Below are 57,671 nucleotides of genomic sequence, written 5' to 3'. Positions count from 1 at the left end.
GGGAAAATCACCGAAATCATACATAACATGCCGAGTAATGCACGACGACCACCCATTTTATCCGACACATAACCCCACGTGAGTGATCCTAAAAAGCCCCCTAGTTCAAGTGCGGTGATGGTGCCGATTGCAGACACATCATCCCAGCTCAGCGCCATTTTAACGTAAGCCACACTCCAGTTATCAACACCGATACGAATGGTGTAAACACACAAGTTGGCAAAACATAAAAACCAAACAGCAGGGTTTTTCAGCACATATTTAACAAAAATTTCTGATTTAGACATCGCTTCAGCAGCAGTATCATCTTTCGAAACGGGCTCATCAAAAATCTCTTCGGGGGTATTCCAACCTAATTCAGACGGATCATCTTTACCGAAGAACAGCCCAAAAGTTGCAATCACACCAGCAAATAAAATTGGGAAAATAAACATCCCAGCCACATTACCGTTAAACGCATACTCCATACCAAATAAAGCAATTGGCCCCGCTAAAATCGCGCCAATATTATGCGAAGCGTTCCACCATGAAATAAATCGACCACGATTTTTTCTGGGAGTCCAACGGTTAATCGTCGAGTTAGAGCATGGCCCACCCGGTGCTTGGAATAGACCGGTCAGCGCCCATAAGAAAATAAAAATACCGAGCGAATGGCCTGATGATAATAAAAACATGCCAATCGCAAATGAAGAGGCGCAAGATAACATCAGCAAGAAGCTGAGTATTTTCTTGGTGTTTTTACCATCGATATAATAAGAAAGTAATACCCGACCGAGACTATAGGTAATTGAAAACCCAAAACCCACCGTACCTAAATCACTTAAGGTAAAGTCAGTTTGTTCAATAATAAAAGGGGTTGCTGCTTTGAAGTTATAACGAAGAAAATAGATCCCTGTGTAAGCCAAACACATCACAAAGAATGGCTCCATAAATTTTCTTAGCCATAAATCACGCTGTACAGAGAGAGGAACTTTTCCTGCCGGTAACCGTTTAATATCAAAAAATGACAATTTAGAACTCATGCTGTGTGCCTTTATATTAATTTTTATTGTTTACTCACACAATTTCAAAATGCAGTAAAGCATATGGCCAGTTACCACAAACCTAGCCATTGCTGCTGCGATTCAAATTATGACGAGTATATGAAGGTATTGAGTTGCTGATAAATTTCAGGACTACTCGCTAAAACATAATTTCCGGTTAATAAGAAATCATCTTTAGCTTGATAGTCATTCATAACACCGCCTGCTTCTTTAATGAGCAATAAACCCGCAAGGCAGTCCCACGAATTAAGGTGTGGCTCGTAGTAACCAATCAGTTTACCTGCCGCGACATAAGCCAACATTAATGCGGCGGAGCCATTACGCACAAACATTCCCCTGGCGTGGAGCAGTTTGTCTAAGAATGGAATAATACGTTCAGGAGGCATGCGGGTTGAAATACCGACCCCCAGTAAACCTTGATTAAGCGAAGTCACTGGATTGATATGAATAGGCAGATCATTTAAATAAGCGCCATGTCCAACCATCGCATGGAATAATTCATCATGCACAGGATCATACACGACCGCAATTTGGCTATTTTGCTGCTCATCCAATAATGCAATCGAAATACACCATGAAGGCAAACCAAAAATAAAGGCGCTGGTGCCATCAATAGGGTCAACCACCCAAGTATATTGTGATGCGCCCTGTGTATAGCCACCCTCTTCGCCAAAAATAGCATCTTGCGGGTATTGTTGATTGATTTGATCACGAATAAATTGTTCGGTGTTTTTATCGGCAACCGTGACGAGATCTTGACCATCATCTTTTTTCTTTTCGACACTTAATTGGTTGCGTTTGTGGTAGTATGACACCGCTAATTTTCCAGCGTCTGTTGCCACCTGCTTAATAAAACTAAACCTATCCGAAATATTATTCATTTCAGCCTCCGAGGAATGAAATTAACATTTCGAAATATATATTTTTTGAACCGTATGTTTTGTGATCGGTTTCATGGGATGATAAATTAATGTAATTTTTATTTTATAAAATATATTTTACTGTTGTTATCTTGATGTAATTAAACAAACATAAATTAAATTTTAAAGCTGGCTTTAAAAAGATTAATTTCAATTTTTTATAAATTTAAAATATATTTTCTATTTTAAGGTAAGGAAGGATTCTTTTTTTGATGAGATTTTGGCCTAAGTCAAAAAACAACTTAGGCCAATGGTATTAATTGTCTGTATCCATAGCGGCAGTGAGATAATCAGCAACATCTTGCAGATAATGCCATTTCATCCACACCGTGTCGCTGAGCGGCTGAGCCGTATATTGCTCAATTGCCGTCACCAACTCTAACATTTCTAGCGAATCAATATGTAAATCTAAAATCAACGCCGAATCCATGGTGATCGGCTTAGTGATCCCTGAATAGGTGCGAATTTCTTTGATTTGATTAATCAGCCACTCAGAGTGGCTAAAATTTTCAGCACCCATCTCTATTCTCCTGTTTTAAAACGTGTATCACTCATAATATCTTGATTTTTTCGTGACAGATCCCTTGTTAGGCCACCTGTCGTGGTGATCACTGGCGCTGCCGTTTGTACATTCCATTTAGACTTTCTTTCTGCAACAGGGACACTCATGATTTTCTGTACTGCTTCACGATTATTGGCAGTTTGGCTAACTGGAGGTGTTGTGATTTGTTCACTCGGCTCATCATTCACAACTTGGGCTGGTCTTGCATGATAGAGCCCATCATCATGGTTATCCACCGTAGAAGTCGATTTGTTAGAAACCAATGGTGATGCAAATTGCGCTGGCTGAGTGGTCACGTTTTCTTCTTGTGCCATCATTTTCATTGGCATGCTAGTCGTGATGGTTCGGTCATTACGGCTTAGCGTAAAACTAGGCTGCGCTGGCGGTGATATATGTGGCCCACTCACCGGTGAACCACTCTTCAATGGCGTCGAAAATTGAGGTGATAAAGTCGCAACCAACTGCTCTTGCGCCGTCATTTTCATTGGTATGCTAGTTGCAATGACTCGCTCATGACTGATTTGTGTGATGCCATCCGCATTAGCTAGCTCAGGCACCAATGATGGCGCTGGTTGAGACTTAACCGAGCTTTGTTTGGTTTTTTCAGCAGGATTGCTAGTTTGACCGAATCCGTTAGTGCCTATCATCGATGAAGGTTTATGTAGAGTATCATTCTTCACCCACCCCTTTGCCGTTTGGGTATAGCCACCGATACTACGCGGTGTAGGTTGCGCTGTGACGTCGGATTTTTGGCGGATAACGGTTTCAGTCGTCGCCATATGCTTAGTCACTAGCCGTTCACTCACTAATGTGCTTGATAAAGGCTCTTGTTCCATATGACTCAAAGGATTAGTAGACAAATTTTCATTGACTAATCGACTCGTTGAAGACGGTTGAAAAATATTTCGCTGACCGACTGAAGTAGCAACCCTTTCAAATTGAGTGTTCATCAAGCCTTGTTTGGTTTTTTCAGCAGGATTGCTAGTTTGACCGAATCCGTTAGTGCCTATCATAAATGAAGGGTTATGTAGAGTATTCTTCACCCACCCATCTGGTGTTTTGGTATAGCCACCTTTATTTACGGTCGGTTCTGATTGAGTGGCAGTTGCTGGAGCTCGTGGCTGTTCCGTCTTCTCCCCACGTTGATTTTCAAAAGCAGACATTGATGGTTGCTCTTCTATTACAGTGGCGGGTTCCGCACGAACCAACGTGCCTGCCTCTATTTCTTTGGAAGATGTATTATTCTCTGGAATAAAACCATCAACAATATCATCAGTTTGAGTATAAGCATCTTGTTGTGCTAATGATGTTTGAGTTGAAGCGTCTTTCATCACTGGCGTTTTCTTTTCAGGCACTGCACCTTTAACATGCTGCTGCTGATGATTTAACTCATGGCTCGCTCTATTTTCTGTCTCAGCAAAAGTACTTGGTTCCTGCCGAGCTTCTTTTTCACTTGATGCTACATTCCTATCATTAATATTAACATTGGCTGTGGCATTAGCATTGGCGGGTTCTTTATCGGTTGATACACAACGAATGCTCTCACCCATATGATAGTGTATATGATTATGATAATGCACATCACCACCCTTTGCAGGTGTTTGTGGCTTAGCTGAGTCATTAGCTGGGGTACGGTCATCAGCCTCACGCATACCTGTTGTTGGCTGCTTTGGCTCTGTCGAAGTGGTTGGCTCAGGCTCATTATTGGCTGACGGTGAACCGGGTATACATAACAGTTCAACACTTTCTTCTAGCGCTCGAAAAGCCTCATTAAGATGACATTCTTTGTCAGCTGCATTTTTTTGAACATGATAGGACTTCATTGCGTTATCAAATCGGTCGAGCTTACCTTTCACTTCAGGACCATTTAAAAAATGCTTAACTAACGTAGTATCATCAATGGACTGATCGGCAGAAAGCCCCAAATGAGCCTTAAGTTGCTCATCACTAAAATTTTTATTGAGCTCTACTTTTAAAAGAGGGATCATGTGCTCAGAAAAAAAACGTTCTACAACGACAGATTGCTGGCTTGGCGTTTTGACAAGCTCCTGCAATTCTTGACGTAATGTATCGGGCAATTTTCCTGATGGATTGCTAAAATTATAGGCAGAAATAGCTAACATACTTTTCAAAGGAAAAGTGTTACTCGAACTCCTAATTTCTGCTATAAAATTTGTGATAGAACTCGCTTTATTACTTTCTGCTGGTTTGTGTGTTCTTTTAACGGGTTCCACATTCACAGAGAATGAAATGGGAGGCATAGGCTATCTCCTTTAATTATTTTTTATTATTTGGCATAAGAGATAATAGAGTGATTTTTTAATTTCACTCTATTTTTAAATTTAAAATTCAATTAAGAATTAGCAAAACCTGCATTATATTGGAACAAGTCTTTTAATAATTGAATTAACAATTGAGTCAATGTTTCAAAATGACTATTATCTTGCCGGAATGTTTCTAATAACCGAGAAGTGCTGCTGTTAACTGTATTTTTGTGACTATCCAGTGCTGTTTGCATACTCTGAAAAGCTTGACTCAAGATATCAACAGGACTAGTTGTAGTATTCGATACCGTCTTGGCTGTTCTAAAAGCAGCTAAAACAGGGGTTACATCAGGATAAATATCAATTTTTCCATTATTTTCTTTAACAAAGAACCCCTGGCCTTCCAGTTTTTTCTCATAAAAGGTGACCATACTTTTTGCTACTTCAGGATCTATGTTATCTAAAGAAATACTCGTCATTGGGTAGGTGTAATCTTGAAAATTATTTTTATTAATTTTCAGTTCTCCATTGCTAGCAGCAGTAAAACCAGCGCTTTTAACATATTTACCCACCCCTCCATAAAAGTTATTTAAAAACTTATCCTTATCATAGCTAATTTTTCCATCCTTACCAACACCCATAGCTGAACTTAACTTACCTAGAGTTGTATTAAAGTCCTTCATATATTCAGTAGCGCTTTTGGTTATTTCACCAAAAATTTGCTGATAATTTTTATTAACATTGCCGACTAAATCAAAAATACCTGTAATATGTGAGCGGCCATCTTCAATGACACCTTGAGGTAAACTTGCCCTCGCATTATAAAATGCATCCGTCGTTTTTTTAAATTCGAGATTTGCTAACTTTTCACTATTCAAGATCCATTGATATTTTTGTTCGTCACTCAATCCATCTGGCATTTTGAATTTTCCTGATGATATATCATCAGGAATATCTACACCATAGTGTGATAATATCGCCTCAGCCTGCTCAATAGGATCCATATTTGGATCACAAACAAAATGCCCCCCCTCAAGGGGGGAGGTATTAATGTGATCACCCGCAGAAGCTTTAATAGAAAGCATCGACATCAAATCACTAGGCTGTCTTATGGCTGCAATATTTGTATTCATGGCGACCCCCTTAGCCTCTCGTAGCAACGGCTTGGAAGGTACGGATCTGGCCTTCGATAATATCTTTTAGAACATCAAAAACTTTCTTCATCAGATCTAACACGGTATCAACTTGCTTCTCTTTGTCACTGGCGATGGCGCGAGCGGTATCACCAATATCCTGTAAAATAATTTTATGGGCTTCGAGAACTTTCACTTCTTGGTTTAAAGCCGCAGAAGCAACCTGACCTAAGTTATCTGACAAACGCCCAAATGTTTCAATAATGGCCGATTTTTGTCTTGTTTCATTAGAGATCCGATTCAGCTGCATATCATGTTTATCTGCTTCCAATCGGCTACGATTAGCGGCATCCTGATGACGAGCACCTGCCAATGCATTTTGTTGATCAACACTTTTATTACCGGTTTTCACCATCGAAGAACGGCTCAGTTCCATTGATTTTTGAGCATCGGTATTAAAATTATTTTTTGCTGTACCGTGGGTGTTAATGGCTTTTGTTTGTGTATGCAGTTGCTTCGCTTGCCCCAATGCACTGACTGTTGTCATTGCCATTGAAACCATGAATCCAGCTAATGCCGCCTGAAATGCTGCTTTACCCTCTTGAATAGTGGTATCAGCGGCACTCTGCACCATTTGCGTTTTCAATTTCAAGAAGTCGGCTTGAATTTGACGGTCTGTAGTACTGATAATGGATTTAATTTGGCTAAGCAAATTTCTGAGTTCAACTAAAATATCGCTACTCATAATCCCAATAAATTGGCTATGTTTAGCTGCGTCAAGGGACTGTTTACCTGATATGTGATCCTCAAGTATATTGTCAACCAATTGCTCGCCACCAATAGCCTCTGCTGCTAGCAACAAGTTTGCCGCTTGTGATAACTGCTTAACTTTATTTTCATCAAAAGTTGCGAAAGTAGGAAACATCTCCGCTAATTTATTATTTTCATCAACAAGAATATCTCGAGTGATCCTTTCAATACCTGCATTGGTCGCTGCTGTATACTGCTGTATATGCATAACATCGCTTGAAAGTCCGCTAACCATATCCAGTACTTTTGACGCATCCGCTTTATTCATCGAACTAACATCTAATAACGCAGATGAGTTGTTTGCGATTTGCTCTGGTGTTCTCAGTAATGGCTTATCTTGCAATTGTGGTAATGACGTGCCAAGTACATCTTTAACGGAAACAGGTTGTGCAATCGTTGTAGATATCTGTCCTTGTTCACCCAATAAAGATTGAGTCGCTAGTTCTTCAATATTCGCTGATTTTGGCGTAGAAACAGAAGTTGGTAATTGTGATGAAATTATAGTCATAATAAGTTTCCTTTATATATTGGAACTAAGCATAGTTAGATAAATTAATGGAGTTTGCTTTACGTTCATTAGACTCTTTTAAAGATGACAACGTGCCTGTAAACATGTCATTAAACACTTCATACTGTTTGGACAGCATCTTAATTAATGACTCAAGCAGCTCATCGAGTGCTTTAATGATCTCATCATTCATCATCATTTTTGCCAGCATCTCCTTTAGCTCTTTCAACTGCGAAGCCCCATATAAACGTAGCCCCCCAACCGTCGCTGCATTGGTGACTGAAGTAGCAACACCGACGCCTTTTGCTCCGACTTCGATACGCGAGGCTAATAGGCTTTGCTTGCCCAACTTTTCTGTCGTTTTAATTGCATTTGCTGCATCATCCACTTGATCTACTGCCTGCTCTGCTGCTTTCGCAATATCTTTAATGCTATCGGCTTGATCCGCGGCTTTATCAGCGACTTTCACCACATCCTTAATATCATCCGCTTTCTTCGCGACTTGATTGGCTGCTCTTACGGCTTTTACCGTTTTAGCCGCACTTTGAAACTCTTCAGCAGCATCCACCAATTTGGCAAACTTAGTCAGTACGACCGCATCATCGACAGCTTTATCTAAAGTTTTTATTTTGCTTAATAAATTTTTAAGCACATTCACTATTGCATTAGCGATAGCCTTAGCGGTGCTCTTAACAACCGTTTTAGCCACATTAACTGCCATTTTAGCGACGTTTTTCACCGTATTGGCGATATTTTTAACAAAGGATCCCATCGAAGCAAGTGAAAGTGCTAACATGGCGACAGCGGCAACAATCATGCCGACAATGCTACCAATTTTTTTGGCTTCCTCTTCTGACATACCAAATGAAATCAACATATCTGTGACAACGCTTCCGATTGCGGTTGCCAGATGCTGCATAATGCTGCCATTGCCAGTTTCTTCTAAAACAATATCTGTCACTGCCATTGCAATACCAATTGCAGCCACAGCGAGGGTAAGAGGGGCGGCTGCACCAAATGTTGCCACTGTTGCAATCACAGAAACGGCTAACATGATGTAGCTAAAAACTTTACTGGCACAAGATGCGGCTTTATTGGCTTCATCTGCTTTGCGTTTTGCTTCTTCAGCTTCTTTGGCTTTCTTATCAGAATCTTTACGGCTGGCTTCACTGATCTTCGCCATCACCGCTTCTTGCTCTTTCATACTCTTAAGAGAGTCTTCATTCATGGCTTGTTTCAATGAAGCGGTCAGCATGGTTAATAAGGCAAGGGTATTTTCCCACTTATCACCATCAATCTGAGTATGCTGGTTTTGCTCAAAAAACGAACTAAGTGATTCACGACTTGCATTAGCCGCTTCTGCTAATTGAGTAATCTCTTTACCAACTTTAGAATAATTAGCTTCAGCGATTGATACTTTTTTCTGTAATACGGTAAGTTGATTTGTTGCTTGTGCTAACTGTACAGATAATTGCTTGCCTTCTTTTTGCAAGCCTGCAAGTTCAGATTTCAGTTGCACTATTTTCTGGGTTAACTGATTAAATATCTGATTATCTTCTTCAGTAAGAGGTCTAATTAGCGCATCTAACTGCTTCTGTGTTGATGCTAATTTATCCGTTGTCAGCTGTTGTGATTGCTGATTTACTGTCAGCTTGCTCTCTAAGTTTGTTTTATGATGAGTGGCATTTTTAACCTCAGTTTGACTACTTTTCCACTCTTCTCGAGCGCTATTAAATTCTTGCTCCTTCTGTTTTGCTTGATTAGTTTCCTTTTCAAATTTATTGATTAACGATTCACCATGTTGATTAATAGCATCTGATGAAATCTTCAATTGATGTAGCTGATTACGCAAATCAGAAATATAGCCATCACTTATGATAGAGCGAATTTTTGAGGATGCCTCCATAAAAGCCGCCATATAATTGCGACCTGATTCAGGCTCTTTTAATTGTGGACCGTTTTCCGTTTTACTGCGTTTAATTTGCTCTGTTGATTCAAACTCACCAAACGCTTCAGATGCTTTGATCATCTCTTTTGCAACATCTGTACCTACACCTAATAAACTAACACCTTGTTGCTGAAACGTTTTAACAAGGCCCACTCTATCTGGTACGATATTGGCATTAGTAATCTCTGCCATACTATTTCCTCCATTTATTGGGAGTCTTCCTGCTGTGACTCTGATTTCTCAAGATTTTTCTTTAATGCATTAAGATAGACTTGAGACTTGGCTTTTAACTCACTATCGGTACTGCTATTACAAACACTTTCAAAACAATGCAAAGCAGCACTGCTTTTTTTCAACATCAAATTGCACTGCCCTGCGTGAAATAAAGGTCGATAATCATCTTTAGCTAACACGAAAGCCAATGCATATAGCTCAGATGCTTTTTCATAACGCTTAGTTAATTGATAAACTGCCGCTAATCCCATAACATAATCAGTATTATAGAAATCATAAATACTCAAAAAACGGAAAAAGGTTTCTGCTTCTTTTAATTTTCCCTGTTGATAAAATTCATAGGCATATGCATAAATACCATCCATCATCTCTTGTGACATGCCATGAATATCCTTGTAAGTCGCACCAGACATTAATGCCGATGTAATGTCCTCCATCAATTCATCCATATTGATGTTTTCCTGTTCTTGTTCACTCATATCTTTTCTCTATAGTTAATGTCAGATATATGATGCAAGCCCTAATAAATTGCATCCTAATAAATCAATTTGGTTATTTCTTATAAAAAACGATATTACCTGTTAATAATTAGACTAACTTTCTATTTATTCTTGAATAGATTTATATTCATTTATTAATTTCAATGATTCATCATCAATATCTATTCCCATTTTTTCTAATTCAATACGAACTAGCCAATCGATGATTTGCATAACATCTTGTAGGCAATGTTCATCGATAAAATGATCTTTCTGATAATAGCGCCAGATTTTACGGGCTAAAGGAATATCACGAACAACTGGGACCCCTTGCTGTTCTGCATATTTAATAATTAGTTTAGCTTGCAGCCCACGGCTCTTGTATAATAAAAAAGGTAATGGTGCGATATTATCATCATAGTAAATCAGCATGGCAATATGAGTTGGATTCGCCATAACAAAGGTTGAGTTACGTACATTCGATTTGACTTCTTCGGACAGGATTTCTTGATGTAGCTCCTTGCGAACACTTTTTAAATGTGGATCACCTTCATTATCTTTATACTCTTTTTTCACCTCTTGTTTTTCCATTTTTAATCCTTTGATAAACAAGAAGAATTCCGTTATTGCATCCACAACAATAATCAATAGAGCAACCCCCAAAAACACCACCACAAAAGTGACACACAATTCAACCCACTGATAAATCACACCATTAATCGTGCTGCGATAAAGTAAGAAAATATCGTGTCGCCAAATAACAAAAAACACCCCCGCTGATACTGAGAATACAATCAAGTAAAGAAATGCCTTCACCAGCTCTTTTAGAGAATTAAGTGAAAATATTTTTTTGAACCCTGAAATTGGGTTGAGTTTTGAAAAATCAATTTTCACCGCTTCAGTTGCTAAACGAAAACGGCTTTGTAATAAAGAAAGGATGGTTCCCGAAAGAAAACAGGCTAATAATACAGGTAAGACAATTTTAAGAAATATACCCATAAACTCACTGACTAACGCATCCGCATTAATATTCTGTGGTGATAAAAGAATACGTCTCATCAGCCCACCAATTTCAAATAAACTGGTTGCCCCTGTAATCACATAAGCACTAACAACCAGAACAAGAGCTGCAACACTGTCCTTACTTTTAAAACTCTGCCCTTTTTTAGCCGAGTCCTTGATCTTTTTATCGGTAGGTTGTTCTGTTTTTTCTGCCATTTTATTTCTTCTCGATCAAGGCGAAACAAAAACATCATTCAGTGGTGAAATCGAAATCATATTCACCAAAATATCAGGAACTTCATTTTGGAAATAAAGCAAAAAAACCGTGAATGCAATAAAAGATTTAATAGCCAAGGATAATGAAAATGCATTTAGCTGCGGGCAAAATCGAGAATATAAACCTAAAGCCACTTCACTAATAAATAAGGTGATTAAGATAGGTGCCGCTAATACAACCCCTTTTACCACCATTTGATTAATCCACTCACCAAGTGGCAAGCTATTAAACTGTGAAAATCCAGCCGCGAAAGGCAATAATTGATAGCTTTGTGCAAATGTTTTGACCAGTACTAGCATGCCACCTTGCGATAGGAATATCATGCAAACTATATAACTAATAAATACTGCCAATTCCGAAGCTTCAGTACCGCTAGCAGGATCGACAATACTACTGATCGTTTCACCACGTTGCGTATCTATCAGCTCACCGATCACATTCGCAATCATAAATGGCAATGCTAGTATCAATGCAATCACTAACCCTATCGCCAATTCATAGATGACAACTTCAACAAAACTAATATCATCCCATGATATTTCACGCGCAGATAAAAAAGGCCATAGCCCCAATGCGATATAGATAGTGATGCAGTTTTTTATAATGCCGCTATTAAGTAGTTTATTGCTTAAAAAAGGTAAAAACATTAATGTTGGAAAAATACGCAGCCAAGCGATGGCTAATGTGAGTAACCCCTGCTGAAAAGTAAAATAAATGGAGGAATAAAAAGATAAGATCTCTTGGTTCATCCAAGCAATCCTATTGCAGGTATCGCCGTGGTCATGACCTCTAAAGCATAATTCATCACTTTATCGGCTAACCAACCTGAAATCATAAATAGACAGCCAAAAACAGACAGCAGCTTGATACCAAAAGGTAAAGTTTGTTCTTGTAATTGTGTGACCGTTTGAATCAGACCCACAAATAAACCAACCACTGTCGCGACAATAACCGGGATCGCTGACAGCATAACGATCAACAACATGGCTTTATTACTACTATAAATAATATCATCCATATCCAGTCTCCTTATTATTGTTGTGCCAGTTCAAGGTATTGCATCACTAGCCCTTTCGAAATCAGCGACCACCCATCAATCGCGACAAACAAAATCAACTTCACGGGTACTGATATTGTGACTGGGCTCATCATCATCATCCCCAATGCTAAGAGAATGCTCGATATCACTAAATCGATAACTACAAAAGGAAGGTAAATATAAAAACCAATTTCGAACGCAGATTTCACTTCACTTAATGCATAAGCAGGCAGTAATGAAAACAACGTCGCTTGATTTTCTTCTGCATGGATTTCATCTTCACTGCGCCCCTGCTGTACTGATTCAAAAAAGTTAACCAATTCTGGATCTGAATATTTCTGTAAATACGCTTTATAACGCCCCAACCCACCATCGACAAAATTATCAACGGATTCGACATTACCGAAATCGACAGGCTCTTCACGCATGTACTGATTAATATCTTGAATAACAGGCATCATGATAAAGAGCGATAGCAGCATCGCAATACCATTCAAAGCCATAGTTGACGGTACTTGTTGTACCCCCATCGCATTGCGTACCATGATCAGCACGATAGATATTTTTAAGTAACAAGTTCCCGCCGCAATAATAAAAGGAAGTAAGGTTGCCAGTGAAACAACCGCCAGCATGGGGATTTCATTCGATACAATCGACATGCTATAACCCTTTATTACCTAAACTCACTAGCCGCGTAATTTCCAAGCCCAACTCATCACTATCACCAATGTAAATAAGCTCACCCTCAGCAATCAGTTGCTTGTTCGCATAGACTTTAACTTCACGCTCTTTATTTTCACCTATCGAATACACGGAACCAGGCTGAATATTCGCTAATTCATTGACGGCTATTTCGCTATGTCCTAACACAAACGTCAGTTTTACTGATAAGGCATTAACATCAAACGGCTGAATGGCCTCATCAATAAATTGTTCTTCCTGAGATAATTCATCATCTACCAAGTCTGTTTCTATCATTTCTTCAATCATAAATTGACCTTCTTGCTGTTTTTGAAAGCGAGCAATAAAACGCCCTGCGATTGACATCGTGAGTTGTAATTGTTGGATATAAAACACATCATGCAGCGTAATAGACTGCAAAAGCTTCGCGCTAATATGACTGTGTCCCAACACCCAATCCGCTTGTAATTTCAACTCGTTTAACATTGTCTTTGGTGCTGTTTTTGCCACTAATCCTTCAATCGGTGTAGATAACCACACTTGGCCAAGCAGAGGTTCTTGCACACAAAACCAATGTGTCTGAGTCGCACCATAATCAATTATTTCGAGTGATTCACAACGGAAATGCTCGGAGAAAAACAGAGTGTCACAATATTCAAATTGGAATAAACTGAGCAAGCTCGCGCCGTCTAGTGTGTTCCACGCGTAATACACCAATGATGGCCAGTGATAATGGCACCAATCTTCAGCCCCAACCAAAACCTGTACTTTTTCATTAGAACTAACTAAATTCAGTTGAAAATAGCGTGTTCCCAACTTTGGCGTTCTCACGCCCAACTCAGGCTGATAACAGTGTTGCCAAATTCGAGTTTGGATCGCCTGCTGGCTAATACGACGAATATTCAACATAATTAATTATCTTCTTGCTCAGGCTGTTCTTGCTGCTGTTGACGTTGGCGCTCATGACGTTGTTCTTCATGACGAATCGACAAGGGGTGCTCACTGCGAAACAGGTGCTGATTTTCGTGCAAAGCCCGATGAACTTCAGGGCTGGTGGTTGTCGCAAGAAGTTCGCTACCACGAGCAGCCAATTCAAACGTCACTGAAGGACTGTTTTGCCATTGATTAAAAGTATAAGTCAGGCTACGACCTTCAACTTTCGCGACACTATCAGCAGTCACTGAGGCTGTTTTCGCCATTGCTTCCGCTATTTTGCTGACATTATTGGTTTGCTGGCGCGGTTGAGAAAGCGTACCTGCCATTGCCGTCGTATTTGTCGATGTTTGAGCCCCGAGATTGTTTTGCATCGCTAAGACATCTGGGCTTTCATTTTGATTATCCAACTGCTGGTGTTGGATCGGCGGGTTAATGATCGCTTCACCAGACTGTATAGCTGACTTGGCGTTCATCGCCTCCAAGTTAGTACTTAATTGATTGTTTTTCAAACTACTTTCGTTAGGTAATTCAGCTTGCGATGGTTTATTTGTCATCAATGCATTCGGCTGTTTGTTTGATAACATGGTGGAACCATCATCAGTTACCTTAATGTCACCGCGTGACATGTCACGAACAGACGTTAATGGCTTGTCGGACATAGATAATGTTTTATCTGATGTAGATAATGGTTTTTCTGGCATATCAACAACATCGCTTAACAGTGAATGAGATGTTGATGATGACTTGGCATGCTGATTAATAGATGATGACGCTAATTCAGTCACTAATTTCGGTGTGATAACTTCAGTAGTTTCATCATAATTTGAAATTGTTTTATGAGTTTCCACTGTATTATTTGTTATCTGACTTTTTGTCACAGCAGCAGGCTTGTTACCCACTTGTAAGCCTAGCATTGTTGTAGGCACACTCAATGAAGCTAGCGATAACTCACTTGCCAATGGCAGCCCATCAAGTGGAGTTTCACTTTTTACCTCTAAATTCAATTGGCAAAATGCCATTAACTTTTCTACCGTTTCAGCCTGTTGCATATTGGCGGGTAGTTGAGCTATTAACGGTGCCAGCGTTTCTTCAGCCCACTTGCAACGATGCTTTTTAGGTTCTGATGGGTACGCTTTTTTTGATGCAGCATCTACAATGCGTTTTTTAATCGCCGTTTGGCTATCTGCTTTTTTTCCTGCCGCTGGTGGAATAAACAGATCTTCCGTTGGTCGAGATAAAGGTTCACTAAACTCCAGTTTTATTGTTGCCATAGACGGACAACTCCTCAATTTCATTTTGTTGCTGACGTTCTAATTTTAAACATCTAGCAAGCCGTTGTTGCTTTAGATAATTTCGGAATTTCTCGCACTTGTTACGCAAAGCAAACATGCGTGCAACAATTTGTTTTCTTGATTGTTCGTACTTGGCTAACTCACTGCCAATTAACTCCGTTTGATATTGCAAATGAGCAATCTCAGCCAATAAAGCAGCCTTTAATCTTTGCCGTTCCCAAAATGCAACTTGGCTCAATTGTGCAGCTTGCTCATACAAATTTGTTTGTGTTCCCAAAGCAACCATTCGAGATTGAATATCAGTACGTTGTTGCTCTAACGCTTTAATCGCTAGCTGTAATTTCGTTTGTTCTTGCAAAGTACGATCAAGGCGGCGCTCTGTTAACGTCAGAAGATTTTTAATCATTAGGAAGCCAAATAACTAAGATGCTTTAACATGCCTTCAAAAGGCTCAGCCTGATCCATTTTTTGCTGTAAGAACTGTTCTATGTCCTGTTTTTTATCTAACGCATTGTCGTTGTCTTCACTTTCGCCACGTTGATATTCACCCAACTCTAAATACAGTTGAATTTGTTCCAATCTTGAGAGGCGATCGCGAACCTTGGTCGCAAATTGACGGTGTTGTTCTGTTGTCACCTTTTGAAAAACACGGCTAATACTGTGTAGTACATCAATGGCAGGGTAGTGCCCACGTCCCGCTAATTTGTGACTTAAATAAATATGTCCATCTAGAATTGAGCGGATTTCATCACCTATCGGGTCGGCCTCTTCTTCACTTTCAAGCAGCACCGTATAAAAGGCAGTAATAGAGCCTTGTTGCATACGTCCAGGGCGCTCAAGTAACATCGGCAATTGTTCAAACACGGAAGCAGGGTAACCACGTCTTGCAGGTAGCTCACCCGCGGCTAAGGCAACATCACGTAGAGCCCTTGCATAACGTGTCATTGAGTCAACAAACAACAGCACATTACGGTTCAGATCACGAAAATACTCTGCAATGGTTGTCGCCAGTAAAGCTGCATTACAGCGCTCAATCGGTGGGCTATCTGAGGTGGCATAGATCAAAATCGTTTGTGCCGCATGAGGAGACGCTTGTAGCTCTTCAATAAATTCAATAACCTCGCGTCCACGCTCACCAATTAGTGCAACAACATGAATATCAGCCTCTGCATGATTGATGATCATATTCATGAGTGACGTTTTACCACTACCCGCCGCTGCAAAAATGCCAATGCGTTGACCCAGCCCACAAGTTAGTAGGCTATCAATAGCACGAATGCCTGTTATAAGGGGCTCATTGACGGGTTTACGTGATGTCACACTCGCAGGCGGATTATCAATACGCATCACCCGATGATCATGCAAGACAGAATTTTCGCCTATTTCCCCCAGAACCCCAACTTGCTCCCCTGCGGCATCAAAGATCTTGCCCGCTAGCTGCTCACTCATGTCGAACACGAAAGGAAGTCCTGTCGGGCGGATCACCACTTCACGTGTCAGCCCTTGTGTGCGACCAATTAAGCTAAGCACCGTTAAACCTTCTTTGAAACCCACAACCTGTGCTTTTGCTATACGCTCTTTAGAAAGCAGGGAGCGTTCTACCACACAAATTTCACCGATAAACACCCCATGAAGTGGTGCTTCAATCAGGCAGCCATGAATGCGCGCAGGATGCGCGCAAGAATCAAATAGATTCATCATTTAGCTAACAAGCAAGGTTCTAAATTGATTGCTGCGCTCAAAGAATTCTTCAAAGCTATCAGCAAATAGCTGCGTGTCATTTAACGCAGATTCCTTCATCACCGCGGAGAGTACCAATTCATTTTCAACAAGGTTGAGCGCGGGTTGACCCGGTTGAAAATTACGAGGTGGATATTCGACAATCATATTCAATAAGGCATGGCTAGCCGAATCCAAACGCGCAGCACTGTAGTCAGCAATATTGCACCAAATAATCAACTCATCACCGGATAAATCGATATTAATAGCAGGTGAATCACTCATTTCTAATTGAATATTGGAATGACAATCTAATTGTGGGTTAACTAAATCACTGCGACCCATCGAGTTTAAAAATTGGTTTAATGCATCGACAAAACGGTATTTCATAGGAGATTTCCTTATATTGTCTTAATAATATTCACTTTCACCATTTCAGAGACTTCATTAAATGAGAGCACCTCTAATTCGGGAAAACGTCCTTCTAGAATTTTTTTTACAAAACGGCGTATATCTACTGGCACTAAAACATTGACATCGCGAATAGATAAATGACTATTTTCAAGAGCCAATTCAGCGGCTTGAATTAACTCATTCGTTTTTTCAGGTTCTAAGTGCAAATAAACCCCACCTGAAGATTGGCGAATACCTTGACGTATAGTGTCTTCAAAGGTTGAATTCACCATCAGTACATTTAAGCGCCCATCGACAGCAAAGCGAGAAGAGATATAGCGAGACATCGACGTTCTGACATGTTCAACTAACATCAGACCATCTTTTTCTTTTGGGGCCCATTGCACCAAGGTTTCAATAATCAATTTCATATTACGCACTGAGATTTTTTCCATTAATAAACGCTGGAAAACTTCAGTGACTTTTTGCACGGTCGAATGGCGATAACACTCTTTTAAGAGTTCTGGGTATTTGGCTTCTAAATCATCAAGTAAATTTTTCGTTTCTTGGATCCCAAAAAACTCATTAATATGACGAAGTAGCAAAGTCCCCACACAATCAATCATTTCGGAAACATCATCCCGTGACATCAAACCAAGTTGTTCAACTTGCTCTATATCTTGCGGATTAAACCAAGAACTAATTGCGCCATATTCATCGGTTAAATGTTTCAGCTCTATACCTAAATATTCCAATTCATCGCTCATGGTTAATAAACGATAACTACCAAAGCAAATGTCATATTCACCCGCTTTGACTTCATTAATTAAAATGATGATTTTATTCTCAGGAACAATAGGTGAATAGTTAATCGCAATATCAGGGATCCGATAACCATAACGGACAAACACATCCTTTTTCATGCGCGATAAAAAGCCTTTTTCTTCGAGCTGCTTTTTATATTTTTGATTAACCGAAATAATAATCGGCAATGTTTCAGGGATATATTCTTGCTCAACATGGCTATTTTCTCGCTGAGTTTCCCCCTCAGTGACCTCTGAATCAACATTCACTGACTCATTGTTAGCTTGCTGTTTTTTCTCTTTGCGTGTCTTCAAAAAACGCACGAGAAACAGTGTCGATAATAGCGCAGCTAAGAAAATAAATATGGCTGTCGGGAAGCCCGGTAAAAAGCCCATAGATAACACAATAAATGCCGTAATCAGTATGGTAAAATCGTTAGCAAACAGCTCAGAAACAATGTTTTGCCCTAAGTTTTTATCATTGCCGCCAACGCGTGTAACAATAAAACCGGCACTGATTGAAATTAACAGCGCTGGGATCTGAGCCACTAAACCATCACCAATTGTCAATAACGTAAAAGTATTCAGCGCGGTTGACATATCCATGCCCTGCTGTGCGACACCAACAGAAATACCACCAATCAAGTTCACAAATATAATAACAATCCCTGCGATAGCATCCCCTTTAATAAACTTCATAGCACCATCAAACGAACCGAATAATTGACTCTCTTTTTCCAAATCGCCACGACGCTCTTTAACCGTCGCTTCATCAATCACCCCTGCGCGTAAATCAGCATCAATACTCATCTGTTTACCCGGCATCGCATCAAGAGAAAAACGAGCAGCCACTTCCGCAATACGTTCAGAACCTTTAGTGATAACAATAAATTGCACAATAGTCACAATGGCAAACACCACCATACCCACGACTAAATTGTCTTGAATAACAAACTCACCAAAAGTTGCAATAATATCCCCAGCATCTGCTTCGATCAGGATCAATCGGCTGGTACTGATCGATAATGCCAAACGGAATAAGGTGCTAATTAATAGAATTGAAGGGAATGATTGGAAATTAAGAATACGTGTAATATAAAAGGAGCTCATGAATATCAGCACAGAAATCATAATATTCAGGCCGATTAAAAAATCGACCAAAATAGTCGGTAATGGAATGATCAACATTGCAATGACCAATACCATAATCACTAATACCATGAGTTCGGGACGGCTGCGCATAGCTAAAAGAAACCCTGTAAACTTATTCATGCGTTTATTCCTTGTCCCATAAATCTTTGCGCATCATGATTTCTTCTTTTGCCATCACATAATCCATATATATCTTTAATTGCTGTATTAATTGATCTCGTGCTTCCAATGAAACAAAAATTGCCGTAGGTATTGTTCCAAAAGCTAAAATTAATAATTGCAAAAAACGCGCCCGTAGATCGGTACTGAATGCGCTTAATTGTGATGAAAAAAACAACAATAGATTCTCTTCGAAGCTGGAAATATTACGTAAACCGTTGGTAAATAATTGACTCAGTTTTTTTTCAAACTCAGGTGTTATCAAACTATCGTATTGACGAAATAATCCAGACTGAAAAAACTGTTGAGTAAAGACATGATCGAGTGATTGCAATTCACGCAATCGCCCCACTCGAATGAAATAGCTGCCAAATTCACTGATATTAATATCGCCGAGTGGCAACGCTTGTAAATCACAGGCCAATGCTCGGCTCAAGTAACGCGTAATATTTTCACGCTCTTGGTTCTCCATTTCTTCCACCCATTGCTCATACAAATACACAACAGGGCCGTCATAACTGAGAAACTCACGGTATAACATGCGTAAGTTACCTGCAGATTGCTTAACTTTTTGAGCAAATGCCTTAGCAATCAGCGCAATATTAACGCCTGCTTGGGTTTTTCTATCGGTATCTTCCGCTTTGAGCTGCTCTTCCAATTTTTTAAGCTGTTCAAGTTGTTCTTGCTTTAACTTGCCGCGATTAATTAGTGCGGCGAGCGCCATCAGTAAGTCACTGGGATCAGCAAAAAAACGTAATAAAAAAGCACGTAGCTCTTTTGGTGTCATAAATTGGCGATTAAGTGCACCTTCAACATTGAGAATGGTTTCATCAGCATGCTCATCAAGGATACGCTCCGCAAATTGCATCCAATCTTCAGTTTCGCCTTGTTTTGAGCCACTGCGTTTCACATGGCTCGCGGCAAGCATCGACATCGACGCGTATTCCCCAGAGCTATCAATCACCCCTTGACCGCGCGAAACTTCATCTGAATCGTCACTGCTTTTTGATGACTTAGTTTTCTCATGGGTGCTACTGATCATACGGGAACCCAAACCCATTGGAGCTATTGCCATGACTCCCCCATATAGGCTTTTAAGAATTGAACCGTGCCATGTAATTGGCTGTTTTGTTCTTTAATACGATTATTTTCAGAGAATTGACGTCCATCCCAAACTTCATTTTCATCGAGTAAGCGGGGCTGGATCAAAAACAGACGTACCATTTTTTGTTTGTTGACGGAAGTATGGCTAAAAAGGCCACCTAATAATGGAATATCACCTAATAATGGAATATGGCTTTCATTTTCAATAATTTGCTCACGGGTATAGCCACCAATGAGTAAACTGCTATCTTTAGCGATACGTGCAACAGTATTGATGGTGGTACGATTAACGGACGGGATGCCTTCAACATTTGACGCTTCGCCGCTTTTCGATTGCTTCTCCGCGCCATCTTCGATATTCACTTCCATCTCAACATGATTGCCAGAAGAAATTCTCGGCATCACACTGATCATCGTGCCGTATGTCACTTGTTCTAAAGTGGCAATCCGTTCACCTTGCAACTTGGCATAGAAACTGGTGTTGTTATCAAACAATGCAGGGATATTTTCTTGAGTTAAGATCACTGGGCGCGACACAATGTGGCCATTACCACTTTTACTCAGCGCATCAACACGTAATAGGAAGTCAGTGCTATTTGATAAAGTACTACGGTTAAAAGAAAAAGCCGTATTACCTGTATTAATCGTACCCACTTCCCAATTCACACCTAAGTTATCAAGTTCACTGCGTGTGATATCGATAATCCATAGTGATAATTCAACTTGGCGACGGCGAGAATCTAGTGTTCTAACCAACTGGCGAACATAACGAATTTGCTCAGGAGAGCCTTTCACAATCAAGCTATTGCTATCTGGATGAGCGACGATCGAGAAAGGAACATTAGAACTCACTGATGGATTGAATGGCGATGAAGCAGGTTCACCGATAGGTGCATCCATTAAAGTATCAATTTCATCACCTGTAGTTTGTTTCGGTGGCGGCGTGATTTTTTGTGTCGGTACCACACCAGCTGGCGTGTTTTTAAATAAATCGTTAATCACCGTTAGCATACCCGGAACAGTGACATTATTGCCGCGTAGCGCATAACTTCTATCGGTTACAGAAGCATATTTAACGGGGATCACAGCTAGCTCCCCGCCTGATAATGACTCTTGCTTAACTTGCTCATCAAGATACTGTACTGCCGCCTTAATTAGCTCAACGTACAAAGGTGGCCCAGACACAAACAATAAACTATTGCCTCCTTGAGTACGCACAGGGAAACGTTCATCATAAATACCATTCTTCTTGATATAACTAAGCACTTGCTGGCTAGTAGCATTATTCATAGGAATAATACCGCTACGCATTTCACTATTATCATAAACATAAATAGCCGCGCCATCGTCATACCACACCAAGGCAATTCGGCGAGTTAATGCTTTGAACATTTCATCCGCATTCGCTAAATTAAAATTACCCGTTACACGTTTCTGAGCGGCTAATTTGCTTAAGATAATCGGCTTGTTGAGGCGTTCAGCGATCGCGTCAAAAACCTTACCTACCGCAATATTGTTGGCAACAAATGTTTCTTGATTTATTTCCTGTTTCACTGGCTCAGCAGTGATCATTTCAGCTTGCGCTAAAAAACTATTCATACCCAGTAAAAAGAGCGTAAATAATATTACTCTGTTGCTTTTACTGTTCATATAATTTTACTCCAAGGTGCCTAATATCAGAGGGCGTTAAACCCAGCTCATTTTTAATATCATTAGTAAAGTGAGAGGCTGAGCAATAACCCGCTTCTAATCCAATATCTAATATTGAATTTTCACTTTCTATTAGCTGAAGAATTGCGGAAGCCATACGAACACTCATGATTTTTCTTTTCGCTGTTTTATTAAAGTTTTCTCGATACAGTTGTCTAAAATAAGATGCTGACACACCATACTTTTTACATAATTGATTAATGTTAGCATTCTTATCTTTTTCAGCGGCAGAAAGTAAAAAACGCATAATGCCATAAGCTTCATAGCGCCTTAATATATTGCACCATGCATTAAACTGAGAATGTTGTTGAATAATTAAATCAATTATTAAATTTTTTATTGATAAATCAGATGAGAAATCATTTGAAACTCTAATAACCTCATTGTTTTTTAATTGCACATCCTCGTTTTTTGCAAGAAAAGATTGCCCCATTGCCGTATCAATAACAGCAAGTATTTCTATAACTTCAGAAAGTACCATTGAAAAAACTGACCAGCCATCTTTATTAATAAAATCAAACTCTAATGGTGAACAAACAAACAGAGACTGTTCCGTAATATTAAATTTCCCTCCTGTACAAGAAGAGTGAAAATTTAATGTGCCAGCTGTTACATTAGGTACAACTAACACCAAGCTATCTTGCAAAGAGAATCTCTCCTCTACGCCATCAAGTAATGCAGCAATATTTGTATTCACCATAATGTTTCTACTTTATATTAAATAAATTGATAGCACTAAAATGGCGGAAAATGCAGCAATACACAAAGGAATAGTCCGGAATAACTCATACCTGATCTATTACATAATCAGTCAGAATGATTAAGATAAATTCTACTGACGAAAATTAGCCAATACGTTTTACTAGCGCTAATTTCTTGTTATCGGAATTTACTTTATGAAAAGTACAACCAGCCGCACTTGCATTATGAAAATAGCTAGCGGCCCTATGAATGGGCAGGAGCTGATGCTCACTGTAGATAAGCATTTGATTGTTATTGACCCAAATGTGCAGTATCGAACTGAAGTTGATGATAATGGCTTCACGACGTATTATATTCCCAGCGACAAAAACCATTACGAATTATCAGTTAACACACAAATAGAGCCAGACATAAAGAATGATGAAAGTGATGATTCAACGTTAATCTTAAGCATCAATGATGGTGTAAAATCAATTACCATACCGGTCGTCTATCAAGAACTGATGTTGGCAGACTCTTTTCCCATTGCATTCAAAATACTGAATACACCATGGGAAATATCTATTTTCGAGCCAATAATGGCAGATATTCGTATTGACGATAGAAAAACAAAACTATCACCAGCAATCAAATCTAAACAGAAATTTATTTTTCTAGGTTTATTTGTTATTGCTTTATTTTCCATTGTGCTAATAGCTCAGATTTATTCATCTAGTAATTTAAGTAAAAAAATCAACACCGTAGAAAATATCTTACAAGGTAGCAATTATCCGATTATTGTCACCTTAGATAATAAAAATGAAACATTGATATTAGTACAAACACAGCGTGAAGCCGATTGGAGTATCCAACGCTTTTACAAGGAAAAGTATAATGAGAAATACACCATCAAACGAATTGATATCTTAGAAAAAGAAATTGAAACAAAGATTGCAGATTATATTCCTAGCGTTCTCAAAGTTGATTTATCTAATCCTTGCCAACCTATTGTACGTAAAATAAAAGAGCAAACCTTAGCAAAAGATGAAAAAATCATTAATGAGGTTATGCGTGATTATTTAGGCTGTTATAAAAATAGTGAAGTTTTTACCATTCCCTCACATGAATTACTAAAGTTAGCCGAAGTTGGTTTAGCCGAAAGCCATGTGCCATGGAAAAAAATCAATAAAGATAAAACCGTCATCTTTCTTATTCAAGGTAGCTTAAATGACAAACAGACTTCCTCAATACTTCAACTAGCTAATCAATTCGCCAATAAATGGGGCGATAAATATATTCAATTCTCAATCTCTCTGGCAACAAACCAACTGGCAGGGAAATCGTTTATCAGTAATAACCAAGGTTATATTATTTTAGGTCATAACTCTTGGTCTTTTAACCCAAATTTAATTAACTAGTAAGGTAAAATATGGCAGACATAACATTTGATGTTTCGACATTAGAAACTCCCGCAGGTCCAACCCCCGTTGATTCAACCAACGAAATCGGCATGATGTATCGCAGTAGTGCTGGTGTCAGCAAAAGAGCAAAAGAGCTTGGTGATCTATTGGCTAAATTAACTAAAGGTGAAGACGAGAAAGGCAATAAACTTGAGGTAGATAACCCTCTGGTATTGGCTCGAATTACTGCTGCCAGTGGTAACTACAACATGGCAAGACAGCTACAAAGTAACTTAATGAAATCAATTAAAGATACTGCGTCAGCGATTATTCGTAACGTGTAATTTATCAATAGAGCATTGATTTATTGATGCTCTACCCTTTTTAGGAACCCATGCTTATGCAACCGATTAATGCTGCTTTTTCTATGCCGACACTTTTGGATAATCTCCCTGAAAGTAGCTCCACACAATCTCTTGAAGACAGAGTCAAATCACTGTTTGCCCAATATACGGTGGAAACAAAACAGACAAAAGAAGGGCTGTTTCAACAAGCAAATGCCATGGATGTCAGTAATCCGATGGAAGTGATGCAAATGCAGAATGCCATCGCTCAATACAGCTTAGGGCTGAACCTTGTTTCAACATTGACTCATAAAACCACCGGTGCCCTTGATACATTGTTAAAAGCTCAATAAGCCATGAATAAATTTAAAAAACTGCTATTGATTGGATTTATTGGTTTATTAGTCGGCTGCGATAACCAATTATTACTGAGTCATCTAAGTCAGCGCCAAAGTAATGAAGTGCTCGCAGTACTGCAAGAGCATGGTGTTGAGGCATCACGTAAACAAGATACGAAGCAAGGAGATTCAATCAAGGTTTCACCGCAAGATTTCGTACTTGCTGTTGATTTACTGCGCCAATACAACTTGCCATCAAAGGAGCCGATTGAAATTATTCAAGCCTTTCCTGGCGATTCTTTGGTCGCCTCACCACAAGCCGAAAGAACGCGACTACTTTCACTGATTGAACAGAGGCTAGAGCAATCATTATTGACCATTCCTGATGTGGTTAACGCACGTGTGCATGTTAGCTATCCATTAAATGGCAATAAACCCACTAAGCAAGTCCAAAAAATATCCAGTTTAGTTACTTACGCAGGTAATGAAGATCCAAAACTGATGATGAACAAAATTAAATTGTTCCTGACAAGTAGTTTTGCTGAAACCAGTTATGACAATGTTTCTGTTGTAGTCGTTAGCCGTCCTCCTCTACAGCATCAAGTTCGCCAGCAACCAGAAAACTCGCTTAACCCAATTTGGATTGCCATCATTGCTGCTGCTGGGGTAAGTATCATTAGCTTATCAATATTACTTTGGCGTCGCCAAAAATCGCTAAAAACTGAAAATAAGACACAGGACATAGCTACGATCGAGGTAAAAGCGGATGACTCAGCAAAATAACCCTCATCCTCTTTTGCAAGCGGATATTTTCTTAGCGCCAGGAAGCTATTTTCATTCTGAATATAGCCAAATTTATTATCATGAATTACCTGCTGCGCTAAAGAAAATACACAACCAGCGATTAATCAAGCAGTATCCTTTACTTTGGCCAGATAGCCATACGCCATTATTACCAAGTAGTTTTGCCAACCAATGGGATCTTCTTCCCCAAGTTGCACTGGGTCTTGGGGTAATACTGGATGCAGGGCCGCTACCTTGGTGGGGCGAATTGAGTCGCTATGCAGATTTGCGCCAACAATTTAGTAATCCTCTTTGGCAAATCAGTAATTCAACGATGTCAACACCACAAACCCTACTTGCCCTTGGTGCTGAACAGCTTTTAGCCTATATGGCTCCTTTCGGCGATGTGTATAGCAACCGATTAAAATATATGTTTAGTATCGAAACATTGCAGCTCATTCCATCATCATTCAGAACCCTGTTACCTTGGAATATTATTGAAGAAACGTGCCACTATGCCAGAAAAAATGCAGCCCAATATCCAACAAACCGCTGTTGAGAAAGTGTTGATTAAACATCATGCAATGAGTGCATTTCGCTATGCAAAACGCATCGAAAAACAAGCTCAAAAGCAAGCTTCAGCACAAGTTGAGCAAGCTCACAGTGAAATAGAACATATTCGTCATCTAGCTTATCAGCAGGGTTATCATGATGGATTAAAACAATTACTGTCGAATATGATTGAAAGTATTGAGCTCAGCGAAATACGCTACCAAGAAAAGTGGAAGCAGAGCCAAGAAGACCTAAAACAACAACTGATGACATTTTTCAGTGATCCTCGTTTGCAACAGATCGTTACCGACCATTTTATTGAGCAGCAGCCTGACACAAACCAAGTCATACTCTATTTGCCCGATACATTCGATAAACAGTGTCAGCAGAAAAACTCGCATATTACGATTTCTCCTAGCCTAGATGGAGAAATCGCCATAGAAGCCAATAATGAAATTGTTTATTTTTCACCCTCAATTGCCGCCCAACACGTATTAACTCAAATGCTGTCAATTCAGAGTCGCTGCCAAGTATTGGCCGAAAGAAAAGCGGCTTATCAAGACATGGTCAATCTATGTGGTATAGGAGGAAAAGATGATAACAACACTAGCAACTAATCACTTGAAATCGATGCTAGAAGCCAATGCCCCCGCAAATAATACGAGCAATAATATTGTAGATAAAGTGAGTAATGCATGGTCTGCAAAATCGGCTGAAACAAAGCAAAATAGGCCTAAAAGTACCATTTATATTGATCTCACAGATGCAGAACAGCAAGAAATTAACCAATTCCTCTCTCAGTTAAAAATCAGTGAAGATTTAAATAATCCAAATCCGCAATACCGTACAGCTAATTTTTTAATGCTTTATAAAAAATTGACGAACTCTACATTAAAAGAGAAAGAAAACTTTATTGCTGGTGTGATGCAAACACTCAAAAACCCAGATGCATTTGATAATCAAGCCTCTTTGAAAAAGACATTCGAGCAAGCATTCTACCGAGTATCGGCAGTAAATCTGATGAATCAACCGTTCGTGAATCAAATGAGTGACTATATAAACAGTATTAAAATTGATGGTGATGATGAAGAAGAAGAAATCAATTTTTACTAAGCTGCATTAAACTTCATTTCTCATTACTCACCATTATCTAAAAATCCTCGACCAAAAATTATAGACTTAACTTTTTTAATTAAGTTAAGTCTATAATTAATACTACCATTAAAAATATAAAAAATAACTATATTAAATTGATATATATAGATCAGAAAAAGGTTTTAAATTACCCCATACCAGATAGTTAAGATTATTTTATTAAAAATCGTCTTTTTTTTATAAATATCTTATAGTGTGTCGTTTTTTTATATTGAACAACACTACCCTGAAGGTTAGGATGTATATAATTAATTGCCGATAGGAAATATATTTATGGGAAATATTATGAATAGCAATGACAAAATTGAACCAAAAAAAATATTTATCCTATCTGATCATGTTGTTTATGACCCATTTAAACGCACGCTGTCTCGCGGTAAAAGAACGATCAATCTTTCAGAGAACGAGTCTTGTCTATTAAGATTATTATTAGATAAAACAATAAGTAAGAGAGAGGTCATGTATGAAATATGGGAAAGTCGCGGAACTATTGTGACCGAAAGTAGTTATTATAAATTAGTTAGGCAACTAAGATTATCATTTAAGAAAGTGGAATTGGATGAGAATCTGATTATGACACTTCCACGAATTGGAATTCTTTACACTGGGACTAAATCAGAAGCAAATAACATTCTTACAATGAATGAGAACAGAAGTATTTATACATACATTAAATGCTTTATTCATAAATTCTTTGGCAGAACTGTATTGTAAATAATAAAGAGCACAACAATGATTGCATTTATAAAAAGCAAAAAAATAATACTGTCGCTATGCTTATTAATACTAGCAATATCTATTTCAGGTTGTTCAAAAAATTTTATTGAACAAAAAAATAAAAATAATTTCATGCAATTAGAAGGACATATCTATGCTAAAACAATGGATATTCCTAGTGAGGCAACGGTCACACTGTCTATTACACCTTTGTTAATAGAAGAAAACACAAAGCCTGATAGCCTCAATTATCAATTTACCACTAAAAACGCCAGCCGAACCGCTGAGTTTAAAATGGCAATACCTAAAAGTCTCTATCATAAAGGACAATGGGGTATCAGTACTCGAGTAGAAAAAAGCAATCAACTCATTATGATGAGCAGTGAAATTACCCCGCTACCCGAGAAAGCATCTGATAAAGTCATACTTACTGTGATTTCAAACTGATTTATATTTCCTGAAACTCTATTTATTACTGTAAGCATAATAAAAACACATTAAAAGAAGACCCTAAGATAATAACAAAATGGATATCATCCAAAAAATGAATAGACAATATCTGAATTCATAATAAATCCTGATTAGTCATAAATACATCATAAGATAAAGTAGTACCATTATTCATTAATACACATCCAAGTGTCATTAAATAAAATATTAATGACCCAACCATCGCTCGCTTGAATATAAATTAGCGAGCTATAGCACCACTATGTCTTTTTCCATTCAAACTAATTATGTTTTCTTCGGAGTGATTCAATGAAAACTGAAATACCAGCAACATTTCCTAAACGCCTTAAATTAGTTGCGTGGTTAAATATTGCGATCCAAGCAAGTTTCCCTATCGCATCAGTATTTACCCCTATTATCTCAAGCAGCCAACAAGATAATATCCGTTTTTTAGCAAAAGAAAATGCATTAATCGACAGACAAACACAAATTTATACTTTAACCGAAGGTGAAAACACCCTTTCTGTCGCCAAAAAATATAATATGAGTATCGATGCTTTACGCAAACTCAATCAATTTCGCACCTTTGCACATGGCTTTGATAACCTACAAGCAGGCGATGAATTAGATGTGCCCATGGCTGCTCTACCAACCATCGAATGGCATACTGAAACTAAACCTGAAAAATCACAAAATAACCAAGAGCAAAATATTGCTAACTTTGCCTCACAGGCAGGTCAGTTTTTATCGAACAATCCAAGCAAAGACAGTGCATCAGCGCTTGCGCGTGGTATGGCAAGTGCGACAGCCAACAGCTATTTACAGCAATGGTTTAGCCATGTTGGTAATTCACGCATTCAATTAGATGTCGATGAAAGCTTTGCGCTACAAAATAGCCAAGTCGACTTGTTAATACCACTGTATGATAAGAAAGATAAGTTACTGTTTACTCAAGGTAGTCTGCACCGTACTGATGGACGAGCGCAAACTAACCTTGGCTTAGGTATGCGCTGGTTCCAACCTGATTATATGTTAGGTGCAAACAGTTTCCTTGATTATGATTTATCACGCAGCCATTCACGCATGGGGCTTGGTATTGAATATCGCCGTGACTATCTGAAATTAGCCGCTAACAGCTATCATCGTTTATCTAATTGGAAAGATTCTAAAGACTTAGAGGATTATCAAGAGCGTGCGGCTAATGGTTGGGATATTCGCAGTGAAGCTTGGTTACCGAGTTACCCTCATGTCGGCGCAAAACTCAGCTATGAACAATACTATGGCGATGAAGTCGGATTATTTGGTTCAGATAAACGCCGAACTGATCCACAGGCACTCACTGTTGGCCTTAGCTACACCCCCTTCCCATTACTGACCATTAATGCAGAGCGACGCCGTGGTACATCAGATGAGCGCGACTCGAAAATTGGTTTACAGCTCAATTACCAGTTAGGCACCGCATGGCAACAACAAATCAATCCTGATAATGTTGCTGCATTACGTACATTACAAGGCAGCCGCTACGATTTTGTCGATCGCAATAATAATATTGTGCTCGAATATCGTAAAAAAGAAGTGATCAACTTATCTGTCAGTAGCCCGATCACCGGCTATGCAGGTGAAGAAAAACCGTTAACCTTTACAGTAAATAGTAAGTATGGTTTAGATCGTATTGAGTGGTCTGCACCGCAGCTGATCGCAGCGAATGGCCAACTGATTGATAATAAAAAAGGTCAATATCGCGTTAAGCTACCTGACTATCAAGTCGGAAAGCAAGCAACTAATAGCTATATTATTAATGCAGTTGCCATTGATAAACAAGGTAACCGTTCAGCGAATACCACCGTTCAAGTCACTGTAAATCAGGCCGCCATTTTTGCAGGTAATAGTCACGTTTCGCCCAACAACTTTACCTTAGCTGCCAATGGCAAAGCACAACAAAAAATTACCATCACGATTAAAGATAGAAACAATCAACTGGTTGATGTTGCTGCCAATGAAATTAGTTTAAGAACCACGTCAGCAACACCGCAACGCATTCGTGCTGCGATGAAAAAAACCTCTTCAGCAACTGAAAATCCGCCTGTTAAAGTTTCTGAGTTTACCCGTGTTTCTACAGGGCAATACAGTGCCACCATTACTTCAGGTACCAAACCAGAATCCATCACCTTGACCCCTGTTGTACGTGACATATTACTCACATCAATCAATGTAACCTTGACTGCTGATAGCCAAACTGCACATTTAAGTGAACTCAAACTGATTAAAAATGGCACTACAGCGAATGGATTAGCGGAAAATCAATTAAAATTTAAAGTGATTGATGCTCTTGGATACCCACTCATTGCACATCCTGTTAAATTTGAAATCGCTAAACCCGCAAAAGTAGCAAAACATCTCGAAACCAATGAGCAAGGTGAGATTTTTCTTCCAATCACCAGCACCGCTGCGGGCGAAACAACGTTAACAATTAATTATGGCGGCTCAGTTAAACAAACCGTCCCTTTAACCTTTATCGCTGATCAAACAACAGCAAAAATCAATTCTACTGATTTTAAAATTACCCCAAATACAGCCATTGCTAATGGTTTCGAAGCAATAAATATCGCAACCATTATCACCGATGCCAATAACAACCCAGTTCCTAGCTTTACCGTCAATTTTGACAGTGATAATGGTAAATTGACCGAGAAAACGGTTAAAACAGACGGTAAAGGTATTGCGAAATCATCATTGACCAATACAGCCGCTGGTAAAACTTTAGTCACTGCGATAGTGGGGGCTAAACGTTTTGATAAATCAGTGACTTTTACCAGTAATAAAAATAGCGTGCAGTTTAAGCAACCATTGCAAACTTCGCCATCAACACCACAACTTGCTGATGGTAAAGCAAAATTTACGGTTACTGCGATTTTAGTCGATGCCAATAGTAATCCATTAAAAAACATGGCGATGACTTGGCAATCAAATCAAAACAAAGTAACCACACTCAGTGGATCAAGCAATAAAACAGATGACAATGGTCAAGCGAGTATTACCGTAGCAAGTACTCTAGCAGGTGAAAATGTCATTACCGCCACAGTTGATGGCACGGCAGTTAAGCAAGATACCAAACTCAACTTTATTGCGGATAAAACTACCGCAACAATAGCGGCATCTGATTTGGACATTCCTAATAAAAACACATTTGCTGATGGTAAAACACCAAAAACGATTACCGCAAAAGTAACGGATCTCAAAGGTAATATTCTGCCTAACATGGATATTGAATTCATGACAACTGGCGGTAAATTTGTTGGCAGTAAAACGGATAAAACGACGACGGCTAAGACAGCAAAAGATGGTACTGCCACAGTCGAATTAACCAATACAAAAGCAGAAACAGTGACTGTCTCAGCAAAAATCAACGGTAAGATAGCGAACAAAACCACCACATTCATCGCCAATGTCACTAACTCGCAAATAACCACCTTACAAGCTAGAAACAATAACGCTATTGCTGATGGTAAAGCAGAGATCATCTTTGAAGCCTATGTGAAAGATGACCAAGGAAACCCTATTGAAAATGCCACTATTGATTGGTCTTCAGATCAAAATAATCGAGATGTGCAATTTCATAACACAGGTTATAAAACCGATAAAAATGGCTTTTTAACCGTCTCAGTCACCAGCTATAAAGCAACAAATGTCACTGTTACCGGGCACTTAGCAGGTCAAAAGAAGCCAGCAACAGCCGTCACTTTTATTGCAGATAAATCTACTGCACAACTTTCATCATTTAATACATTACCTGCGACTATCATCGCTAATGATGCAGATAAAGTTGCTATAAGAACGCAAGTTACCGATGCAAACAATAACCCTCTGAAAGGTATCGATGTCCATTTCCAAGCAGGTACTGGAAATAAAATGTCCCCCGAAATATCTCAATCAGATCAAAATGGTTATGTTGAAAGTATGCTCACGACTAGCAATATTTCTGACGTAATAACTATTTCAGCAAATATTAATAAAGAAACACCAATCACAAGTACTATCAAGTCAATTGCGGATAGCAAAACAGCAACTGTTGAATTACAAAAAGTTAGCACACCAGTGACTGTCAGTAATTTAGGCGAAAGTAGCGGAGTAACATTAACCGCGATCGTTAAAGATGGCAAAGGCCATATATTAAAAAATATGCCTGTTACTTGGTTCCATGATAAAAATGAACTCAGTACCAATATCACCACAACCAATGAAAAAGGTGAAACATTCGTTATCTTGCACGGTACGCAGGCGGGTGAAACCACCGTTACCGCAAAACTACATACTGGCAAAGAAAGTCAGCAGAAAATTATCTTTAAAGCAATTGCAGCGGATGAAAAACGCAGCCTGCTGACGATGGAACCAAGCACGATTACTGCAAATAACAACGCCAAAGCTATTGCAACATTAACATTGTTGGATAAATGGGATAACCCAGTGACTGGTCAAGTTGTTACTTGGAGTTCATTAAATAAAAAAGTTAAATTTTCTGATCAGAAAGAACTGAGTGCCGGTATATATCAAGCAAGTATAACAGGAGATGCTATTGATATTCATACCATTACCGCACAATCAAAAACAGTACAAAAACAGGCTGAGATTGGTTTCGTTGCCGATAGCTCTACCTACCATATCAGTAAAATAGATTTTAATAAGCTAAGTACCAATGCTGATGGAATTTCTACAATAGAAGTCACTGCACAGGTTATAGACGCAAGTCATCACAATGCAGGTCAGGGAGTCGCTATTGGCTGGCGTTCTGATATTGGAAAACCAGAGCAATTAATCAGCAAAACCGATAACCGAGGAACTGCGATTGTTAAAATAAAAAGCACTCAAGCAGGTACAGGGAAAGTCAAAGTACTTTTAGGTGATAATGAAGTAGAGAGTAAAGACACAATTACCTTTACTGTTGGTGCAATATCTAAACGTAAATCCACCGTTAACCTTTTTTCTGGCATCATCAATGCAGGCTCTGGGGAAACTAAACTAACAGTAGCAGCAAAAGATGAGCAAGGTAATCCGTTAGGTAACTTAGCCAGCAAAATTCAACTTTCTGATCCAGCTAACTTAATAACATTGAAGTCTGCCTTCAGAGAAATAAAATTAGGAACTTATGAAGCTATACTTAGTGCAACCAAAGCACAAACAACCCAATTAACCCTGCATATTAACAGCCAAGAGATTGATGAAAAACCGACTCTAGTTATCCAACCTGAAAGCAAAACTGCGCAGATAAAAGGAAAAATCGGAGCCACTCCAGCATCGGCAACTGTTGGGAAAAATGTGACCTACTCTGTTGAATTAGAAGATAAATACCACAATTCATTAAAAGCAGGTGAAGTGATTTTCTGGAGTACCAACGATGGCACAATCATAAAAGGAAGCAACCAAACCCTGACCAATTCACACGGTGAAAGCAGTATCGTAGTTACACGAGAAACGGTCGGTGATGCTAAAGTCACAGTCAGCTTGGGTTCAAACCCGAGTTTTAAAGGGATTGAAACCTCTGTACCCTTTACGCAATCTGCAATTGATGTAAAAAAATCAACCGTCAGACTAGCCAAATCAACCATCAATGCGGGAGAAACAACCACACTCACCGTGACCCTCAAAGACCAATATGGCAACTTACTGCATGGTTTTGCAAAAGAAGTCACCGCAAAAAGCAACAACACTGATGTTACGATTGGCTCAGTAACAGAGAGTTCGCGTGGCGTTTATACTATGGAAGTCACATCGAAAAAAATCGCTAAAGCTGAAATATCGGTCCAAGTATCAGGTAACTCATTATCAGATAAAGAAAATATTACCGTACAAGGGAATGCTACACTCTGGAAAATCAGCCAAGTTAAAGTTGATAATGACATCTTAAAAGCCGGTGATCCAACAGGTGTTACCTACTTTGCAACAGTCGTTGATGAATTTGACAATGTTCTGCCAAAGATCACGGTGGCTTGGCATCTTGAAGGTAAGGCAGAAAAATATGATTTAGCCACGATCACTGATACATCAGGTATTGCCAAAGTAAAAGTGACTAGCAATACCATTGGTGAGCTAGTTATGACCGCCGCTCTAACCAAAGGCAAGGAGCTTCAAGCCAAAACAGTCACTGTGGTACAAGGGGATATCAATCCAGCAAACTCCACTTTAGCCAGCGATAAAATGGAAATCGGTGCTGATAATACGGAGACAATGACTCTTATTGTCAAGGCGGAAGATGACTTTGGTAATCCAATTAAAGGTGCAAATGTCACTATCGAAAGTAATAATCCTAACTTTATTATCAAACAGCCATTGATTGATAATAAAGATGGCTCATACCAAACGACAGCGACTTCAAACAAACAAGGCACTTACACCCTGACGGCTAAGGTTGATGGAAAACCACTTAAAACATTAACCGTAAAATCAGGAGCAGCGAATCCAGTATTGAGCTTTAAAAACCAAGATAAAAACACAGTATATTCCTCAAAATCTTATGATGAGCAAATGACTGTGGATGGCTTACCTCGTGGTGCAGTTCCTGTATGGGAAAGTAGCAATACTAGCGTAGCATCTGTTGGTAATGACGGTAAGGTGAAATTACATAAAGCGGGTATTGTAAAAATCACTGCCCGTATTCAAGGCAACGGGGTTTATAATTCAGCAGCAGCGAGTTATAAATTAAATATTGACCGAGCTGATCCACAATTACATATACCTCAGAGTGCGCTTAATGCAACATGGGGTGATATTGGTGATAAACAGGCTCAAGCCGTCTTTAATAATCCTGATACAAACAGCACTAAACCGATAATTAAATTCTCAATTGACGATACGAATATTGCAACTATTGATGAAAACAGTGGTGCAATTACTCAGAAGAAACCAAGTCCAAAAACTGCCACAATTACGATTAAATCAGTAGAAACAGATCAATTTAAAGCTGACAGTAAAACTGTACCTTATCAATTAGGAAAAACTCGCTTCAATATAGAATTCGAAAGTAATATCCAGAAAATCGCTTATAACAACACAAGTTCTCAGAAATTAAAGACAAAGAAACCAATCCCAAATCACGCTGATATCGTTTGGGAGTCAGGAAATCTGAATGCAATTAAATTAACCCCTCAAGGCCATATAAATAGCTTGGGGCAAGGCGAATCTCGTTTAACCATGAGGCTTAAATCAAATGATTACTTTGAAGAAAGTAGTGGGTCATATGTCGCAAAAGTTTATACTCAACCTAATGTTACCATAAATAATGTTAGTTATGGTAATAACGGTAATACTGATATTGATGCAGGTAAATGGGCTCCCGTGTATACAGATGATAACGTAAAAGTTTCATGGAGCAGTAACAGTAAAACTGAGTTTGATAAAGCCCAAAAAGCAACTATTTTATTTAAAATAAATGGTAAAGAAGTAGACCGTTATTCAACTTCATCCTTGGATAAAATGATAGTAACAGAATTAAAAGCAAATAAAGACTACATAGGGAAAAACCTTGAAATTGAATTAATTGCAGAAAGCGACTCCGGTTTTAATATACCAAGGAAAGAGCATAAATCTGTATCTGTTACAGGCACTAAACCCGATGAAATAGGAAAGATAACGGTATCTACAACCACTAAATATTTTATCAATAAACCTGGTTTACCTTCAGAAACTAATTGTGTAGTACCTGGCGATATATTTGCTAATAACCGATTTGCGATTATTTTTCCTAAGGTAAAAATAGACCTTTACCATAAAGGTAAAACACTATTGCAACAAATATCTGTCGATAATAAGATAGCCAAGAATAAATATACAGGCCATAACAGCTTTAGTCCTAGCGATGGTAATAGTGATGGTATTACTTATCCAACAATATACTCACCAAATTCAAATGGCGAATACAAACACACTGATGACCAGCTAAAACAACTCAAACGCTATACAATTAAACAACAATGCTATACAAATCACAGCGGGAGTGGAAAAATTGATACAACTCTGAAATTTATAAATTCTAAAACCCCGATAGAAACTGACTTCACATGGAAAGGGAAGTCATAAAATAAGAAAACTAATAATTAGGGGCTTCTGTTCCCTAATTATTAATTCATTGTGAGTAAAAAATTTAACGCGACCCTTATCACAATTTCGCAACATTCATTAGACAACGCAAACTCGGGTATGGTAGAGATAATAGCTATACCCAGTTTATTAAAATTAACTTATTTTCAATAACAGCTAACTTTAATAAACTGACTGACAGATTAATTTTCCGATTAAAATCAACTAATAAGAAAATTACCTATCAGTGTGAAAAAGACGTTATCCAATACCGATTAGGTTTGCTATTTTTCGCCACAAAAACGAAAAACAGCAAACCACAGGGTCAGTGAACTGAAAGCCCTCAGAGATCAACATGGTCTCTGAGGGCTTTTTTTATTTTTTATAAAGGAAATATTATGTCTAAACAACGCCGCTTATCCAAAATTTTTGCAAAAGATGGTAAATCCGTCACACTGGCACTCGACGGTTATTTTTTCTCCACCAAAACCGCAGGCATCGATAACACCATCAAAAGAATGCCTGAACTGGCTGCTAACGGTTTAGATTGCGCCTTAATCACTTATGGTATGGCAAGAAACTATGCAGATGCGTTCAATGATGTTTCAATCGTGCTACGTGTCGATTCTACAGTCAATGTGTATGACAACAGCGTGCCTGATACCCAACAAGTTTTTGGCGCAGAAGAAGCACTAAAAATGGATGCTGACGGTATGGTATGCATGACTTTCCCAGGTGCATTCAACGAAGAGAAAACCCACGCCATGACGGCAAGATTGGTCAAACAAGCTGAACAATGGAACATGCCATTTATCGTTGAATCACTGCCATATGGCTATGCGGTCACTAGCCCTGAATCCAACGAAGCCAAGGTGATTGCTGACTCTGCCCGTATCGCCGTTGAACTCGGTGCCGATATTATCAAAACCCGTTTCTCCGGCACGCCAGACGACTATTTGATTGTTGAAGCCTCAATGGTGCCAGTATTAGCACTCGGTGGGCCAAAAACCGATACACTGAGTTACTTCAAATTTGTTGAGCACTGTATGAAGATGGGTGCCAAAGGCGTTGCCGTTGGTCGTAACATCACCCAAGACCCGAAACCTGTTGCGATGGTGGCTGGCCTTAACGCCATTATCCATCTCGATGCATCACCTGAAGAGGCATTTGCGCTCTATCAAAATAAAAATTAGGAACCATTAGAATGAACTTAAATAACACCATCATCCCATCCGTCCGCAACTATAAATATTTCGAGCGCGCGCTTGCGAGCCACTCTGAATATATTTTATTGCCAGACGCCGATATCGGCAATTTACAGTCGATGATTGGGAAATGCCATAAAGCGGGGAAAAAGGTGTTAGTCCATTTGGAATTATTAGGTGGATTTAAACCAGATCAAGCTGGCGTCACCGTATTAAAAAACTTTTATAAGGTGGATGGTGTTATTTCGTCAAATTTTACCGCCCTACGTTATGCCAAAAAAGAGGGGCTAGAAACTATATTTCGCGTGTTATTAGTGGATTCACGTTCATTGGAGCAGGCCAGCAATATGGTCAAAAACTATTCCGTGGATGTGGATGCAATTGAATTATTACCCGCTGAATATGCTTGTACCTGTTTTGATTTATTAAAACGCAGCTTTAACCAAGCCAATACGCAATTTATTGCTGGCGGCTTTGTTAAGCGAAAATACTTAGTTGAAAAGATTTTTTATACCGGTTTTAACGGCATTACCACTAGTGAACACACATTGTGGTAATAAAAATTTGAGTTGTAAACCCTACACGCCAACACCATTACAGCTCAAATAATTAAAATAATGATAAACCCAAAATAAACGTTCTACAGCGATTCACAATAAGACAATAACGTTGTATAGCGAAATATGCAGGGTAAGAGGAACATCATGAACAATAAAAAATACATTATGGGGATCGATAATGGCGGCACGGTGACTAAAGCCGCTATCTACGATCTCGAAGGCCAAGTACTGTCTATTGCGTCCAACACCACCCGTATGATCACCCCAAAACCCTTTTTTACCGAAAGGGATATTGAGGAATTATGGCAATCAAACCTTTTAGTTATCAAAGAAGTCCTCAAAAAATCCGCCATTGATGCAGCTGATATTATTGGTATTTCAGTCACTGGGCATGGCAATGGTCTCTATTTGGTTGATGAACAGGGAAAACCGACTCGTAACGGTATTATTTCCACCGACAACCGTGCCAAAAAATATGTCGAGCAATGGTATCAATCACCTAAATTTGAAAGTGACATTCTGCCTAAAACTATGCAATCGATTTGGGCAGGACAACCTGTCGCCCTACTCGCTTGGCTGCAAGATAACGAACCTGAATCACTAGAAAAGGCTCGTTATATTTTTATGGTGAAAGACCTGATCCGTTTCTACCTGACTGGCGAAGCCACGCAAGAGCTGACCGATATTTCAGGCACTAACTTGATTAACGTACGCGATCGCTGCTACGACGATGAATTGCTTGCTTTTTGGGGCGGGCTATCGTGGAAAGACAAACTACCACCTATCAAATTATCCACTGACTGCTGCGGTCGCATCACAGAAGAAATCGCTGCACTAACTGGCCTCAAAGCAGGCACACCCGTTTCTGGTGGTATTTTTGATATTTCAGCTTCTTCATTGGCTTCAGGTATCAACCAAATCAACAAATTAGCCATTGTTGCAGGAACATGGAGCATCAACGAGTACGTCACCGACAAACCAGTAGTGGATAAAGACTTGTTTATGACCTCGATTTATCCAATGGAAAACCGCTGGCAAATCACTGAAGCCAGCCCGACGTCTGCCAGTAATTTAGAGTGGTTTATCACCCAATTTATGGCAGCGGATAAGCAACTCGAAGAAGCCAAAGGCAGTTCGGTGTATGAGCTGTGTAATCAGCTAGTGGCTTCCACCACGCCAGATGAGAGCCAATTGATGTTCTTCCCATTTGTGTTTGGCTCAAACACCATTCCCGATGCCACCGCAGGTTTTGTTGGTGTCACTAGTTTCCATCAACGCGCTCACTTCCTACGTGCTATCTATGAAGGCGTCGCATTTAGTCACCTTTATCACGTCGAGCGACTACGCCGCATTAACCCACAATTAAGCAATGTGATCCGTATTGCAGGTGGTATTACTCATTCACCGGTTTGGCTGCAAATTTTTGCCGACATCTTCCAAAGCCAATTAGAAATCGTTGATGTGAAAGAGCATGGCACCCTTGGAGCAGCCATGACCGCAGCAGTGATGGAAGGCTACTTCCCTGATGTATTTGCGGCATGTGATGCGATGGTCAAAGTGTCTGAAGTGATCCACCCACAAACCGATAAGCAAGCCGTCTATGCCAAGAAATATGCCATGTACAAACGCATGCTAGATGATATGCAACCGACGTGGAAATCACATAACCACCAGCAACCTATTGATGCTTAATTAAGGAGTTAGTTGACCATGGAACTCAATTTGCAACGTAAAAATGCGCTGGTCACGGGCGGTGCAACTGGCCTAGGACGTGAATTGGTGCGATCACTAGTAAAAGAAGGCGTTAACGTCTGTTTTACCTATCGCAGCCACCCAGAAGCCGCATTGGCGTTAGTTGAAGAGTTAAATGGTTTAGATGGCGTTAATGTGATTGCTATCCAAACCAATTTAGGCGACAGCCAAGAGATCGACGCGTTGTTTGAACAGGGACTCACTCACTTTAAACAGTTCGACATCCTGATTAATAATGCAGGTATTTGGCCGACAGGTATGGTTGCTGATATCACACTGAAAGAATGGGATAACGTGATGAATATTAACCTAAAATCCGTTTTCCATTTAAGCCAATTATTTATTAATCAATGTTCAACCAAGCAAATAACCGGTTCAGTGCTGAATATCACCTCGCAAGCGGCGTTTCATGGTTCAACCACAGGCCACTCACATTACGCCGCCAGCAAAGCAGGTTTAGTCGCCTTCTCTATATCACTGGCGCGTGAGGTTGCTAAGCAAGGTATTAATGTTAACAACATTGCCGTTGGCATTATGGATACAGAAATGATCCGCGGCAATCTAGAAAAAGACCCGCAATATTATCTGAATCGCATTCCAGTTGGGCGTGTCGCCTCCCCCACTGAGATTGCCGATATTGGGGTATTTTTAGTTTCAGAAAAAGCCAGTTATATGACGGGAGCAACCATTGATGTCACTGGTGGGATGTTAATGCGCTAGCCCCTAGGGCAACAACAAATTTGACAAAAAAGTTTGGAGAACAACATGAAATGTCTGGCAATCGCCGATCTATTTATCGATAAACCGACCATGGAAGCGGGGCTAGAAAAGCTGCGCCAACAAGGCTATGAGGTTACCGTTCGTCAATGGGCACACCCTTCTATCGAAAAACTGCAAGAAGACAACTTGCAAGTTGAGCAACACGGCGCCGAAGCGGTGGCATTACCCGCAGATTTATATTCAGATTTACAAGATGTTGAGTTAGTGATCACTCAATTCGCCCCAGTGAATAAAGCAGTGATCGATAAGCTGCCAAAACTGAAATACATCGGTGTATTACGTGGCGGCATCGAAAACATCAATAAAGACTATGCGGAAAGCAAAGGCATTGAAGTCATGAATACGCCAGGGCGTAACGCACGCAGTGTGGCTGAATTTACCGTTGGCATGATGTTAGCTGAAACACGCAATATTGCACGTGCACACGATGCCTTAAAGGACAAATATTGGCGTAAAGATTTTGTTAATGCAGATGTAATACCAGAAATTGGCGGTAAAACCGTTGGGTTAATCGGCTTTGGTCATATTGCTCAATTAGTGGCTAAATTCCTTAAGGGCTTTGATGCCAACGTCATATTTTACGATAAATACGTTGACCATGTTGACGGCTACACCAAGGTCGATTCACTCGAAGATCTGGTCAAGGTCGCGGATATTATTTCACTACACGCGCGTTTATCCCCTGAAACGCAAAACTTGATCAACGAAAAACACTTTAAATTAATGAAACCTACTGCGGTAATTATTAATACTGCACGTTCAGGTTTAATTAATGAGCGCGACTTACTGCAAGCGCTAAAAGACAAACGCATTATGGGTGCCGCTATCGATACCTTTGATGATGAGCCATTAAAAGAGGAGAGCGAATTTTATCTATTAGACAATGTGACCATCACGCCCCACATGGCAGGCAGTACCTTAGATGCATTTAGTAATACACCAAAACTATTTGCCGAGATATTTTTAAAACAACAATAATTAATTTAACCAACAGAACGTCGATAAAAAAATATAAAAAATAAACGATAGGGTGAAACCTGTCAGGGGCACCCTATACCCTACAAAAATAAACCCTATGTATTTTGAGTCATTATAGCAATTGAAAATCAATAAGTTACTTGTTTAGTTATTAGATTTTTACTCTAAATACAGTGGATAAATATGCTCTAAATAGTTCGTGCTGTGGCTAGGCGAAAACGACAACGCCACGGCGCGAAATATAACGAGCATAGAGAGGAAGGCATGGATATAATTAACAACATCATAGGCTTGGGCGCTTCGGTCATGATGCCAATAATATTCTTTATTATTGCATTATGCTTTGGCGTCCGCGTTGGCACCGCCTTTAAAGCAGGTATGTTAGTCGGCATCGGTTTTGTCGGTGTTGGCTTAGTGATCAACTTATTACTATCGAATCTAGGCCCTGCCTCGCAATCGATGGTTGAAAAAATGGGTTTAAACCTCACGGTGGTTGATACGGGTTGGCCAACCGCATCGACGATTGGCTGGGGCTCACCAATTATGGTGCCAGTAGTATTAGGCTTTATTGCTATCAACTTAGTGATGGTTTTATTCAAGTTAACCAAAACCATTAATATTGATATCTTTAACTACTGGATATTCTTATTAGTCGGTTCTGTGGTGTATGCAGGTACTGAAAGCTACTGGTTGTCGATTGGTATCACTTATGTGATTTTTATCGCCACCTTAGTCGCGGCAGATATTACTGCACCTTATCTACAGCGTAATTATAATTTGCAAGGTATCTCGTTCCCGCATCTAACTTGTATTATGTATGTGCCATTTGGCATTGTGACAAACTATATTATCGAGAAAATCCCAGGGTTAAATAAAATTAACCTCGAACCCGAAACCATTAATAAAAAATTTGGCGTATTTGGTGAACCATTAACATTGGGCTTTATTTTAGGTTTGGTATTAGCGCTCATGGCAGGCTACCCAATCAGTGAATCGGTCGCACTTGCGGTCACCGTTTCAGCAGCCATGTTATTGCTGCCTAAAATGATCGAAATTCTAGTCCAAGGGCTGCTAATTGTTCGCGATGCTGTTGAAGCCAAATTGAAAAAGAAATTCCCTAATCGTGATTTCTATATTGGTATGGATACCGCGCTGTTAATTGGTGAACCTTCTGTGTTAGCAACGGGGCTATTGCTGATCCCAATGGCGATTGTGCTAGCCTTCGTCCTACCAGGCAACAAAGTATTACCTTTCGTTGACCTTGCTTCATTGATGTTCTTATTAGCCATGGTAACGCCATTCTGTAAGCGCAATATGTTTAGAATGTTTATCTGTGGCACATTGGTACTGACTTCCATTTACTATGTAGGTACCGATATTTCGAAAGAGTACACACAAGCTGCAGTGAATTCGAATATCCCAGTTCCAGAAGGGATTTCAGAAATGACCAATATCGTCGGCGGTGCAACCACACCAGCGGGTTGGGCTGCGGTGAAAATTGGTGAACTCATCGCTAAATAGTGCTCAATAAGCGGCCAGCACATTATATCTCAACCGTTGGCCGCTTGTTTATATTCATCATACTTCAAGGTATCGCGCCTTTCATTAAGGCCTGTTGACTGCCTTTAGATGAGGCGACAATATTCTTACTTACATTATTGCCGCCTAACAATTCAGCCTAATTTACAAATCAATCATAGATAAAAGTAACGCCAATCACTGATTGTACTTTTCCTGCGCTAACCTGCCCTGTGGTACGTGCATATCGTGCACTTAAACCTAAGCTTACGGCAGAGGTTCCCACTTGCCCTAACTGTACATTTTGATTAACTGGGATCGCATTTCCATTGCGTACTAATTGGATCCCTACCCCTTTTGCCGCATTCGTACCAGAAAGGGTATTTGTAAATATGGAGGAGCTCGTATCCGTAGAGCCTGTCAGGTAATACGAAATATTTTGATTTCTTGCACAGTAAATGGTGAGTGGCACTGGCGCATTCGCCGGATATTCAGGCAAATTAACGATGACATTACGCGAAGAAACATCACAGCCACCAACCGGAACAACGACATTATTGTTGGCATATAAATTCCATGTAAAGGTCGCAGTATGCACATTACCACCACCGATAATATCGGAGCCGACCTGATACATCACTAATGTAGCAAAATGGGTTCCTTTATTAATAACCACACCACCTGCTGCTGAAATAGGTGTCAAATACAGTTGCGTGTTCCATGCAGTGTAATTCCCCGAAGGGAAATTCTGTTGATGAGTCGGCGATGACAGTGGGAATGGATAGCTTGAGCTATAGTATCGTAGTGAACCATTAAAGCTCGACAGCACTCCGCCATAAGCAGAGCCTCGGATCATACTCACCAAGTCCCTACGGATTGAAGGACTGTCGTTACGGCAAAAAATGGATTGCGACAGATCCACGACTAAGTTTTGCCCTGCTTGTACACTCGGCTGAAGGTTAACATAAACGTTGGCGGTTCCTGTCCCCGCAGCACTGTTCAATGTATTACCTGTTGAGTCATAGCAAGTAAATGCATAGGCAGAAGAGATACTGGCTAAATAAATCAGCAGATTAGCGGAAAGTAATTTAATCGTTTTTTTTACATTCATGGTTTAACTCACTGATAAGTGTAGGTAACATCAATCACAGCTTGTATCGTTCCCTGCGTCGCACCACCTTTGACTGACAACGCTCTAACTTGTAATGGGAAGCTGGTCGACAATGTCGAATCATTGACCTGCAATTTTTGCTGCGCACCATTATTCAAATTGGTACCTGCACTATTCTGTAACTGCAGCTGAATATTGCCTGCTGTGCCTTGGTTTTTATAGTAGCCAGTGGTATCGGCGGTTCCTTTAAAGGTTGCAGTGACGGCAGATGTACCAACAGGGCAATTCGTTAAATTCAATGAAACCGGATGCCATTCAGAGGCAGAGCCAGCAGAAATCAAATTGAAGGTATACAAGTCACCTAAATCAACATTGGCTGTGGTCGTAGCAACCGTACAAGGCTTTGCCACTACACTGCCATTTACGGTTACCGTGACGTCCGCCGCATAGGTTGAGGTTATCTGAACAGATAACAAACCCAATATCAGCGCCGTGATCTTTTTCCAATTGTTATCAATCATGGCATCCTCTATTTACTGAAATTCAAGCGTAAACGTTGCTGTCGCGCTCACATGCCCAGCAACAACAGGCAACTTAGAAGCCATCAGTCGTGCATAAAATTGCAAAGTATTGCCTCGACCTGCAACCAGTGGTGTCCACGTGATGTTGCTGCTATTGGCATTGAGCACTAATGGCGTTCTGCTACCATCTAAAATTTGTATACCCGCCCCCGAAGCGTTAGCAGCGCCAGGATCTAATGCGAGCAATGACGTATTGTTGGCATCTGCAATACCCACAAAGCCAATCTTGACCGCTATCACTGATGCGCCACAAGGGGTGAGCTCAATCTGAAATGGTATAACCGGCGTCACCTCACCAACCGCATACAATTGCCTAACGGCATTATTTAGCAAATCAACCACTTGGTTTTGAGACCCCGGAGCAACCGCACAGGTGTTATCTTTAACATTACCTTTAATATTGATCGTGCTATCTGCTGCATAAGTCGTTACAGAAAACAGCATCGATGTCAGCAGCGTTGCAAAAAAAATCTTTAATTTATCAAACACTTTTAACTCCTTAGAGGCATTCTGCACGGTACTTGCTGAGTATTTCCTGCTGGCTTTGCTCAGGTAATGTGTAGCTAACTTGGCATTGTGCATCTGGACTATCACCCCAGCGAGCAATCAATTGCCCTGTTAGAGGTAACCCGGTTAAATAAACTTGACCATCGTCTGCAACGATACTGCCGCCATTACTGCCTTTTGAAGTCACTACCGCCCCAAATGGCACTGGCTTACCCTGTCTCATGAGAGTCATCAGTACTTTTACACCCACTTTAGGACGGAAGTCCGCGCGCACCACGGCCCCTCGAGTTGGTACGACACTGACAACAGGATCTTCGAGGTCGACATTATTGGCCAATGTATTGGTATCGAGGGCAACACGGTTTTCACGGTAATCAGAGGCGTATGGCAATATTGCATAGCCACGCCAGTCCGTTGTTACACCAGTTTGGTTTTCAACTTTGACATTTCCCGCCCCCGGCGCCTTGATTAAAACTACCGTATCATTCATTGGCTGGCTTAATGTCACCCCATTCGCATGGGCTAAAACCCCACCACTTAAGCCGTAGTACATCTGGCGTAAATCATTCGTGTAGCTATACCCCACGTTAGCGTTACCGTAGGTACCGCGATAGTTAAGAGAGGTGTAACCCGTCGCTGAAGAGTTGCCCTGCCCACCACCGACATAGCCTGTTTGCACGCTATAACTTAAGTTATTGTCATCCAACAATGTTCCATAGATACCTGCGGTATTCGTCACACGACCTTTTAAATCGTGGGATGCGTTATAACTGGCGCTCGCATTACGCCAGATGGATTGGCTATCTGAACGCATCCAATTGCTGAATGGAATGTTCACGTTCAGTGCCAACATTTGGTCATTTGCATCCTGCCAAGAGTTTTTCGATAAGCTATAACTTAATCCCCAGTTGATCCCTTCAATCAGCGTGTTGATACCAACCTGTAACTGTTTATCTGATTTATTGGTATTCCAATATGTCTCATGGCTTCCCGTGACATATAGCGTTGATTGTTCACCTAACTGTTGAGTCAGACTTAATTGAATTTTTTCACGTTTGTTATACGTTAAGTTGTAGTAATCAGTGAATTTTGGCGTGACCTGTATAACACCATCTTGCGTCGCAAGATTATAGCCATCCATTCGCTTATAAGTGGTATCTGCAAATGAGTAGTAGCCCTTTGTTGAATAACGGTAACCAGCCAATTGAATAATTGTTCCTGTTTCATTCAACGACTTGTTATATAAGAAGCGGATAGATTGCCCCTGATGAGTACTATCATCAGGTAGCTTGGCGTTGGCTTGTGTAATATCAATGGATAGAGCCCCAAATATGCCAATGTTTTTACCAATACCAGCATTAAAAGATTGATAGCGATTCGCCAGCTGCGTTCCACCATATACAGTCCAACCATATGATAAACCGCGCATTATAGTGCCCTGCACAAAAGTCGGTTTTTCCTGCTGACCGTTTCCTGAACGGTAATCACCCACGGTGACCGCATATTTGGTATGCCCTTCACGTTGTAGTAAAGGTACTGAAGAATAAGGCACAGTGAAGCTTTGTATTGAACCATCAGCTTCTGTAATGGTGACTTGGAGGTCACCGCTATTCCCTGCCGCATATAAATCATTAATAACAAAAGGCCCCGGCGGGAAAGTATTACGGTAAATTTCATAGCCATTTTGTTTAATTGAAACGTCAGCAGTACCGCGCGCAACACCACGGATCACTGGGGCAAAACCCTTCTCGCTTTCCGGCAACATATTGTCGTCGGAAGCTAATTGGATACCGCGGAAATTAAAACTGTCAAAAATATCACCCGCCGTGTAACTATCACCCACCGTCAAGCGTGAACGGATCTCATTGATACCACGCTCTAAATAAGTATTGATATGTTCCCAACGCGTTTCACTATTCACACTACCGCTACTGTGGCTCCATGTGGAATTATCACGCAAACGCCATGGCCCAAGGTTTAATCCACTCTGCAAATTCAGGTAGGTATAGCTGCTATGACTTCCATTTTGATTACGCGCACGACTTCCTGTGAGGCTGTAATTTAAAATACCCGCAGTAATACCTGAGTCCCAGTATTCAGGAGGGATAAAGTCTCGCGCTCTATCATTCATATACACTTGAGGCACAGTGATGTATAAGCGCTGTAAGCCGACATCAAATTTTGACGTAGAATCAGCAATCAGTGCCTTTAATGGTTGGCAAGTGTCCTTAGGGATCTTCTCAACATCAGGAATTGCCAATGTTTTGACACCCATTTTGGCTAAATCACCCAGTGTTAAGCATGGCGATAATTCTTTGCTGTTTTTATCTGCCGTGAAACGGACATCTCGGGTCGATAAATAACCGTCATTAAGATAGACATCAACACGATAAGTGCCTTCAGGCACTTCTTGGCCTTGTTCAAAAGCAGATAAATCAGCAACAGCAGATGGATCATCAGCCAAAAAGCGTGGGTTAAAATATAATTCTGCCTCTGCCCAAGTTGGGTATAGGCAGACACCAATAAAGAATGCCAATGGAATTAAGGGAAAACGGCGCTCAGATTGATTGCCAAAAAATGTTTTCTTCCCCAAAATTAGTGGCTCTTTTTCAGATGCCAGATATGACATGTTCCCTCCGACCCGATCTGCTAAATCGCTCAGTAAGTTATTTAATTCAAAATGATGGTTAGCTCGTTTTTATAAGTAAAAAGCCAGCCGTTACTGAGTACGCCCCGTCATTTTTGGGGTTAATGCACCGTAATCATTGATGGTTTGGAAGGAAATACCGCCAGTTGCATTAACCGGTGCGTTCACTGACATTTCTCCGAATGGCGGTACGAGTACATTGTCTAACTTCACCGCACCCAGTTTCAGTTCTGTCACCGTGGCAAAATACGGTGTTGGGTTAATGACAACCAATGAGTTTGCTTGTCGTTTAAAGCGTAATTCTTCAGCGACTTTGTCTGGCGCAATCGCCAAACCTGTAGGGCGATAATAGAGTTTGATGCGGCTGATAATAGCCAATTGCAGCGTATTTTCATTTTGCTTTGACTTATCCATAGCAGGTATTGCTTTGACATTTAACCAAAACAGAGTTTCTCTATCTTTAGGCAATTGGTTATTAGTCGCGTCAATAATCCGTAAGGTATTTTCTTTTTTACCTTGCATAGAAAACAACGGAGGTGTGATAGCAAACTGGTTGTCTTTCTGGCCGTTAGCGTTTTCCACCCATGATTGGATGAGAAAAACCCCTTTTTCGTCATTATTAGTAACGGCAAGTTGAACCTGTTTTTGCCCCGCTGGGTAAATAACCCGCGTTGCGCCGAGTGCTACACCTGCATATACCTGAGTCGATATACTTGAACAGAGTAATATAAATAACGCAGTAATTAGCTTACGAGTTGTTCCTGTTTTCATGTTTACATCTGTCCTTCTTTTACTAAAAACATTAAAAATATGCGTAAACATCTTTTTGATGTTTTTATTCATAAGTGAGCGAAAACAGCGCTTGAGCATCCGCTTTTCCGCCCGTAATTTGGTAACTAGTCGCACGATACTTAGCGACAAAATGTAAAGTCATATCACCGTTACTGACGCGCTCTATTTTTCGTGGTGAACTATTTATTGGGATCAAGGTATTTTTTGAGTCAAAAATAGCCAGCCCCACACCTGTTGCCGTGTTAGGTCCATTACCAATCGCAAAGATCGCTGGGTTTTTATCGTTAGCAATACCCGAAAAAGTGATTGAGACATATTCGCTAGCGGCAGTGCTACATTCACGGAGATGAATGTCAAAGATCACAGGGTCGGTATCTTGACCGGGTGCATTGAGCATATTGGTTCGCAACTGCCCCATATCCACCGTTAAACTTCTATCTGAAGTTTCAACACTGCAAGCTTCAGCAATCAGTTCCCCTTGAAAGCGCATCCCCCCACCAGGAAGTTGGACTTGCCACTTATTTCCAGCTTCCATAAGCGGAGAAACCAAAAGTAGTAGAGCAAGTATCAGCCCTCTCATGAGCTTTCACCTTTTTAGTTTTGTTGATAAGAAGCCTTCCTTGGCCTATTAGGTTTTTAACCTTTCATCCATCGCGCAATAATTACTCGTACTGAACCGCAAACGTTGCATCAGCGTTAGCGATACCCGCTGTTGTTGCACCAAGTGCATAGTAACGTGCTTGGAATGGTAGAACGTTGTTACCGTCAGTCAGGGTGATAGCGCTGCCAAATGTTGCACCATCAAGACCTAGAGGTACGCTTTTAGAATCTAAAATTTGGATACCGACGTTAGTCGCAGAACCCGCAGCTGAGCCAGCAATCGCCAGAACAGTTGGGTTAGCGGCATTTGCTGCTACGCCTTTAAACGCCACTTTCGCAGAAGTTGCAACAGTAGTATCACAGTCATTCAACTGAATGCTGAAACCAACAGGGGAGCTGGTATCGCCTGCTTTTGCTAACTTAGCAGTACGGAATTGGCCAAGCTGTACTTTCTGTTCTATAGAGTTAGCATCAACAGCGCATGCTGCGTTCACCAACTCACCTTTAAAATGAACAGTACCGCCATTAACTGTTGTGGTTGCAGCAAATGCAGCAACTGAACTTAAAGACAGAGCTGAAACAACAACAAGTGCCAGTGATTTAACTTTCATAAAAGTTCCTTATGTTTATTTATTGCAAAAATTTTGACAATAGAGGAGGGTTAATACCATTTAAATAAAAACACAGTTAAAATGATCGAATTTAATTAAATTACGAAACTGTAATTCAATTAAATTTAAATATCTGTCTATGCTTTATTACTCTCTGTGCATGTTTTTATATTCGTCAGAATCAACAAAACGTTTGATTTTTTCGAAAAACACCTCAATATCTGATCCATCCATTTCAAGTGCATTAAAAAGTACAATCAGTTTATCGAATGTTATATTATTAACCCCATTCTCATAACGGGATATTTGTTGCTGACTCACATTAATTCTTTTGGCTAACTCGCTTCCTGTTAATCCGGTTCTTCTACGATAAGACTTCAACATCTTGCCAATATTATTGGATAACGGATCATTTTCTCGCATTCTAAACCTCTCGAATCATTATTAACTGATTCATTGTATGTGTTGTTTATAAGCAAAATATTCGTCAACTCGCATTAAGGTATAGAATCATGTTTCGAGTTAAAAATTGTTTTTTTCGATCAAAAAGGTTCAATTTGATAGATAATAACTATCATCATTTTATTTTTGATCGGTTTTTTCGATCAACACAGAAGAGGAGTAAAATAAAACCCCTTATTAATTAGCAATCTAACTAAAGCCAAATTTGCTTTTAAAATAAGAAAAAATATTTGATTAAATAACGTAGTAAAATAGGTTACATGCAATACATGTAATTCAGAAACAATAATTTACAATAAACAATTAAAATAGATATGAGTTAAAACAAATAAAAAAACCGCTAAAAACCAATTAAAAAACACAATTAACAGATAAAACCAATTTAATTGGTGTTTTATTTCAAAAAGACTATCAAAAATTACTAACAAAATCTTAATTACTAAAAAAATATAAAATAAAATACTAATTTATGTAAATAGTCGATGAAATTAACAAATCCACGACGTTATTTTAAATAAAAAATCAAATTCACTCATTTCATACAGTAAGCATCTCGTTATTTATTTAACCAATGCGTGATTATTTATAATGGTAATTTTAAATTTAATGATAAAGTACAAGAAATAAGTAGATGCATAAGAAACACGAATGAATACTTAAAAATTCAGTATTACTCACCCGCTATTACAGATTTTTCTCGTGCGAATTCACATTTTATCTTTTTCTACGAAAACATAAAATACCGAAAACAGATCATAAAAAGACTAAATATTCACCGTAGCGTATTTATTAATCCAATATGGATAAACACTTACTCCAAAAAAGATGATTATCAATGTTAACTGAAGGATTGAGATAAATTTTAGAAGGGATAGAGTAGAGAGTTACCATAAACGCCGGTAACTCTCTATTATTACGTTTTACTTATAATGCTGTTGGATCTTTTGTGAGGTAGCAAAGCCACGTTTTGCTTCTTTCTCTGCGATTTCAACTGATAAACCAATATAAGCGCGAGGATCTAACATCTCTTTGATTTCATCATGGCTAAATGCCGCTGAAATGACCTCATTCTTCGTTAGGTTGGTATAAAAATCTTCACCATCAGCAGCAGTTTTAATTGCTTCATCGTAAAGCAGTGAGTGAGCTTTATCTTTACCCAGCTTTTCAGCCATTTTCATCATCACGTACTCAGTATTATCTAGCCCTTTATTTCTGAGAACGTTGTGTAGCATTCTGTCTTCATGAGGCACAATAGTTCTAGAAAGCTCTTCTGTTCTTAGCAAGATCTCTGTGGTTAGCTCTAACGCTTCCTCAATCAATCCATCAAACAACATGTATGAACTGCTATCGCCCTCATACGGCCTCACTGCGGAATACATACCAACACTTGGTAATGAGTATAATTTTTGTGAGTTAGCAATAATCCCTTTTGCCAATTTAGGGTTAATTTTATGTGGCATGGTGCTGCTACCCACCGTGCCTTTAGTAAACCCTTCAGAAACCTCAGCAATTTCTTCAAGTGTTGTGCTGTAAACTTCTTCACCAATTTTATGGCAGATATTCGCCATCAGCGCTAAGTTGGCCATATACTCTAATTTATGTGTGCTAAGGTTTCTTGATGGCACTTCCATCGCTTCCATGCCCACTAGCTCGGCAACCCTTTTTTGCACTTTTAAACCGACACCGGGCATTGAGTTAAATGCCCCAACTGCGCCACCCATCATGATAGTGAATACACGCTTTTCACATTCTTGCATGCGTTGGTAGCAATCGATAAAGTCACTGATCCAAACAGAAACTTTATAACCATAAGTGATAGGAATTGCATGGCGACCATGCGTTCTTCCAGCCATCACCATTGATTTGGTTTTCAGTGCTAAATTGGATAAATTCTCAATGATCTCCCCTAGCAGCAACATAAACTTATGATGTACAGTCTTCATCATATACAGCTGTGAACTCTGCTGTATATTTTGGGTAGTAATTCCATAATGGATATATTTACCACTCTCTTCTGAGCAAGCATTCACCAATACTTTTAAAAATGGTACAAAGCCATGACCGATTTTTTGGTAAATACGGTTCATTTCTTCAAAATCGATATTCTCGATAACCGCCTTTTCTTTAATTTCATCCGCTGCCGATTGAGGAATAAAACCAAGTTCAGCCTGAGCCTGAGCTAGCATTGATTCAAACATTAACCAAGTTGAATATTTGGCTTCATTTGATAACAGATCTTTTATTCCACGGTCATCAATAGTTTTACTTTTAGAATCGTATAACGCTCTCATTTTGTATCCCTTCTTTATTTCTTCATTGCTTCATCAACCGCATTACGTACAAACTCAACTTTCGGCCCATAAACAACATGGACATGGTTTGCCGATGGGAAGAAGAATGCAGTACAGCCAGATTCCAACATTAAATCTTTATCAATTTGATTCACTTCTGCGACATCAATTCGCATACGGGTAATACAGTTATCAACGTTGCGAATATTTTGTTTACCACCTAATGCATTAATCAGGATTTCTGCAATTTCGCCATAACGCTTTTCTTTAATTAAAGTATTTTTCAGGTTACTTGATTCTTCTCTGCCTGGTGTTTTGATATCAAATTTGATGATAGCCCAGTAGAAGATAAAGTAAGTGACAACCGCTAAACAGCTTCCGATAATCACTAAGAAGATCCAGTTCGTGTGTTCATACAACAAACCAAAGATAGTGAAGTCAAACACTGTTCCCCTGATGTAGCCGATTGCAACACCCGCTAAAGAAAGCAGCACTGCACCGATACCGACAATGACTGCATAAACTAAATATAAAAGTGGTGCGATAAAGACGAAGGTAAATTCTAATGGTTCAGTCACGTTACCTAACATGGCCGTTAATACCATGGTGACTAGCATCGATTTAACTTCAGCACGGTTCTCTTTTTTAGATGTTTTATAAATGGCTAATGCAATAGCAGGGAATAAGAACAAGGTCACCAACATCTGCTGCTGCGCCATAAAACGAGTCAGACTTGGCATCATTGCCCAGTATTCGCTGTTTGGTCCTTGCTTGAATAGCACTTCAGTCATGGCAGGAACAACACCTACAAAGGTTTGCCCATCAATAACGTAAGAACCACCAGCTTCTGTAAATCTAAATAAAACGTTCCAAACATGGTGTAAACCAAATGGAATAAACAGTCGTTCACCACCCGCAGTAAAGAATGGTCCGACAGGGCTGAGGATCACGGCGGATAGTTTCATCAAGCCAAGTACTAATATTTCCCAGATGAAAGGTAAAACCGCGCCCACTGCGATCATCAAACCAATCATAATAATCGAGACTGATTTTTTACCTGAAAAGAAGGCAAATGCTGTCGGTAACTCAAGGTTATAGAATTTATCGGTGGCCCATGCGGCAATTAAACCTGTGATGATCCCGCCTGCGGCGCTGATATTCATGGTTTGTATGCCTAACACCTTTATTTGCCCAACCTGAGTCATAATGGCCGGATCAGCAAGCTTACCTGTCAGCACCAGCCAGATATTAATGGTAATAATTAATGTTAGATAACCAACGACAGAGGCAAAAACCGCAATGCCTTTATCTTTTAAGCTCATGCCATAAGCCACCCCCATTGCGAAAAGGAGCGGAATATTATCAAAAATAACACCTGCAATAGAACGGATACTGACTAATAACGCATTGACGGTTTCATTCCCTAGGAAAGGAAAACGAGCAATCATATAGGTTTGTACTAAAGCACCGCTGATACCCAGTATCATACCAATTGGTGCCAAAACACCGATTGGGAGAAGTAACGTTCTCCCAAAACGTTGAATTGATTCACCGAACTTTTTTCTGGCCATATTTTTTTCCTTATGACTTCGAATATAAAATAAAAGCGATACTAGCTCGGGCATTTCTTAAAATAAATGATATTGCGGTTTTAAATATTATCTTAGGTCATTAATTATGACCTAGGTCATTTTATTTTATGCGATATGGAAGGAAACTGCTGTAAATAGCAAAGAGGATATTTTTTGTGTACTAAAAACAACAAACCAAGACCATTTACGTTAAATTAAAATAAGTAATAGTACATAGCCCGTTTATTTAGGTGAAAAAGGGCCTAATTTAACTTTATTTAAATTATTTTATAGTAAATATTCCAATTCATTGATCAGTAAATCAACTAAAATAAAAAAGCCAGTTCTGGATTTAGTATCATCCGCTTTAGTGTCATAACTATCTGAAAAACAAAACAAAGCGTTACTTGCATAACTCGTCAATTCATTGGTATGAAATGCCGTCATACTAATGATATTTGCCTCTTTTAGTTGCACGATCCTCGCTGTTTCAATAATTTTTTTCGTTCCTCCTGAGAGGGAAATAAAAATCACTGTATCGTCCTTGGTGACTAATCGAGTGAATGAATCAGATAAGTTGTAATCATTAATAAAAAAACAATGTAGCCCCAAAGCAAACAGCATATGCTCAAGGTAAAAACCGACCGCTTTACTGGTGCCCCTTGCAACAATAAAAATATTTCGGGAATGACGTAAAGTTTTAGCACAATCCGCAATTTGCTCCTCATTGATCAATGTGAAGCTTTTATTAATATTTCTTTCTAGTTGTTTTTTATAGGATGACGGGTTTATTTTTTCTGTTTTGTTTTTGCTTAAAATATAATTATTAATTTGAAATTTAAGTTCTTTAAAACCACTGAACCCTAACTTTTGAGATAAATTAATGATCACCGTTTTTGATACAAAGGTTTTAGCCACTAATTCATTAATATTTAAATAAGGGATATCAGCAATATTATCGGTAAGATATTTTAATACTTTTTTTTCGCTAATTGTTAAATTATCGTAATTTTTTAAAAATTCCAACATATCTTACCGCCCTAAGGTCACTTAATTAATTTCACCGTTTCATCGATATCAATTTCATCTTCTGAGAAGGTCAGTGTTGTACCGTGTAATGTGGTAATCGCCAGTTTTTTCAATGAGCGCATATCACCTGGTTTAATGTCTGATTTTGGTCTGATGCTATTCATCAAAGCGCCCACGGACAATACAGTGTTTTCTTTATTAATACCGGTATCAGCAGGAACTTCTTCGCTATAAACCACATAAGATTTGATAGATGTGAGCTTAATACGTTCACCTGCAATATAAACATATTTGCTTTCAGGGATCACTTTAACAGCGTAGGCTGATAACCCTTTATTATTGGTCGTTGGTTCAAAAGTGACCGCCGCATTTTTCTTAATCAAATCAGGATTGGCGACCTTAACCACGTGAAAATAGCGGTTATCGCCATTTTCATCTTTGATAAACCCAAAACCTTTATCTTCAAACCATGTTGTGATTGTTCCATTCATCGCCATTATCGCCTATTCAATTATTTCATTACTGCCTAGAGTATAACAAACTCTGCCTTTAATTTAGCTTGTTACCTGAAAATTAGTTATTATAGAGCCTTATGCTTCGATTAGGCCGTAACATGTCCACAATTATCGATACCTTTATTGCCCCTCCGTGCCATGATGAAATCGAAATCCTCTACCATGACGATCATCTGGCACTGATCAACAAGCCCAGCGGACTGCTCAGTCTTTCGGGAAAGAACCCACTAAATTTAGATTCCGTGCATTATCGGCTGGTAAAAAGATTTCCTGATTGTACCTTGGTTCATCGCTTAGATTTTGGGACTTCAGGTTTAATGGTCGTTGCCCTTAATAAAACAATCAATGCGGCGCTTAGCCAGCAATTTAGCCAGCGCACCGTCAAAAAAATATATCATGCTCTACTTTGTGGGCACTTGAACAATGATCAAGGCACGATAGACGCGGCAATCGCCAAAGACCCCGCCCTGTTTCCATTGATGTCAATCAGCTCTACCCATGGTAAACCAGCCCGATCACACTATCACGTGATTGAACGTAGTTATCATCAGTTGGGAAGAGGCACACAATTGCCAGTCACACGTGTGCAGCTGACGCCAGAAACAGGGCGAACACATCAGTTACGTATTCACAGCCAGCTGCTAGGCCATCCTATTTTAGGCTGCGACCTCTATGGTGGTACCCAGCAGCTTGATACTGGGCAACCGTTACGTTTGATGTTGCACGCCAGTGAGTTGCACTTTGTCCACCCTATCACTCAGGAAGAGATCAAAGTGCATAGCGTTAGCCCATTTTGAAAAGTTAGCCTGCTACCACATCAAATCATCAGGTATTTTAAAATCAGCGTATGGATCGTCTTCATCTTGTTCTTCTGGGCTCAAAGCACTGTGTAGCACGATGCTGTCCACATCCCGCTGAGCGATTTTATCCGCCACACTCGCAGGGATCACCGCATACTCACTGACCCCATTGTTATCGATAGATAAACGCGCAATCGCTAAGCGCCCATTAACCAATTGGGCATGCGTTTGTTTATCGACCTCGATATTCTTAATCAAATTATTATCAGTAAAGTTAAAGCTAATATCGCCCTTTAGTAGGTCAATTCTATTCATTTCAATCAGTTGCTTCACTTGAGCTTTATACTCTTTCGATAACGTCGCTTGCTTTTGTTGCTCGCTAAGTTGCTTATCACGCTCAACTTGGGCTTTTTTATTTTCCGCAACGGCTTCTCGTGCTTCACGCGCCTGAACGCGTGATTTTTTCGCCGTTCTTTGGACTTTTGCCATTTTTTTGCTGGTCACAAGTCCCGCTTTTAACATCTGCTCTTGTAAGGTAAGTTTTGCCATTTTGGTGTATAAATCCATTGAACAATAGTGAGGCTAGGCCTGTTATGGGTAAACTTTACCATGTTGTCGAGCGCGATCAATCGGAGACTTCATTAACACCGTTTTTTGAAATATAACGAGTATATACCCTAAATAATTCGAGGTGCAGCTAGGC

Annotated in this window: 51 protein-coding genes (1 of these 51 only partly in view); 17 read left to right on the top strand and 34 right to left on the bottom strand. The window is 39.6% G+C overall.

The genetic code is table 11. The features are described from left to right. The 21 genes from uhpT to AC3Z9T_RS19385 all read right to left on the bottom strand — a co-directional run. Positions 1-1,022: the 5' portion of a hexose-6-phosphate:phosphate antiporter UhpT gene (gene uhpT, locus AC3Z9T_RS19485; RefSeq protein WP_490127747.1), read on the bottom strand. Its footprint begins 379 nt before the window's first position; 1,022 of the gene's 1,401 nt are visible here — the first part of the coding sequence; it begins with the start codon at positions 1,020-1,022; the stop codon falls past the left edge of the window. Positions 1,023-1,129: 107 nt separating this feature from the next. Further along, positions 1,130-1,924: an inositol monophosphatase family protein gene (locus AC3Z9T_RS19480; RefSeq protein ID WP_490127746.1), complete on the bottom strand. Its 795-nt coding sequence runs from the start codon at positions 1,922-1,924 to the stop codon at positions 1,130-1,132. 295 nt (positions 1,925-2,219) lie between these two features. After that, complete coding sequence (locus tag AC3Z9T_RS19475; RefSeq protein ID WP_490127745.1) at positions 2,220-2,483, bottom strand: acyl carrier protein; 264 nt, start codon at positions 2,481-2,483, stop codon at positions 2,220-2,222. Positions 2,484-2,485: 2 nt separating this feature from the next. Next, complete coding sequence (locus AC3Z9T_RS19470) at positions 2,486-4,786, bottom strand: hypothetical protein (RefSeq protein WP_490127744.1); 2,301 nt, start codon at positions 4,784-4,786, stop codon at positions 2,486-2,488. Positions 4,787-4,878: 92 nt separating this feature from the next. Then, positions 4,879-5,922: a hypothetical protein gene (locus AC3Z9T_RS19465; protein WP_490127743.1), complete on the bottom strand. Its 1,044-nt coding sequence runs from the start codon at positions 5,920-5,922 to the stop codon at positions 4,879-4,881. Between the two features lie 10 nt (positions 5,923-5,932). Next, positions 5,933-7,240: an IpaC/SipC family type III secretion system effector gene (locus AC3Z9T_RS19460; RefSeq protein WP_490127742.1), complete on the bottom strand. Its 1,308-nt coding sequence runs from the start codon at positions 7,238-7,240 to the stop codon at positions 5,933-5,935. 25 nt (positions 7,241-7,265) lie between these two features. Next, positions 7,266-9,380: a type III secretion system translocon subunit SseC family protein gene (sctE, locus tag AC3Z9T_RS19455; protein WP_490127741.1), complete on the bottom strand. Its 2,115-nt coding sequence runs from the start codon at positions 9,378-9,380 to the stop codon at positions 7,266-7,268. 14 nt (positions 9,381-9,394) lie between these two features. After that, entirely contained in the window at positions 9,395-9,901 is a 507-nt protein-coding gene (gene sicA, locus AC3Z9T_RS19450) for a type III secretion system translocator chaperone SicA (protein ID WP_490127740.1), read from the bottom strand. Positions 9,902-10,027: 126 nt separating this feature from the next. Next, the gene (locus AC3Z9T_RS19445) at positions 10,028-11,119 is read right to left on the bottom strand and encodes an EscU/YscU/HrcU family type III secretion system export apparatus switch protein (RefSeq protein WP_490127739.1); all 1,092 of its coding nucleotides are present in this window, start codon (positions 11,117-11,119) and stop codon (positions 10,028-10,030) included. Between the two features lie 15 nt (positions 11,120-11,134). Then, complete coding sequence (sctT, locus tag AC3Z9T_RS19440; protein WP_490127738.1) at positions 11,135-11,929, bottom strand: type III secretion system export apparatus subunit SctT; 795 nt, start codon at positions 11,927-11,929, stop codon at positions 11,135-11,137. Next, positions 11,926-12,198 carry an EscS/YscS/HrcS family type III secretion system export apparatus protein gene (locus AC3Z9T_RS19435; RefSeq protein WP_490127737.1) on the bottom strand — a complete coding sequence of 91 codons (273 nt, stop codon included), beginning with the start codon at positions 12,196-12,198 and terminating at the stop codon, positions 11,926-11,928. The genes sctT and AC3Z9T_RS19435 overlap by 4 nt, the downstream gene beginning before the upstream one ends. A 14-nt stretch (positions 12,199-12,212) precedes the next feature. Beyond that, positions 12,213-12,878: an EscR/YscR/HrcR family type III secretion system export apparatus protein gene (locus AC3Z9T_RS19430; protein ID WP_490127736.1), complete on the bottom strand. Its 666-nt coding sequence runs from the start codon at positions 12,876-12,878 to the stop codon at positions 12,213-12,215. Position 12,879: 1 nt separating this feature from the next. Beyond that, entirely contained in the window at positions 12,880-13,809 is a 930-nt protein-coding gene (locus AC3Z9T_RS19425) for a FliM/FliN family flagellar motor switch protein (RefSeq protein ID WP_490127735.1), read from the bottom strand. 2 nt (positions 13,810-13,811) lie between these two features. After that, positions 13,812-15,107, bottom strand: a complete 1,296-nt coding sequence (locus AC3Z9T_RS19420) for a SpaN/EivJ family type III secretion system needle length determinant (RefSeq protein ID WP_490127734.1) — start codon at positions 15,105-15,107, stop codon at positions 13,812-13,814. After that, positions 15,082-15,534 carry a hypothetical protein gene (locus AC3Z9T_RS19415; protein WP_490127733.1) on the bottom strand — a complete coding sequence of 151 codons (453 nt, stop codon included), beginning with the start codon at positions 15,532-15,534 and terminating at the stop codon, positions 15,082-15,084. Before AC3Z9T_RS19415 ends, AC3Z9T_RS19420 begins: the two co-directional genes overlap by 26 nt. Then, positions 15,534-16,826, bottom strand: coding sequence for a type III secretion system ATPase SctN (gene sctN, locus AC3Z9T_RS19410; RefSeq protein WP_490127795.1), 1,293 nt, complete (start codon positions 16,824-16,826; stop codon positions 15,534-15,536). The genes AC3Z9T_RS19415 and sctN overlap by 1 nt, the downstream gene beginning before the upstream one ends. A gap of 3 nt (positions 16,827-16,829) precedes the next feature. Continuing rightward, complete coding sequence (locus AC3Z9T_RS19405; RefSeq protein WP_490127732.1) at positions 16,830-17,237, bottom strand: InvB/SpaK family type III secretion system chaperone; 408 nt, start codon at positions 17,235-17,237, stop codon at positions 16,830-16,832. Positions 17,238-17,248: 11 nt separating this feature from the next. Next, entirely contained in the window at positions 17,249-19,315 is a 2,067-nt protein-coding gene (locus tag AC3Z9T_RS19400) for an EscV/YscV/HrcV family type III secretion system export apparatus protein (RefSeq protein WP_490127731.1), read from the bottom strand. A gap of 4 nt (positions 19,316-19,319) precedes the next feature. Beyond that, complete coding sequence (gene sctW, locus AC3Z9T_RS19395; protein ID WP_490127730.1) at positions 19,320-20,429, bottom strand: type III secretion system gatekeeper subunit SctW; 1,110 nt, start codon at positions 20,427-20,429, stop codon at positions 19,320-19,322. Beyond that, positions 20,420-22,108, bottom strand: a complete 1,689-nt coding sequence (gene sctC / locus AC3Z9T_RS19390) for a type III secretion system outer membrane ring subunit SctC (RefSeq protein ID WP_490127729.1) — start codon at positions 22,106-22,108, stop codon at positions 20,420-20,422. Before sctC ends, sctW begins: the two co-directional genes overlap by 10 nt. After that, entirely contained in the window at positions 22,098-22,868 is a 771-nt protein-coding gene (locus AC3Z9T_RS19385) for a helix-turn-helix domain-containing protein (protein WP_490127728.1), read from the bottom strand. Before AC3Z9T_RS19385 ends, sctC begins: the two co-directional genes overlap by 11 nt. A gap of 196 nt (positions 22,869-23,064) precedes the next feature. Between AC3Z9T_RS19385 and AC3Z9T_RS19380 the strand changes: the two genes are divergently transcribed. The 16 genes from AC3Z9T_RS19380 (at position 23,065) to AC3Z9T_RS19305 (ending at position 43,454) form a co-directional block, all read left to right on the top strand. Continuing rightward, entirely contained in the window at positions 23,065-24,267 is a 1,203-nt protein-coding gene (locus tag AC3Z9T_RS19380) for a PrgH/EprH family type III secretion apparatus protein (RefSeq protein ID WP_490127727.1), read from the top strand. 11 nt (positions 24,268-24,278) lie between these two features. Next, complete coding sequence (locus AC3Z9T_RS19375) at positions 24,279-24,593, top strand: EscF/YscF/HrpA family type III secretion system needle major subunit (protein WP_490127726.1); 315 nt, start codon at positions 24,279-24,281, stop codon at positions 24,591-24,593. A 56-nt stretch (positions 24,594-24,649) separates the two neighbouring features. Continuing rightward, positions 24,650-24,946 (top strand): type III secretion system inner rod subunit SctI, encoded by a 297-nt coding sequence (gene sctI, locus AC3Z9T_RS19370; protein ID WP_490127725.1) that lies wholly within the window; start codon positions 24,650-24,652, stop codon positions 24,944-24,946. 3 nt (positions 24,947-24,949) lie between these two features. Then, the gene (gene sctJ, locus AC3Z9T_RS19365; protein ID WP_490127724.1) at positions 24,950-25,714 is read left to right on the top strand and encodes a type III secretion system inner membrane ring lipoprotein SctJ; all 765 of its coding nucleotides are present in this window, start codon (positions 24,950-24,952) and stop codon (positions 25,712-25,714) included. Beyond that, complete coding sequence (locus AC3Z9T_RS19360) at positions 25,698-26,273, top strand: hypothetical protein (RefSeq protein WP_490127723.1); 576 nt, start codon at positions 25,698-25,700, stop codon at positions 26,271-26,273. Before sctJ ends, AC3Z9T_RS19360 begins: the two co-directional genes overlap by 17 nt. Next, positions 26,212-26,883: a hypothetical protein gene (locus AC3Z9T_RS19355; protein WP_490127722.1), complete on the top strand. Its 672-nt coding sequence runs from the start codon at positions 26,212-26,214 to the stop codon at positions 26,881-26,883. Before AC3Z9T_RS19360 ends, AC3Z9T_RS19355 begins: the two co-directional genes overlap by 62 nt. Then, complete coding sequence (locus tag AC3Z9T_RS19350) at positions 26,861-27,379, top strand: hypothetical protein (protein WP_490127721.1); 519 nt, start codon at positions 26,861-26,863, stop codon at positions 27,377-27,379. Before AC3Z9T_RS19355 ends, AC3Z9T_RS19350 begins: the two co-directional genes overlap by 23 nt. Positions 27,380-27,706: 327 nt before the next feature. Further along, positions 27,707-28,135: a winged helix-turn-helix domain-containing protein gene (locus AC3Z9T_RS19345; RefSeq protein ID WP_490127720.1), complete on the top strand. Its 429-nt coding sequence runs from the start codon at positions 27,707-27,709 to the stop codon at positions 28,133-28,135. A gap of 18 nt (positions 28,136-28,153) precedes the next feature. Further along, a complete protein-coding gene (locus AC3Z9T_RS19340; RefSeq protein WP_490127719.1) occupies positions 28,154-28,585 on the top strand; it encodes a YbaY family lipoprotein in 432 nt (143 codons plus the stop codon). Between the two features lie 312 nt (positions 28,586-28,897). Further along, the gene (locus AC3Z9T_RS19335; RefSeq protein WP_490127718.1) at positions 28,898-36,658 is read left to right on the top strand and encodes an Ig-like domain-containing protein; all 7,761 of its coding nucleotides are present in this window, start codon (positions 28,898-28,900) and stop codon (positions 36,656-36,658) included. 398 nt (positions 36,659-37,056) lie between these two features. Beyond that, positions 37,057-37,851 carry a class I fructose-bisphosphate aldolase gene (locus AC3Z9T_RS19330; RefSeq protein WP_490127717.1) on the top strand — a complete coding sequence of 265 codons (795 nt, stop codon included), beginning with the start codon at positions 37,057-37,059 and terminating at the stop codon, positions 37,849-37,851. Positions 37,852-37,862: 11 nt separating this feature from the next. Next, a complete protein-coding gene (locus AC3Z9T_RS19325; RefSeq protein WP_369514835.1) occupies positions 37,863-38,420 on the top strand; it encodes a glycerol-3-phosphate responsive antiterminator in 558 nt (185 codons plus the stop codon). Between the two features lie 147 nt (positions 38,421-38,567). Next, positions 38,568-40,115 (top strand): FGGY-family carbohydrate kinase, encoded by a 1,548-nt coding sequence (locus AC3Z9T_RS19320; RefSeq protein WP_490127716.1) that lies wholly within the window; start codon positions 38,568-38,570, stop codon positions 40,113-40,115. Positions 40,116-40,133: 18 nt separating this feature from the next. After that, a complete protein-coding gene (locus AC3Z9T_RS19315; protein WP_490127715.1) occupies positions 40,134-40,895 on the top strand; it encodes an SDR family NAD(P)-dependent oxidoreductase in 762 nt (253 codons plus the stop codon). Positions 40,896-40,940: 45 nt separating this feature from the next. Next, the gene (locus AC3Z9T_RS19310) at positions 40,941-41,933 is read left to right on the top strand and encodes a 2-hydroxyacid dehydrogenase (RefSeq protein WP_490127714.1); all 993 of its coding nucleotides are present in this window, start codon (positions 40,941-40,943) and stop codon (positions 41,931-41,933) included. Between the two features lie 264 nt (positions 41,934-42,197). Next, the gene (locus AC3Z9T_RS19305; RefSeq protein ID WP_014657114.1) at positions 42,198-43,454 is read left to right on the top strand and encodes a PTS galactitol transporter subunit IIC; all 1,257 of its coding nucleotides are present in this window, start codon (positions 42,198-42,200) and stop codon (positions 43,452-43,454) included. 169 nt (positions 43,455-43,623) lie between these two features. On the opposite strand, the gene AC3Z9T_RS19300 is transcribed toward AC3Z9T_RS19305, so the two are convergent. From AC3Z9T_RS19300 to AC3Z9T_RS19245, 12 genes are all read right to left on the bottom strand, one after another. Next, positions 43,624-44,562, bottom strand: coding sequence for a fimbrial protein (locus AC3Z9T_RS19300; protein WP_490127713.1), 939 nt, complete (start codon positions 44,560-44,562; stop codon positions 43,624-43,626). 8 nt (positions 44,563-44,570) lie between these two features. After that, positions 44,571-45,083 carry a type 1 fimbrial minor subunit FimG gene (fimG, locus tag AC3Z9T_RS19295; protein WP_490127712.1) on the bottom strand — a complete coding sequence of 171 codons (513 nt, stop codon included), beginning with the start codon at positions 45,081-45,083 and terminating at the stop codon, positions 44,571-44,573. 12 nt (positions 45,084-45,095) lie between these two features. Then, the gene (gene fimF, locus AC3Z9T_RS19290) at positions 45,096-45,587 is read right to left on the bottom strand and encodes a type 1 fimbrial adaptor subunit FimF (RefSeq protein ID WP_490127794.1); all 492 of its coding nucleotides are present in this window, start codon (positions 45,585-45,587) and stop codon (positions 45,096-45,098) included. A 55-nt stretch (positions 45,588-45,642) separates the two neighbouring features. Beyond that, complete coding sequence (locus AC3Z9T_RS19285; protein WP_490127711.1) at positions 45,643-48,279, bottom strand: fimbrial biogenesis usher protein; 2,637 nt, start codon at positions 48,277-48,279, stop codon at positions 45,643-45,645. A gap of 90 nt (positions 48,280-48,369) precedes the next feature. Beyond that, positions 48,370-49,068: a fimbria/pilus periplasmic chaperone gene (locus AC3Z9T_RS19280; protein WP_490127710.1), complete on the bottom strand. Its 699-nt coding sequence runs from the start codon at positions 49,066-49,068 to the stop codon at positions 48,370-48,372. A gap of 64 nt (positions 49,069-49,132) precedes the next feature. Further along, positions 49,133-49,669, bottom strand: coding sequence for a fimbrial protein (locus tag AC3Z9T_RS19275; protein WP_490127709.1), 537 nt, complete (start codon positions 49,667-49,669; stop codon positions 49,133-49,135). Between the two features lie 82 nt (positions 49,670-49,751). Continuing rightward, positions 49,752-50,300, bottom strand: coding sequence for a type 1 fimbrial major subunit FimA (fimA, locus tag AC3Z9T_RS19270; protein ID WP_490127708.1), 549 nt, complete (start codon positions 50,298-50,300; stop codon positions 49,752-49,754). A gap of 147 nt (positions 50,301-50,447) precedes the next feature. Further along, positions 50,448-50,723 (bottom strand): helix-turn-helix domain-containing protein, encoded by a 276-nt coding sequence (locus AC3Z9T_RS19265; RefSeq protein WP_490127707.1) that lies wholly within the window; start codon positions 50,721-50,723, stop codon positions 50,448-50,450. 959 nt (positions 50,724-51,682) lie between these two features. After that, positions 51,683-53,053, bottom strand: a complete 1,371-nt coding sequence (locus AC3Z9T_RS19260) for a class-II fumarase/aspartase family protein (protein WP_490127706.1) — start codon at positions 53,051-53,053, stop codon at positions 51,683-51,685. Between the two features lie 14 nt (positions 53,054-53,067). Then, positions 53,068-54,624, bottom strand: a complete 1,557-nt coding sequence (locus AC3Z9T_RS19255; protein WP_490127705.1) for a PTS transporter subunit EIIC — start codon at positions 54,622-54,624, stop codon at positions 53,068-53,070. Positions 54,625-54,912: 288 nt separating this feature from the next. Then, positions 54,913-55,653 carry a MurR/RpiR family transcriptional regulator gene (locus AC3Z9T_RS19250; protein WP_490127704.1) on the bottom strand — a complete coding sequence of 247 codons (741 nt, stop codon included), beginning with the start codon at positions 55,651-55,653 and terminating at the stop codon, positions 54,913-54,915. Positions 55,654-55,670: 17 nt separating this feature from the next. Continuing rightward, positions 55,671-56,150, bottom strand: coding sequence for a cold-shock protein (locus AC3Z9T_RS19245; RefSeq protein WP_490127703.1), 480 nt, complete (start codon positions 56,148-56,150; stop codon positions 55,671-55,673). Positions 56,151-56,266: 116 nt separating this feature from the next. Here AC3Z9T_RS19245 and AC3Z9T_RS19240 point away from each other — a divergent pair, with 116 nt between their 5' ends. Continuing rightward, a complete protein-coding gene (locus tag AC3Z9T_RS19240; RefSeq protein WP_490127702.1) occupies positions 56,267-56,965 on the top strand; it encodes an RluA family pseudouridine synthase in 699 nt (232 codons plus the stop codon). Positions 56,966-56,977: 12 nt separating this feature from the next. Here AC3Z9T_RS19240 and AC3Z9T_RS19235 read toward each other — a convergent pair whose 3' ends face one another. After that, positions 56,978-57,517 carry a DUF2058 domain-containing protein gene (locus tag AC3Z9T_RS19235; protein WP_490127701.1) on the bottom strand — a complete coding sequence of 180 codons (540 nt, stop codon included), beginning with the start codon at positions 57,515-57,517 and terminating at the stop codon, positions 56,978-56,980. Positions 57,518-57,671 lie beyond the last annotated feature (154 nt).

It is taken from the genome of Providencia sp. 6390, from assembly GCF_058148425.1.
Note: the sequence above shows the minus strand (reverse complement) of the source record. Positions and strands in the feature narration are given on the sequence as shown.

Excerpts from the sequence above, each read along its gene's own strand:
- AC3Z9T_RS19480 (WP_490127746.1), bottom strand. The coding sequence starts at position 1,924 with ATGAATAATATTTCGGATAGGTTTAGTTTTATTAAGCAGGTGGCAACA.
- AC3Z9T_RS19475 (WP_490127745.1), bottom strand. The coding sequence starts at position 2,483 with ATGGGTGCTGAAAATTTTAGCCACTCTGAGTGGCTGATTAATCAAATC.
- AC3Z9T_RS19470 (WP_490127744.1), bottom strand. The coding sequence starts at position 4,786 with ATGCCTCCCATTTCATTCTCTGTGAATGTGGAACCCGTTAAAAGAACA.
- AC3Z9T_RS19465 (WP_490127743.1), bottom strand. The coding sequence starts at position 5,922 with ATGAATACAAATATTGCAGCCATAAGACAGCCTAGTGATTTGATGTCG.
- AC3Z9T_RS19460 (WP_490127742.1), bottom strand. The coding sequence starts at position 7,240 with ATGACTATAATTTCATCACAATTACCAACTTCTGTTTCTACGCCAAAA.
- sctE (WP_490127741.1), bottom strand. The coding sequence starts at position 9,380 with ATGGCAGAGATTACTAATGCCAATATCGTACCAGATAGAGTGGGCCTT.
- sicA (WP_490127740.1), bottom strand. The coding sequence starts at position 9,901 with ATGAGTGAACAAGAACAGGAAAACATCAATATGGATGAATTGATGGAG.
- AC3Z9T_RS19445 (WP_490127739.1), bottom strand. The coding sequence starts at position 11,119 with ATGGCAGAAAAAACAGAACAACCTACCGATAAAAAGATCAAGGACTCG.
- sctT (WP_490127738.1), bottom strand. The coding sequence starts at position 11,929 with ATGAACCAAGAGATCTTATCTTTTTATTCCTCCATTTATTTTACTTTT.
- AC3Z9T_RS19435 (WP_490127737.1), bottom strand. The coding sequence starts at position 12,198 with ATGGATGATATTATTTATAGTAGTAATAAAGCCATGTTGTTGATCGTT.
- AC3Z9T_RS19430 (WP_490127736.1), bottom strand. The coding sequence starts at position 12,878 with ATGTCGATTGTATCGAATGAAATCCCCATGCTGGCGGTTGTTTCACTG.
- AC3Z9T_RS19425 (WP_490127735.1), bottom strand. The coding sequence starts at position 13,809 with ATGTTGAATATTCGTCGTATTAGCCAGCAGGCGATCCAAACTCGAATT.
- AC3Z9T_RS19420 (WP_490127734.1), bottom strand. The coding sequence starts at position 15,107 with ATGGCAACAATAAAACTGGAGTTTAGTGAACCTTTATCTCGACCAACG.
- AC3Z9T_RS19415 (WP_490127733.1), bottom strand. The coding sequence starts at position 15,534 with ATGATTAAAAATCTTCTGACGTTAACAGAGCGCCGCCTTGATCGTACT.
- sctN (WP_490127795.1), bottom strand. The coding sequence starts at position 16,826 with ATGAATCTATTTGATTCTTGCGCGCATCCTGCGCGCATTCATGGCTGC.
- AC3Z9T_RS19405 (WP_490127732.1), bottom strand. The coding sequence starts at position 17,237 with ATGAAATACCGTTTTGTCGATGCATTAAACCAATTTTTAAACTCGATG.
- AC3Z9T_RS19400 (WP_490127731.1), bottom strand. The coding sequence starts at position 19,315 with ATGAATAAGTTTACAGGGTTTCTTTTAGCTATGCGCAGCCGTCCCGAA.
- sctW (WP_490127730.1), bottom strand. The coding sequence starts at position 20,429 with ATGGCAATAGCTCCAATGGGTTTGGGTTCCCGTATGATCAGTAGCACC.
- sctC (WP_490127729.1), bottom strand. The coding sequence starts at position 22,108 with ATGAACAGTAAAAGCAACAGAGTAATATTATTTACGCTCTTTTTACTG.
- AC3Z9T_RS19385 (WP_490127728.1), bottom strand. The coding sequence starts at position 22,868 with ATGGTGAATACAAATATTGCTGCATTACTTGATGGCGTAGAGGAGAGA.
- AC3Z9T_RS19380 (WP_490127727.1), top strand. The coding sequence starts at position 23,065 with ATGAAAAGTACAACCAGCCGCACTTGCATTATGAAAATAGCTAGCGGC.
- AC3Z9T_RS19375 (WP_490127726.1), top strand. The coding sequence starts at position 24,279 with ATGGCAGACATAACATTTGATGTTTCGACATTAGAAACTCCCGCAGGT.
- sctI (WP_490127725.1), top strand. The coding sequence starts at position 24,650 with ATGCAACCGATTAATGCTGCTTTTTCTATGCCGACACTTTTGGATAAT.
- sctJ (WP_490127724.1), top strand. The coding sequence starts at position 24,950 with ATGAATAAATTTAAAAAACTGCTATTGATTGGATTTATTGGTTTATTA.
- AC3Z9T_RS19360 (WP_490127723.1), top strand. The coding sequence starts at position 25,698 with ATGACTCAGCAAAATAACCCTCATCCTCTTTTGCAAGCGGATATTTTC.
- AC3Z9T_RS19350 (WP_490127721.1), top strand. The coding sequence starts at position 26,861 with ATGATAACAACACTAGCAACTAATCACTTGAAATCGATGCTAGAAGCC.
- AC3Z9T_RS19345 (WP_490127720.1), top strand. The coding sequence starts at position 27,707 with ATGAATAGCAATGACAAAATTGAACCAAAAAAAATATTTATCCTATCT.
- AC3Z9T_RS19340 (WP_490127719.1), top strand. The coding sequence starts at position 28,154 with ATGATTGCATTTATAAAAAGCAAAAAAATAATACTGTCGCTATGCTTA.
- AC3Z9T_RS19335 (WP_490127718.1), top strand. The coding sequence starts at position 28,898 with ATGAAAACTGAAATACCAGCAACATTTCCTAAACGCCTTAAATTAGTT.
- AC3Z9T_RS19330 (WP_490127717.1), top strand. The coding sequence starts at position 37,057 with ATGTCTAAACAACGCCGCTTATCCAAAATTTTTGCAAAAGATGGTAAA.
- AC3Z9T_RS19325 (WP_369514835.1), top strand. The coding sequence starts at position 37,863 with ATGAACTTAAATAACACCATCATCCCATCCGTCCGCAACTATAAATAT.
- AC3Z9T_RS19320 (WP_490127716.1), top strand. The coding sequence starts at position 38,568 with ATGAACAATAAAAAATACATTATGGGGATCGATAATGGCGGCACGGTG.
- AC3Z9T_RS19315 (WP_490127715.1), top strand. The coding sequence starts at position 40,134 with ATGGAACTCAATTTGCAACGTAAAAATGCGCTGGTCACGGGCGGTGCA.
- AC3Z9T_RS19310 (WP_490127714.1), top strand. The coding sequence starts at position 40,941 with ATGAAATGTCTGGCAATCGCCGATCTATTTATCGATAAACCGACCATG.
- AC3Z9T_RS19305 (WP_014657114.1), top strand. The coding sequence starts at position 42,198 with ATGGATATAATTAACAACATCATAGGCTTGGGCGCTTCGGTCATGATG.
- AC3Z9T_RS19300 (WP_490127713.1), bottom strand. The coding sequence starts at position 44,562 with ATGAATGTAAAAAAAACGATTAAATTACTTTCCGCTAATCTGCTGATT.
- fimG (WP_490127712.1), bottom strand. The coding sequence starts at position 45,083 with ATGATTGATAACAATTGGAAAAAGATCACGGCGCTGATATTGGGTTTG.
- fimF (WP_490127794.1), bottom strand. The coding sequence starts at position 45,587 with ATGCTGTTTTCTGTAACGACTTATGCAGCAGATAGCACGATCAATATT.
- AC3Z9T_RS19285 (WP_490127711.1), bottom strand. The coding sequence starts at position 48,279 with ATGTCATATCTGGCATCTGAAAAAGAGCCACTAATTTTGGGGAAGAAA.
- AC3Z9T_RS19280 (WP_490127710.1), bottom strand. The coding sequence starts at position 49,068 with ATGAAAACAGGAACAACTCGTAAGCTAATTACTGCGTTATTTATATTA.
- AC3Z9T_RS19275 (WP_490127709.1), bottom strand. The coding sequence starts at position 49,669 with ATGAGAGGGCTGATACTTGCTCTACTACTTTTGGTTTCTCCGCTTATG.
- fimA (WP_490127708.1), bottom strand. The coding sequence starts at position 50,300 with ATGAAAGTTAAATCACTGGCACTTGTTGTTGTTTCAGCTCTGTCTTTA.
- AC3Z9T_RS19265 (WP_490127707.1), bottom strand. The coding sequence starts at position 50,723 with ATGCGAGAAAATGATCCGTTATCCAATAATATTGGCAAGATGTTGAAG.
- AC3Z9T_RS19260 (WP_490127706.1), bottom strand. The coding sequence starts at position 53,053 with ATGAGAGCGTTATACGATTCTAAAAGTAAAACTATTGATGACCGTGGA.
- AC3Z9T_RS19255 (WP_490127705.1), bottom strand. The coding sequence starts at position 54,624 with ATGGCCAGAAAAAAGTTCGGTGAATCAATTCAACGTTTTGGGAGAACG.
- AC3Z9T_RS19250 (WP_490127704.1), bottom strand. The coding sequence starts at position 55,653 with ATGTTGGAATTTTTAAAAAATTACGATAATTTAACAATTAGCGAAAAA.
- AC3Z9T_RS19245 (WP_490127703.1), bottom strand. The coding sequence starts at position 56,150 with ATGGCGATGAATGGAACAATCACAACATGGTTTGAAGATAAAGGTTTT.
- AC3Z9T_RS19240 (WP_490127702.1), top strand. The coding sequence starts at position 56,267 with ATGTCCACAATTATCGATACCTTTATTGCCCCTCCGTGCCATGATGAA.
- AC3Z9T_RS19235 (WP_490127701.1), bottom strand. The coding sequence starts at position 57,517 with ATGGCAAAACTTACCTTACAAGAGCAGATGTTAAAAGCGGGACTTGTG.